This window comes from Novosphingobium sp. 1529, assembly GCF_040544855.1.
Lineage (GTDB): Bacteria > Pseudomonadota > Alphaproteobacteria > Sphingomonadales > Sphingomonadaceae > Novosphingobium > Novosphingobium capsulatum.
The window spans coordinates 57,672-112,488 of sequence record NZ_JBEPKW010000012.1; the positions used below are offsets into that span (position 1 = coordinate 57,672).

The window sequence follows — 54,817 nt, forward strand, 5'->3', positions numbered from 1 at the left end:
GCGGGCTGCGGGCTTCCAGCCCTGGCAGCCGCACATCGAGCCGAGGAACATCGGCGCGCAGCGTGCCGCCGCCCACCAGGATGGCGTCGGCCCGCGCGCGCTCGGCATGGCAATGGGCGCGCGCCTCTGGCCCGGTAATCCACTGGCTTTGTCCGTTGGCCAGCGCGATCGCGCCATCGAGCGTCAGCGCGAGCTTGAGCGTGACGTGCGGGCGGCCCGCCGTGGTGCGCAGCAGGAAGCCGGCCAGCGCCGTCGCACAGGGCGCGGATGGCATGAGATCGGTGGCAATGCCCGCTGCGCGCAGCCGCGCGATGCCGGCGCCGGCAGTGCGCGGATCGGGATCGGTTTGCCCCACCACCACCCGCGCCGGGCGGGCGGCCACCAGCAGATCGGCGCAGGCCGGACCGCGCGCAGAGGCATGGGCGCAAGGTTCAAGGCTGACATAGACGGTGGCGCCGCGTGCATCGCCACTGAGCGAGGCCAGCGCCATCGCTTCGGCATGGGGACGGCCGCCAGCCTGGGTCCAACCGCGCGCGATCACGCGGCCGGCGCGCACGATGACGCAGCCCACGGCGGGGTTGGGCGCGCTCAGCGGGCGGCCACGGGCAGAGAGCGCGGCGGCCGTTGCCAGCCAGCGCGCATCATCCTCAGGGCTTGGCGGCATCAGGCGCGGGCGTGGGTAGGGTCGGCACCGGCTTGCCCGTGATCTGGCGATAGAGCGCGGCGTTCTTTTCGGCCTCGGCCTTCTTTTCGGCGGCACGCTCCTTGGTGCCGTCGTCATACATCTTTTGCGTGTCGATGCCGGTGGCGGCGCCGACCGCCTTGTACATCTTGCGGATGTCTTCCTGGCGCTGCTCTTCGGCGGCTTCCTCGGCATCGGCCTGCTTCTGCGCGGCGATGTTGCCCTTGATGATATCGGCATCGCTGCGATCGGCGCGCCAGGATTCGAAATAGATGATCGTCGGTGGGCGCGGCAGGCCACGGCCTTCCTGCTGGGTCATCAGGTAGAAGATGCCCCCTGTCACCAGCCCGGCCATAATCAGCGCGCGCGTGCGGTATTCGCTGGGCGCGCCAAGCACTTGCCAGAAATCCCGCACTGCGCGCAGCGGGGAGACATTGCGGAAAAAGCCTTTCATCGCGCTTCAGATAGGGATCAGAACGACGGATGGCAAATGAGTCGCCGGTTTTGCCGGTGCGCGTTATCCGAACAGGCGATAAAGCCCGCGCCCTTCGGCCTTGAGCCAGCGATTGGCGGCCGTGACGCTGCCTTCGAACAGCTGGGCGAGCAGGGCATGGAACGCCGGGCTGTGGTCGAAATGGACAAGGTGGGCGACCTCGTGCGCCACGACCGAGCGGCGCACGGCATCAGGCGCCATGATCAGGCGCCAGTTGATGCGGATCGTGCCATCGGACGCGCAACTGCCCCAGCGCCGCTTGGCGCTCGACAGCCCGAGTGGCGGCACGGCCACGCCGGCGCGCGCGCAATAGTGCGCCAGGTCTGCGGTGCACAGCCGCAGCGCTTCTGCCGCCAGCCAGCGCTGCACCCGCGCGGGCAGTTGCTCCACCGGGCCGCCGACCAGCAAGGCGCCATCGTCCACCACCGGGCGGCGTGGATTGCGCGTGTCCCACGACACCGTGAGCACGTCGCCGCGAAAGGGCAGGGCGCAACCCGGTGCCAGATCCAGCGGCGGCGGCAGGCGATCGAGTTGCGCGGCCAACCAATCGGCCCGCTCGCGCACAAAGGCCAGGGCATCGGCGGTGCGTGCCCAGGTGGGCATCGAGACGCGTGCGGCGCTGCCATCGGGCGCCAGCCGCAAGGTCATCCGCCGGGCCTGGCGCAGGCGGCGCACTTCCACGGCCAGGGCGCGGCCGGCCACGTTGACCACCGGCGCAGGTGCCTGGGCCGCTTCCGGTTCGGCAGCGCGGCGCAGCCAGTCGATCACGGCAGGCGAAAGCCGATCGGCGCGCGCGGGCTGCCGGGCGCGTCGCCATCCCATTCGACATCGCTGACGATATGGTTTTCCAGCGGGCCGGCCACCACTTCGCTGATCGCCTTGCCCACCACCGAAACCCCGGCGCGGTGCACGGCCTGGCGATCGCCGCTTTCCAGGTAGTGCCAGGCGGGCAGCGGCTCGCCGGCGGCGCGCAGGCGATAGGCACAGGTTGTCGGCAGCCAGGCCACTTGCGCCACCAGGCGCGGGGTCAGCCGCAGGCAATCGGGCACCATGGCGCGGCGGTGACGATAGTCGCTACAGCGCGCGGTCTTGGTGTCGAGCAGGCGGCAGGCGACGTTGGTGTGATAGACTTCGCCGGTGTCTTCGTCTTCCAGCTTGTGCAGGCAGCACTTGCCGCAACCATCGCACAGCGCTTCCCATTCATCGCGCGACAGGGTTTCGATCGGGCGGTCCCAGAAGCGATCCTGCGGCGCGCCGGTATTGGTGGGCGTGGCCATGGCCTCAGCGCACCCAGCGCGTCAGTTCGGCGGCCACGGCCTCGCCGTTCTGTTCCACCGGCAGCAGGGCAATCGGCTTGCCATCGGGCCCCATCAGATAGGCCGCGCGGCTGTGGTCCATCAGATAGGCCTGGGGCGCGGCGCCCTTGGGTGCGGCGCGCTTCTGGTAATAGACGGCAAATTCCTTGGCCACGGTGGCGATCTGGTCGGAGCTGCCCGTAAGTCCGACCAGTTCCTTGCCGAAATTGCCGGTGAACTGCGCCAGCACCTGCGGCGTATCGCGGGCCGGATCGATCGAGACGAAAATAGGCACGAGGCGGGCGGCCTTGTCCGGGTGCGCTTTGGCAAAGGCGTGATAGCCCTGCATCAGGTTGGCGGCGTCGAGCGGGCAGACATCGGGGCAATAGGTATAGCCGAAATAGAACACGGTATATTTGCCGGCGAAATCGGCGGCATGCACGGTCTTGCCGGCTTCGTTCACCAAAGTGAAATCGCCCCCCAGCTGTGCCCCGGCCAGCGGCGCATCCGATGCCGGCGCGGCATTGTTGCAGGCCGCCAGCGGCAGGGTGAGGGCGGTGGCCAGCGCCAGTGCCGACAGGCACTTGCGGGCAATAATCGGCAAGAACGAGGGGTGATCCATGGCGTGGCGGTTCATGCTCTGCTAACAGCGCGCTTGCAAGGGCCACGTGCACCGTGGCCACGCCAGAGGAGGAATGCAGCCGTGTCGATCAAGAGGGCCAATTCGCGCCGCATCGCTCTTGCCCTGTGCGCCCTGGCGCCTGCTGCGGTGCTGCTGCCGGCCGGCCCGGCGCTGGCCCAGTTCTCGGAAAGCTACAAGTTCCTTGATGCCGTGCGCAAGAAGGACGGCGACAAGGTGAACGAGGCGCTGCAAAATCCTGCCAGCCAGATCGTTAACACCAAGGACGTATCGACCGGCGAAACCGCGCTGCATATCGTGACGCAGAGGCGCGACCTCTTGTGGATGCAGTTCCTGGTGGGCAAGGGTGCCAACGTCAACGCGCGCGACAACAAGGGCGTCACCCCGCTGGTGGTGGCTGCCAACCTCAATTTCCTGGAAGGCGTGGACTTCCTCATTTCGGTGGGCGCGCGGGTGGATGATCCCAACAACACCGGCGAAACGCCGCTGATCACGGCGGTTCACGGCCACAACCTCGCCATGGTGCGCGCGCTGCTCAAGGCCGGCGCCAACCCCGATCGGCCCGACAATTCCGGCCGTTCGGCCCGCGACTATGCCACGCTTGACCATGCCGAGGCGATTTCGGACGAGCTTGAGGCCGCCGCCAAGAAGCGCCAGACCGGCAAGGCGGCGCAAACCTATGGCCCCACGTTCTGATCACTGATGCGTTGATGTTCCAACCCGGAGACTTGCCATGATCGCCATGCCCGATGCGGCCACGCTGGAAACGCTCGATCTCGATCAGCTGCGCATCGAACTCGCGCCGCTGGTGGCCGAAGCGGCCATGTTCGACGGGTGGACCGGCGCGGCGGTCGATAGTGCTGCGCTCGCCGTCGGGCTCGATCCCGCCGTGGCGCGCCTGGCCTATGGCGTGGGCGAAAGCGGCGCGGCGATGACCATGATCGCCGCGTGGATTGCGCGGATCGATGCCGACATGGCCCGTGCCCTGCCGGCCAGCGAACTGGCCACACTCAAGATTCGCGAGCGTATCCGCCGCCTGGTGCAGTTCCGCCTCGATGCCCTGTCGGGCATGGAAGAGGCGCTGCGCCGCGCCCTGATCGAGATGGCCCGCCCGCGCAACAGCGCGCAGACGCTCAAGCTGGGCTGGCACAGCGCGGACGCCATGTGGCGCCTGGCGGGCGATACCGCCACCGATCTCAACCATTACAGCAAGCGCGCGACGCTGGCCGCGCTCTATGCCGCCACGCTGGCCGTCTTTGCCGAGGATCGCAGCGAGGACCATGCCGACACGCGCGCGTTCCTCGATCGCCGGATCGAGGGCGTGATGCGGTTCGAAAAGCTGAAAGCGGGGCTGTTCAAGCGTGAGGGCGAGCGGTTCAGCCCGGTGCGCCTGCTCGGCCGGCTGCGCTATCCCGCCCGCTGACCCGGTCGCTCACCCATTCGCGCGCGCCGTCAGGCCGTTTGATGAATTGATCGCGATCAATCTTCTTGCGAACGACTTGCATAAGCGGCTGGGCTATGGCAGCGGGGCTGCTGTGACGCTCGATGAACTACCGCTGGGCCACGATGCCCGAATCGCCTCGGTCGATTGGGCCGCGCTGGTGCCTGAAGAGGCGCAGCGCCTGCGCGCCCTGGGCTTTGACGAAGGGGCGCAGGTGCGCCTTGCCTATCGCGGGGTGTTCCTGGGCCGCGATCCCCTGGCGATCGAGATTGGGCGGATGACCGTGGCGCTGCGCCGCATCCATGCTCGCGCGATGCACGTGGAAGAGCTGGCGGCATGAGCAGGGGGCCATTTGTCGCCGCGCTGGTGGGCAATCCCAATGCCGGAAAATCCGCGCTGTTCAACGCGCTGACCGGCGCGCGCCAGAAGATCGCCAACTATCCGGGCGTGACGGTGGAGCGCAAGGCGGGGCGCCTGCTGCTGCCCAGTGGCGAGCCGGTCGAACTGGTCGATCTGCCCGGTTCCTATGGCTTTGCCGCCACTAGCCCTGACGAGGAAGTGACCCGCAAGGTCATCATGGGCGAGCAGGTTGGCCAGGTGCGTCCTGACGTCCTGGTCATCGTGCTCGACGCTTCCAACCTGGAACAGCACCTGGTCTTTGCCCAGGAAGTGCTGGAACTGGGCCGGCCCACGGTCGTGGCGCTCAATATGGTCGATCTCGCCGCGCGCGATGGGTTGACGATCGATGCTGCCGCGCTCGCTGCCGAACTGGGCGTGCCGGTGATCGAAACCGTGGCGGTGCGGCGCAAGGGGCTGGCCGAGCTGGCCGCGGCCATCGCCGTGGCGCGCGACACTGCCGCTGGCGATGAAACCCCGGCGGCGCGCGTGCATGTGACGCTGCCCGAACGGCGGCTGCTGGCGCGGCAGATGGCGCAGGGCGCCACGCTTTCCGAAACCGCGCGCCATCGCATCCATGCGCGCATGGACCGGCTGCTGCTGCATCCCTGGCTGGGCCCGCCGGTGCTCTTTGCCCTGCTGTTCGTGGTGTTCCAGGCCGTCTTCACCTGGGCCAAGCCGTTTCAGGACGGGTTGGATGGCGCCGCCTCTGCCCTGCAGGATCTGGCGCGCAGCGAATTGCCCGCCTCGCTGCTGCGCGATCTGCTGACCGACGGGATCATCGGCGGGGTGGGCGCGGTGATCGTGTTCCTGCCGCAGATCCTCATCCTGTTCTTCTTCATCCTGGTGATGGAGGCGACCGGCTACATGGCGCGCGCCGCGTTCCTGATGGACCGCATGATGGCCGGCGTGGGACTGTCCGGGCGCAGCTTCATTCCGCTGCTGTCGAGCTTTGCCTGCGCCATTCCCGGCATTATGGCCACGCGCAGCATCACCGATCCCAAGGACCGGTTGACCACGATCCTGATCGCCCCGCTGATGACCTGTTCGGCCCGGCTGCCGGTCTATGCCGTGATCATCGCGGCGTTCATTCCCAATACGCGGGTGCTGCCGGGCGTGGGCCTGCAGGGGCTGGTGCTGTTCGGGCTCTACGTTGCCGGCATCGTCGGTGCCATGGTCGTGGCGCTGGTGCTGCGCCGCTCGATCACCAAGGGCGCGGCCTCGGGCTTCATTATGGAGTTGCCCAAGTATCAGCTGCCCACGGTCAAGGATCTGGCACTGGGCTTGTGGCAGCGCGCCTGGGTATTCCTGCGCCGCGCCGGCACGATGATCTTTACCGTGACGGTGGTGCTGTGGCTGCTGCTCAACTTCCCGCGCGCCGAGCCGGGCAAGAGCCAGGTCGATGCCTCGATCGCCGGCCACATTGCCAATGGCCTCGCCGTGGTGGTCGAACCGATCGGTTTCAACCGCGATATCGCGCTGGCGCTGATCCCGTCGATGGCTGCGCGCGAAGTGGCGGTGTCCTCGCTCGCCACCAGCTATGCCGTGGACAACAGCGACGAGGATGCGCAGGGCCGCGCCCTGGGTGACGAGCTCAAGCACCACTGGAGCCTGGCGACCGCGCTGGCGTTCCTGGCGTGGTTCGTGTTTGCGCCGCAGTGCATGTCGACCATTGCGGTGACCCGGCGTGAAACCAACGGCTGGAAGTGGCCGGGCTTCATGCTCGGCTATCTCTTCGCGCTGGCCTATGCCTTTGCCGGGATCACCTATTGGACCGCGGTGGCGTTCGGATTGGGCTAACAAGCAGTGGATAGCAGACTCGCGCTAACCGCAAGCGATGCGCTATCAGGCGCGACTGAATTCCATAGGGACGAGATTCGATGGCAGGCAGCGTCAACAAAGTCATTCTGATCGGCAACCTGGGGGCCGACCCGGAGATCAAGTCGTTCCAGAACGGCGGCAAGATTGCGAACCTGCGCATTGCCACCTCGGAAAACTGGAAGGACCGCAACACCGGCGAACGCAAGGAACGCACGGAATGGCACAGCGTCGTGATCAACGGCGATGGCCTGATTGGCGTGGTCGAACGTTTCCTGCGCAAGGGCAGCAAGGTCTATATCGAAGGCCAGCTGCGCACCCGCAAGTGGCAGGACCAGAGCGGCAATGACCGCTACAGCACCGAAGTGGTCGTGGCCGGCATCGGCGGCGCGCTGACGATGCTCGACGGCCCGCAGGGCGGTGCCGGCGGTGGTGGTGGCGGCGGTCAGCGCTCTGGCGGAGGCGGCTGGAACGACGGCGGCTCGAGCAGCGGCGGTTCGCGTGGTGGTGGCAGCGGTGGCTTTGGCGGCGGGTCGTCCTCGGGCGGCGGCAGCACCTGGAACCAGGGTGGCGGCGGCGGCGGCTTCGCCGACGATCTGGACGACGATATCCCGTTCTGATCGCGCCATCTGCACGCGATGACCGGCCCCCTCCTTGGTTCAAGGAGGGGGATTTTTTATGCCGGCGTCAGCGGCCGCAGGCGTCGTAATAGCCGGCCCGGCAATCGGCCACGGCCTGGCGCCAGGCGGCCAGATCGCGCTGGTATTGGGCCTGCGCCTGGGCATAGCCGCCATCATTGTCATAGCCATATCCCGCGCCATAGCCGCTGCTCTCGCTGCGCGAGGCTTGCTGGCGATATTCGCGGGCCCAGCGGGCATCGCGCTTGCGCACATAGTCCAGCTGGGCCTGATTCATGCGGCGGATCGCCTCATGATCGCGCATCCGCGCGGCGCTGCTGCGCATCGACGGATCAGTAGGATCATCGGCGCGTGCTGCACCGGGCAGCGCTGCGGCGATCAGCGCCGCAGCCAGTAGTGGAGTGACCCTCATGGTTCTTGTCCCTTTGCGTATCCCGGCAAAGGCATAGCAAGGTGGGGAACCGGCGGGCAGGGCGCTTGCGACGAATGGTTCCGCAGTTGGTCTCAGGTTCCGCGCGTGTCGCCGTAGAGGTGAATGTGGAGCCGGTCGGTCATGCGCCAGCCCTGCTCCAGGGCGAGCGCTGACAGCCACTTCTCGCGGCCGCGCAGGGTTTCGCTGTCAGTACCCTCGGGCATCACGAACAGGCGTTCGCCCGGGATGCCGTAGCAGGCCTGGAGCGCGGCGACCTCGTCGCAATCGGCCGGGCTGGCCACCACGAACTTGAAGAATGCGCGCGCATCGGCTGCCCAGGCGGTCAGCCGCTCGGGGATCAGCGCCAGTTCCGCCGGGTTGCCCGAATGCGCCAGCTTGGGCGAGACGTTGAACTGGTCGATCAGCGGATCGATCGCGGGCGAGGGGGCAACCGTGCCGTTGGTTTCGATCTCCACATGCAGGCCGGGCCGCGCCGCCTTGAGCGCCGCCAGCACACGGGCCAGCGCGGCGGCCTGCAACAGCGGCTCGCCCCCGGTTACCACCACGCGGTCTTGCGGAAAGGCCAGCAGACGGGCGACTACGTCGTCTTCGGGCAGGATCAGCTGGTTGGTGCTGCGCGCGAACGCCTGGTCATCGCGGTGCGGGCGGTTGTCGCCGGTAAACCGCCAGGTATAGGCCGTGTCACACCACTGGCAGGCCAGATTGCAGCGCGACAGGCGGATGAACAGCGACGGTCGCCCCGCCGATGGCCCTTCGCCCTGCAACGAGGCGAAGATTTCCGGCTCGCCGGGGGTGGTGGTGGCAAGAGCGATGGTCATGGGCAGCGCTCTGTGACTGGCGCACAACGCTCAAGCCCCTTCCTCTTCAGAGGAGGGGGTTGGGGGTGGTGGAAGCTCTGGCGCAAAGGTGGATTTGGCCTCCACCACCCCCCGACCCCCTCCTCTGAAGAGGAGGGGGAGGGTACGGCCCAGCCCTTCGCTTTCTTTGGAAGGATATGCCGGGGTGGTGCGAGGCACAGCACGATGGTTTTTTACCCCAGCCGCGCCAAGGCAGCGGCCAGGCGCTGGCTTTCCGCGCTGTGGTGGGCGTGGTCGGCGCGGGCCTTTTCCACCGCTTCGGGCTTGGCGCGTTCGACGAACGACGGGTTGCCCAGGCGGCCTTCGAGGGCCTTGGCTTCCTTTTGCGCGGCGGCCAGGGCCTTTTCCAGGCGGGCCTTTTCCGCGGCGATGTCGATGATCCCTTCCAGCGGCACCACCAGCGTGGCATCGCCCGCCACGATCTGCATGGCAGCGCCGGCCGGGGCGGGCGCGAAGTGGATCGCCGAAAGGCGCGCCAGGCGTTCGATCGCGGCCGGGTTGGCGGCGATGATCGCGGCGGTGCGCTCGCTCGGGGTGGCCAGATAGGCATCGAGCCGGGCGCCGGGCGCAATGCCCAGTTCGTTCTTGGCGGTGCGCAGCGCGGAAACCAGCGCGATCAACCACTCGACTTCGGCCTTGGCATCGGCGTCGACGCTGGCCTGCGGCGCGGGCCAGCGAGCCACGATCAGTTCGTTGTCGCGGGCGCCAAGTGCGTGCCACAGCTCTTCGGTCACGAAGGGCATGAACGGGTGGAGCATCACCAGGATCTGGTCGAGCACCCAGCCGGCCACGGCGCGGGTTTCATCGTCGAACGAACCCTTGATCAGCTCGATGTACCAGTCGCAGAACGTGTCCCACACGAAGTGGTAGATCGTATTGGCGGCCGCATCGAAGCGCAGGTCGGCCATCGCCTGGTCGAGCGCGGCGACGGTTTCCACCACTTCGCCCACGATCCAGCGGTTGACCGCGCTGGTCGCCTGCGGGGCTTCCAGCGTGGTGGAGGCGGCAATGCCGTTGGCCTGGCAGAAGCGCGCTGCATTCCACAGCTTGGTGGCGAAGTTGCGATAGCCCTCCACCCGCTTCTCATCCATCTTCACGTCGCGGCCCTGGCTTTCCATTGCCGCCATGAAGAAGCGCAGCGCGTCGGCGCCGTACTTGTCGATCAGGCCCAGCGGGTCGACCACGTTACCCTTGGACTTGGACATCTTCTGCCCATCGGCCGCGCGCACCAGCCCGTGCAGGTAGAGCCGCTTCCACGGCACTTCGTTCATGAAGTGCAGGCCCTGCATGGCCATGCGCGCATCCCAGAAGAACAGGATGTCAAAGCCCGAAACCAGGAGGTCATTGGGATAGTGGCGCTGCACCAGCGTGGTATCGTCGGGCCAGCCCAGCGTGGCGAAGGGCCACAGCGCGGAGGAGAACCACGTGTCGAGCACGTCTTCGTCGCGGGTGAGCGGCTTGTTGCCGGCAAGGGCCTGCGCCTCTTCCTCGGTTTCCGCGACATAGGCCTTGCCATCGGCATCATACCACGCCGGAATGCGGTGGCCCCACCACAGCTGGCGCGAGACGCACCAGGGCTGGATGTTTTCCATCCAGTTGAAGAAGGTCTTTTCCCACGACTTGGGCACGATTTCGATGGCGCCCGAGCGCACCGCCTCGATCGGCTTACGGGCAAGGAATTCGGCATTCACATACCACTGGTCGGTCAGCCAGGGTTCGATCACCACGCCGCCGCGATCGCCATAGGGCGTCTGGATCGTGCGCGGTTCGGCGTCGTGCTCGGTCTCGTTGCCGTCCTTGTCCTTGGTGACATGGGGCACGAGCAGGCCTTGCGCCTTGAGCGCCTCGACCACGGCCTTGCGCGCGTCAAAGCGATCGAGGCCGACGAATGCGTCGGGGATCAGGCCATCGTCGGTCTGCACCACCTTGGCCTCGGCATCGAGCATGTTGAGCATGTCGCGTGCTTCGATGCCGGCGCGCTTGCCCACTTCGAAGTCGTTGAAATCGTGACCCGGCGTGATCTTCACCGCGCCGGTGCCCAGCGCGGGATCGGCGTGTTCGTCGGCCACGATCGGAATGCGCCGGCCCGTCAGCGGCAGCACGACATGCTTGCCGATCACGCTCTTGTAGCGTTCGTCGTCGGGGTGCACGGCCACCGCCATGTCGGCCAGCATGGTTTCCGGGCGCGTGGTGGCAACGACAATATGATCGGCCCCGCTGTCGAGCGTCACGCCATCGGCGAGGGGATAGCGGAAGCGCCAGAAATGGCCCTGCACCTCGCGCGTTTCCACTTCGAGGTCGGAAATCGCGGTCTTGAGCTTGGGGTCCCAGTTGACCAGCCGCTTGTCGCGGTAGATCAGGCCCTGGTTGTGCAGGTCAACGAAGACCTTGACCACCGCGCGGGTGAAGTGCGGGTCCATGGTGAACTGCTCGCGGCTCCAGTCCATCGAGCAGCCCAGGCGGCGCAGCTGGCGGGTGATGGTGCCGCCGCTTTCCGCCTTCCATTCCCACACCTTGTCCACGAACTGCTCGCGCGTGTAGTTGGTGCGCTTGTCCTGGTTCGCTTCCAGCTGGCGTTCCACCACCATCTGCGTGGCGATGCCGGCGTGGTCGGTGCCCACTACCCACAGCGCGTCCTTGCCCTTGAGGCGTTCGTGGCGGATCACGATGTCTTGCAGCGTGTTGTCCAGCGCATGGCCGATATGGAGCGAGCCGGTTACGTTGGGCGGCGGGTTCACGATGGTGAACGGGGTGGCATCGGGGCGTTCCGGGCGGAACAGGCCTTTGCCTTCCCAATGGCCATACCAGCGCGCCTCGATAGCGCCCGGTTCGAACGTCTTGGCCAGCTGGTCCTGGCCCGATTCCTGCTGCGTAATGGTCTCGCTCATGGCTGGCGCCTTGCCAGTTGCCGCCCGCTATCGCAAGCGGCGGCGGGAACGGAAAAGCCGCTTCCTGCGTTTCGCCGCACGTGATGCACTTGTCGCCCCCTCCATTTTCGCCCATGAAGTGGGCAGGATGAGAGCCTTAGCCGATTTCACGATAGAGCCGGGCCAGGGCGGTGGCGGCAATGTGCTGCACTTCAGCGGCCCGATGGTGGTATCTTCCCTGGGTCTGGTCGATCGGCGCCTGCGCCAGATCGCCGATCCGGTGGACGAGATCGATGTCAGCGACGTAGAACGCATGGACACCGTTGGCGCCTGGACGGTGTGGCGCCTGTCACAGCAGCTCGGCGCCAAGATCGTCAATTGCCGCGACGAGGCCGAACGGCTGATCAACGCGATCAGCAAGACCGACGAAAACCGCGAAAGCATCCGCGCCCCGCGCCTGCCCCTGATCGAGCGCGTGCCCGATGAAGTGGGCAAGATGGTCATCGCGCTGGCGGTGGGGTTCCTGCAGATCATCGGCTTCCTGGGCCAGGCGATTTCGGCGATCGGCATGACGCTGCGCCATCCGCGCCGCTTTCGCGGACTCGCGCTTGTCCATCAGATGGAACTGGTGGGCGTCAACGCGCTCGGCATTGTCGGGCTGATGAGCTTCCTGGTCGGCGTGGTGATCGCGCAGCAGGGGGCGGTGCAGCTGCAGCAGTTTGGCGCGGAAATCTATACGATCAACCTCGTCGGCCGCCTGACCCTGCGTGAGCTGGGCATCCTGATGACCGCGATCATGGTCGCCGGGCGATCGGGATCGGCCTTTGCCGCGCAGCTGGGCACGATGAAGCTGACCGAGGAAGTGGACGCCATGCGCACGATCGGCGTCTCGCCGACCGAGGCGCTGGTGTTGCCGCGCATTCTGGCGACGATGATCATGCTGCCCCTGCTGGGCATCTATTCGTCGGTGCTGGGCATCATCGGCGGCGCGTTTCTGGGCTCGGTGTCGCTGGGCATTCCGTTCCTCACCTTCCTGGCGCGCATCCAGGAAGTGGTGCCGATCCACGACGTGTGGGTCGGGCTGGTCAAGGGGCCGGTGTTCGGCCTGATCGTCGCGCTCGCCGGCTGCTACCAGGGCATGCAGGTCAAGACCAATGCCGAGGAAGTGGGCACGCGCACCACCTCTGCCGTGGTGCTGGCGATCTTTACGGTGATCGTGCTCGACGCCTTCTTTGCGGTGTTCTTCACCAAGATCGGCTGGGGGTGAGCCATGCATGATCCCCAGGCGCACCTGGCGCCGATCCCCGACGAATTCGAAGGCGATTACCCGATCCGCGTGCGTGGGCTGGTTAATCGCTTTGACGACCATGTGATCCACGACGGTCTCGATCTCGATGTGAAGCGGGGCGAGATCATCGGCGTGGTGGGTGGCTCGGGCACCGGCAAATCGGTGCTCATGCGCTCGATCATCGGCCTGCAGATCCCGCAGGAAGGTTCGATCGAGGTGCTCGGCCGCTCGATCACCGACGCACGCGATGATGACGATATCGATATTCGCAGCCAGTGGGGCGTGCTGTTTCAGGGCGGGGCGCTGTTTTCCACGCTGACCGTGGCGGAAAACGTCGAGGTGCCGCTGCGCGAATTCTATCCCGAGATCACCGACGAACTGCGCCACGAAATCGCGCGCTACAAGGTGCTGCTGTCGGGCCTGCCGGCCAATGCCACCAGCAAGTATCCGTCAGAGCTTTCGGGCGGGATGAAGAAGCGCGCTGGCCTGGCGCGCGCGCTGGCGCTCGATCCCGAACTGCTGTTCCTGGACGAGCCGACCGCCGGGCTCGATCCGATCGGGGCTGCCGCGTTCGATACCCTGATCCGCAGCCTGCAGGAAACCTTGGGGCTGACCGTGTTCCTGATCACCCACGATCTCGATACGCTGTACGAAATCTGCGATCGGGTGGCAGTGCTCGCCGACAAGAAGGTGATTGCCGTGGGCACGATCCCCGAACTGCTGGCGCTGGATCACCCGTGGATCCAGGAATATTTCAACGGACCGCGCGGCCGGGCGGCCAAGGATGCGCAAGATCGCGAAGCGGCCCATGTGGTAAAACCCAATCCCGAGGCGGCCACCTCCGCGATGGAACAGGAATAAGCGATGGAAACGCGGGCAAACCATATCTGGGTCGGGGCCGTCACGCTGCTGCTGTTGATCGGCGCGGCGGTGCTCACCATCTGGATCGCGCGGCTGAACCAGAACGCGCAGAACGAATACGACATCTTCTTCAAGCAATCGGTCGATGGCCTGGCCAAGGGATCGGAAGTGTCGTTTTCGGGCGTGCCCTCGGGCCAGGTAAAAGACATCGAACTGTGGGAGAAAGACCCGGAGTTCGTGCGCGTGCGCATCGCCATCGACAAGCGCGTGCCGATCCTGATGGGCACCACTGCCAGCATCCAGGGCAGCTTTACCGGTGTTTCCACGATCCAGCTGGCCGGCGCCGTCAAGGGTGCGCCGCCGATCGACCAGCCTGGGCCGGAAGGGGCGCCGGTGATCCCGACCAAGCGTTCTGGCCTGGGCGAAATCCTGTCCAACGCGCCGCTGCTGCTGGAGCGCCTGGCCACCCTGACCGAGCGCCTGACCATGGTGCTGTCTGACAAGAACCAGAAGTCGATCGAAAACATCCTGGCGCATACCGACAAGATGACCGCCAACCTGGCCGATGCCTCGCCCCAGGTGCAGCGCACCCTGGCCGAGCTGCAGTCCACGCTGCGCCAGGCGACCTATACCCTGTCGGCCTTTGAAAAGGTTGCCGGTTCGGCCGACAACCTGCTCAACGACCAGGGCAATGGCCTGGCCAAGCAGCTGCGCGATACGCTCAAGTCTGCCCAGGCGGCGGCTGATGCGCTCAACGATACGGCCAAGTCGGCGCAGCCGGGGCTCAAGCGGTTTGACCAGCAGACGCTGCCGGCAGCCGATGCGGCGCTGCGTGATCTTCAGGCCACCACCCGGTCCTTGCGTGAATTGACCGATCGCATCAACGATCGCGGCGTCAGCAGCGTGGTCGGCAGCCCCAAGCTGCCCGACTACAAGCACTGATCGTTGCGCCATAAATCTCCACTGGGGGAATTTGACATGCCGTTTCGCCCGCTCATCCCCGCCTCGCGCCCGGCTCTCGGTGCGCTGCTGGTGGCCGCTCTCAGCCTGTCGGGCTGTGTCAGCATCGGCGGCAAAGCGCCCGCCACGCTGCTGGCGCTCAGCTCTGATGCCACGGTTCCAGCGGGGCAGGGCGCCTCGGGCACGCTGGCCAAGTCTGTCGTGGTGATGGAGCCTTCGGCCGATGCGCGCGTCTCGGTTCTGCGCGTGCCAGTGCAGATCGATGCCAGCAACGTGGCCTACATCAAGAAGACACAGTGGGTCGAACGCCCGGCGCGCCAGTTGCAGCACCTGATCGCCGAAACCCTGCGCGCCAAGGGCGGCCGCCTGGTGGTGGAAAGCGATATCGACCAGTGGCAGCAGCGGCTTTCGGGCCGCCTGCTGGCCATGGGCTATGACCTGCCGAGCCACAGCGCCGTGGTGCGCTTTGACGCAGTGAAGGAAGCGCCGGGCGGGCAGATCGAAACCCGCCGGTTCGAGGCGCGCGTGCCCAATGTCAGCGACGATGCCGCCGCAATCGGCCCGGCCTTGAACCAGGCCGCCAACGATGTGGCGCGCCAGGTGGTTGACTGGCTGGGGTGATCGGGCGCCGGGCGCGGCTGTAGTCAGCCGTGCTTGCGCCCCGAACCCGATTTCTTGCCGCCACCGTCCTGTTTGTTGACGGTGGCCCAGGCGCGCGCTTCGGCTTCCTTGGGCTCTACGCCGCGCGCTTCATAGCTCTCCTCGATGTGCTCCGCCTTGCGCTTCTGCTTGTCGGTATAGGCGTCTTTGCTGCCCTGCGGCATCGTCGTCCTCCTGGGCCAAAGTCATCGGCACTGTCTGCCAGTTCCTGATCAAGGGGTGGCGCGCACGATGGTTCCGGCAAATTTGCGCCAATTGATCTATCGCACCGACACCGCCGCCAGCGCATGGCACATCCGGCCTCACCCAAGGGGGATCGCGCGATAGTCCGCCGCGCGGCGTTCCTTCCGGGGCGTTTGACCCATGCGTCCAAGGAGGCTCGACCAATGTTGCCCACGTTTCCCCGCCTGATCCTGGCCTGTGCCATGGCCTGTGTTACCGTGCCGCTGGCGTCCGTGCCGGCCCAGGCTGCCGCCCATGCCGGATCGGCCGATGCCCAGGCGCTGCTCTCGCGCGCGGTGGCCGAAGTGAAAGGCGTTGGCGCGCCCAAGGCCTTTGCCGAATTCAACGATCCCAACGGCCCGTTCCACACCCGTGAGCTGTACGTTTTCGTGTTCAGTATGACCGGCCGCTATGAAGCGTCGGGTGCCGATCCCAAGCTTGCTGGCAGCGATGCCAGCGCCATGACCGATGCCGAAGGCCGCCCCTTCGTGCAGGACATGATCGCGCTCGCCAAGGCCAAGGACGGCGGCCGGGTGGACTATGTCTGGCTCAACCGTGTGGACAACCGGGTGGAGCACAAGCGCTCGCTGGTCCAGCGCGTGGGTGACCACATTGTCGGCGTGGGATACTATGCCGGCTGATAACCAGGGCTGATCGGGCTTGGCCGCGTGCGGGGCACGTTTGGCCGCCTGACGGGTTTGACATCCACGGCCCCGCCGCGTTCATCGCGTGGCGGGGCGTCGATGAAGGATGTCAGCGCCCGTGTTTCAGGAAAGCCAGTCGTTTGCCGATACCCGCGTCCGCACTTCGCGCGCGATTGGCCTGGCCCGCGTGCTGTGCATCCTGGGTATTGTCTATGTCCACGCCTGGACCGGGCTCTATGGCCCGGCGTTGACCGCGCTCGACCATACGCCGCAGGGCCTGTTGCGCTGGGGCCTGATCGAACTCTTGGCGCGCTCGTCGGTGCCGCTGCTCAGCCTGGTGTCGGGCTGGCTGGTGGGCCCGTCGCTGGCGCGGCGCGGCGCGCGGGCATTCCTTGCCGGCAAGGCGCGCACCGTGGTCGTGCCGATGCTGGCATGGAATGCCATTGCCATCGTCGTGGTATCGGGCGCTGCCTACCTTGGGTTGCTCTATGCGCCGCAGCCCACGTCGTGGGGCTGGTTGGCCAACGAGTTGACCGGCCTTGCCCACCCGAACGAGATCAACGTGCAGATGCCGTTCCTGCGCGATCTGTTCGTCTGCCTGCTCGCCGCGCCGCTGCTAGTGCGGCAGGGCGATCGCACGCTGGCGGTGGTGGCGGTCGCCGCCCTGGCGTGGAGCCTGGCGCCGCCGGTTTTCCCGCTGTTGCAGCGCCCGTCCATCCTGGGTTTCTTTGTCCTGGGCATGCTGGTGCGCCGGCACGATGCGGCTGCGCGGATTGCCGGCGCGCCGCTGGTGCTGATCCTGGCACCCTATCTGGTGCTATCAGGGGTAAAAATCTGGCTGGAACTCTATGGCGAAGCGCAGGGGCTGGCCTCGCCCTTGCTGATGGCAGCGGTCGATCTGGCCATGCGCGGCGCCACGGCGCTTTGCTTCTGGGCGCTGGCCTGGCGCCTCGCTGGCACGCGCGCCGGGGGCGTGCTGCTGCGGCTGGAGCCGGCGATGTTCCTGCTGTTCTGCTGCCACCTGATCCTGATCTGGTGCGCCGGCCCTGCCATCGGCCGCCTGACTGGCCCGCTGGGAGCGCCGGCTTATCCCTTGTTCCTGCTCGCCCAGCCACTGCTGGCGCTGGGCGCCACGCTCTTGCTGGGCAGGCTGCTTGTGGCCATCAGCCCGCCGCTGGCGCAATGGCTCAGCGGCGGGCGTCTGGCCTTGCAGCGTTAGTCTTCGTCTTCGTCTTCCAGCAGGCCTTCTTCCTCTTCCTCCCAGCCCTTTTCGTCCTCTTCTTCCTCGTCTTCCTCCAGCGCATCGATCAGCGCCTGGGCAAACATCGGGATGTCATCGGGCTTGCGGCTGGTGATGAGGTTGCCGTCGATCGCCACGGCCTGGTCCACCACATCGGCCCCGGCATTTTCCAGGTCGGTGCGGATCGAGGGCCAGCCCGTTACCGTGCGGCCATCGATGATGTCGGCTTCCACCAGCAGCCAGGGGCCATGGCAGATCGCCGCGATCGGCTTGTCCATGTCGTCGAATTCCTCGACCAGCTCGATCACGCGGGATTCGAGCCGCAGCGCATCGGGGTTCATCTGGCCACCGGGCAGCAGCAGGGCGTCGAAGTCATCTGCTTCCACGGCATCGAGGCGCATGTCTACCTTGACGCTTTCACCCCAGTCGGTGTGGTTCCAGCCCTTGATCGAGCCAGTCTTGGGGCTGGCGACTACGGTTTCGATGCCGGCTGCTTCCAGCGCCTTTTTCGGTTCAAGCAGTTCGGATTGTTCAAAGCCGTCGGTGGCTAGGATCAGCACGCGTTTGGCCATGGTCATTCTCCGTCAAATCGGGGGGATACTTGCCCACAATGGCCCGCCGTGATGACAGTTCCGGAGGTTTCGTTTTGTTCACGGTATTGCTACACGGATTCGGCCATGGCCGATGATTTCAAAGATCCGTTCGACGCTATCGTCGATGCCCCCTTCGACTCCGCCCTGTCGGAGCGTTACCTGGTCTATGCGCTGTCCACGATCACGGCGCGATCGCTGCCCGATCTGCGCGATGGCTTGAAGCCGGTGCACCGCCGCCTGCTGTGGGCGATGCGGCAGTTGAAGCTCGATCCCAACGGCGCGTTCAAGAAATCGGCGCGCGTGGTGGGCGATGTGATCGGCAAGTATCACCCGCACGGCGATGCCAGCGTCTATGACGCGATGGTCCGCCTCGCCCAGGATTTCGCGCTGCGCTATCCGCTGGTCGAGGGGCAGGGCAATTTCGGCAATATCGATGGCGATAACGCGGCGGCCTATCGCTACACCGAAGCGCGGCTGACCGCGACGGCGATCCGCCTGATGGCCGGGCTTGACGAAGGCACGGTCGATTTCCTGCCGACCTACAATGGCGAGGAGCAGGAACCGGAAATCTTTCCGGGGCTGTTTCCCAACCTGCTGGCCAATGGCGCCAGCGGCATCGCCGTGGGCATGGCCACCAACATTCCCAGCCACAACGTGGCCGAGATCGTCGATGCCACGCTGCTGTTGATCGACAATCCCCACGCCGAACATGCCCAGTTGATGGAGGTGTTCCACGGCCCCGATTTTCCCACCGGGGGCGTGGTGGTCGATAGCCCGGCGGCGATTTCGGCTGCCTATGAAACCGGGCGCGGTTCGATCCGCGTGCGCGGGCGCTTTTCGACCGGCCGGACCGAGGATGGCGCCTGGGAAGGCAGCGGGATCGAGCGGCTGGGCAGCGGCCAGTGGCAGCTGGTGATTTCCGAAATCCCCTACATGGTGCAGAAGGGCAAGCTGATCGAACAGATCGCCGCCTTGATCGGCGACAAGAAGCTGCCGATCCTGGAAGACGTGCGCGATGAAAGCGACGAGCACATCCGCATCGTGCTTGTGCCCAAGAGCCGCAATGTCGATCCCGAGCTGCTCAAGGAATCGCTCTATCGGCTGACCGACCTGGAAACGCGCTTTGGCCTCAACCTCAACGTGCTGGATTCGCAGCGCACGCCGGGTGTGTTGGGCCTGAAACTGCTGTTGCAGGAATGGGTGGTCAGCCAGATCGACATCATGCTGCGCCGCACGCAGCACCGGCTGGACAAGATCGCCGCGCGGCTCGAACTGCTCGAAGGCTATATCATTGCCTATCTCAACCTCGATCGGATCATCGAGATCATCCGCACCGAGGATGAGCCCAAGCCGGTGATGATGGCCGAGTTCGGCCTGACCGATCGCCAGGCCGAGGCGATCCTCAACATGCGCCTGCGCAGCTTGCGCAAGCTGGAAGAGATGGAACTGCGCCGCGAGCACGACGCGCTGCTGGCCGAGCAGGACGATCTCAACAAGCTGCTGGAAAGCCCGGCGCGCCAGCGCACCCGGCTCAAGCGTGAACTGGCGGCGCTGCGCAAGGAGTATGGCCCGGAAACCGCGCTGGGTCGCCGCCGCACCACGATTGCCGAGGCCGCACCGACGCGCGAATTCTCGATGGATGCGATGATCGAGAAAGAGCCGGTCACCGTCGTCCTTTCCGCACGCGGCTGGATTCGCGCCGCCAAGGGGCATCTGCCGCTAGATACCGAGTTCAAGTTCAAGGAAGGCGATGGCCCGGCCTGGGTCTTGCACGCGCAGACCACCGACAAGCTGCTGGTCGCGCTCGACAATGGCCGGTTCTACACGCTCGGCGCCGACAAGCTCCCCGGTGCGCGCGGCTTTGGCGAGCCGATCCGCACCATGGTCGATATCGATCCCGATGCGCATATCATGGCGCTGGTGGTCTATCGGCCCAAGGGCCAGTTGCTGCTGGCCGCCAACACCGGGCGCGGTTTTGCCGCCGAGATGGACGAACTGCTGGCCGAAACCCGCAAGGGGCGCGGCGTGGTATCGACCAAGCCCGGCGTCAGCCTCAAGATCGTGCGCGAGATCGCGCCCGAACATGATCACGTCGCCGTGGTGGGTGAAAACCGCAAGCTGGTGATCTTTGCCCTGTCGGAAGTGCCGATCCTGGCCAAGGGGCAGGGGGTGACGCTGCAACGCTATCGCGATGGCGGCTTGTCGGACGCCATCACGCTCAAGCTGGAAGACGGCCTCACCTGGGCCATGGGCGGCGAAACCGGCCGCACCCGCGTGGAAAAGGATCTCCTCCCCTGGAAGGTCGCCCGCGGCGCCGCCGGGCGTTTGCCACCCGTTGGCTTCCCGCGGGATAATACGTTCTAGGGATCAGCCCCTCCACCACCGCTGCGCGGCGGTCCCCCTCCCCGTCGGTGACGGGGAGGATCGATTCCGCCACATCGGCTTCAGTGGCGCTTGCCGAAAAGCTTGGCGGCGGCATTCACTGGCGCCATGAACACCGTCCAGAACGCCCGACGCTTGCGCCGCGCGATGTCGCTGCCCGAAGTGCTGCTGTGGCAGGCACTGCGGCGGCGTCAGGGTGGTGTGAAGCTGCGCCGGCAGCATCCGATCGGGCCTTACATCCTCGATTTCTGGTGCTCGGCAGCCCGTCTCGCCATCGAAGTGGACGGTAAAGCTCACGACATGGGCGATCGGGCGCAGCACGATATGCGCCGTGATGCCTGGCTCGCCACGCAAGGTGTTGAGGTGCTGCGCTTGCCAGCGGTTGAGGTCTTGCGCGATCCCACAGCGGCCGCTTACGCTATCGCGCAGAACTGCCAGGCGCGGATCGCACAGATCCTCCCCATGGAATGGGGAGGTGGCAGGCCGCAGGCCTGACGGAGGGGCGCCGTCAACTATTGGCGCATCAAGCCGCGCCCTGTTCCTTGGCCGCGTCGACCAGCCAGTCGTGGAATTTGACGAGGCCGGGGTGATCGCGCCAGTCGGGGCGCAGGACGAGGTAGTATTGCCCCTCGTCGGCCAGTGCGGTGGCGAAAGGGGTGACGAGCGCGCCTGATTGCAGTTCCGGTTCGATCAGGAAGCGGGGGAGCAGAGCGGCGCCCGATCCGGCGGCGGCGGCCTGGGCCAGCATCAGGAAGTGTTCGAAGGTCGCACCTTTGAGCGGCGGCAGGCCATCGATGCCAGCAAGGGCGAACCAGCGGTTCCAGGCATTGCGGCGTGAAATCTGGAACAGCAGCGGCTTGCCCAGGAGGTCGGCGGGCTCATGCACCCCTTCGGCCGCCAGCCACGATGGCGCGCAGGCCACCACCGCCTGTTCGGTGAACAGCGGGATCATTTCAGCGTCGTCCCAATCGGCCGCGCCGAAGTGGATCGCGGCATCGAACCGCTCCTCGCGCAAGTCGAACGGGAACGAGCGCGCGGCAAAGTTCACCGTGAGTTCGGGGTGTCGCGCAGTCAGCCCGGGCAGGCGCGGGGCGAGCCAGCGCATGCCGAAGCTGGGCAGCGTGGCGATGGTCAGGTCGCGGCGGCTGCCCCGGTCCATGGCCTTGGCGGTGGCCATGCGGATGCGGCGCAGCGCCGGCTCGATATCCTCCGCGTAGGCGCGCCCGGCCTCGTTCAGGGTAACGCGGCGGCCGTGGCGCTGGAACAGCGGGGTCTGCAGGCTTTCTTCCAGCAGCGCGATCTGGCGGCTGACTGCGCTTTGCGTCAGGCCCAGCTGCGCGCCAGCGCGAGAGAAGCCGCCTTCGCGCGCGGCGGCCACGAAGCAGGCCAGCGCGGTCATCGAGGGAAGCTCGCGGCGTGATTCACTCATTCCAAAACCCGATCAACAGATGATGCTTACCCGTTTTGATACCCGGCTTTCCTATCATAAATTGCGGCTTGGGACGATATTAGATCGAAAGAGCGCATGATGCAGAACTTGGCAACCATCGAACAAACCGGTGCTGCGGATCTTGTTGAAAATGTCCTGGACCATGCGACTGCGGCAAAGATTCGTGCGCTGGCTGCCCCGATGGTGCCCACCGGTGGTCATGCCCCGGTCAACGGTATCGATGCCTTGCGTTTTGCCGAGGCGCTCAATCTCGTGCTCTTTGCCGATCTTTTGAAGCGCGTGCCCGAAGGCGCCGAATATGTGGACGAATGCGTGGCCCAGGGCCGCCGCATCGTACTCGATCATGGCGCGCTGCGCACGGTGCTGCTGCCGCAGGGCGCGCGTTGCGCCATGCCGCAGGGCGTGGAAGCGTTCCGCCGCGTGCTCGAACCGCTCGGCTATATCGAGGTGGGCATCTATCCGCTGCCGCGTCTCAAGATGACCGGGCACGTGTGGTGCCATGCCAAGCTGCCCGAAACCATGCCGCAGTTCTTTGTCAGCGAATTGCACGTCGATCAGTTCTCGCCTGCTTTTGCCAAGGCGGCGGTGCGCGTGTTCGGCCCGGCGCTCGATCGCCTCGATGCCGCCACGGCGCAGGTGCTGTCGCGTTTTGCCGCCGGTGGCAGCGTGCCGCAGGACGATGCCGTGGCCGCCCTCAAGGTGGTGATGGGCCTGTTCGATCGCCAGCACCCGGTGCCGTTCGAAAGCGACTATGAGATCCTGCGCGCCGAAAGCGCCGAAGCCGCCTGGATCGCCACCGAAGGCAATGCCTTCAACCACGTGACCGATCGCGTCACTGATGTGGAGGCAACCGCGCAGGGCGAGCGCGTGGCAGGCCGCAGCATCAAGGACAAGGTGGAGGTGTCCGCCTCGGGCCGGGTGCGGCAGACCGCGCTGCGCGCGGCCCAAGTCAAGCGCTCGTTCCGGGCCGAGGATGGCACGCTGACGGCGCAGACCGTGCCGGGTTCGTTCTTCGAGTTCATCACGCGCCGGGCCGATCCGGCCACGGGCAAGCTCGACCTCACGTTTGACAGCGGCAATGCCACCGGCATCTTCAAGATGACGGCCGCCGCCTGAGAGTTTGCCCCCGTGCCATGGCGCGGGGGCGGTTCATTCATAACAACAACACCAGTTCCGCATCTCGATTGCGGGGAGAAATCGTCATGTCTCAAGCCTTGATGCCGCTCTATGCCCGTGCCCAGATCGAAGTGGAGCGTGGTGAAGGTGTGTGGCTGGAAGCGCGCGACGGCCGCCGCTTCCTCGATTGCGTGGCGGGGATCGCCACGTGCAGCCTGGGCCATGCCCATCCCGGGCTGGTCGCCGCGCTCACCGCGCAGGCGCACAAGCTGTGGCATGTTTCCAATATCTTCCGCATTCCCGGCCAGGAAGAACTGGCGGAAAAGCTGACCGGCGCCACCTTTGCCGATCTGGTCTATTTCGCCAATTCCGGCACCGAGGCGGTTGAAGCGGCGCTCAAGACCGCGCGCCGCTATCACTTTGCCAAGGGCAATCCCGAGCGGATCGACGTGATCGGCTTTGCCGGCTCGTTCCACGGGCGTACCTATGCGGCGATCAACGCCTCGGGCAATCCCACCTATCTCGAAGGGTTCGGCCCGCGCCTGCCCGGCTTCCACCAGATGTCGGTGGATGACCTGCCTGCGCTCGCCGAAGCGATTGCCCGCCCCACCACGGCGGCCGTGATCGTGGAGCCGGTGCAGGGTGAGGGCGGTGCCCGCGCGCTGTCGGGCGAATTCCTGCTGGAACTGCGCCGCCTGACGCGTGAGCACGGCGTGCTGCTGATCCACGATGAAGTGCAAAGCGGCATGGGCCGTACCGGCAAGCTGTTTGCCCACCAGTGGTTCCCGGGCGCCGAGCCCGACATCATGGCGATTGCCAAGGCGCTGGGTGGCGGTTTCCCGATCGGCGCCTGCCTGACCAGCGCTGAGGCGGCGAGCGGCATGGTCACCGGCGTGCATGGCACCACCTTTGGCGGCAATCCGCTGGCCATGGCCGTGGGCCTGGCCGTGTTTGACGTGATTGCGCAGGACGCTGCCCTGGCGCATGTTGGTGCGATGTCAGATCGCTTCTATTCCGGTTTTGCCGCCTTGGCGGCGCGCTATCCCGATCAGATCGTGGAAACGCGCGGCAAGGGGCTGCTCATGGGCCTCAAGCTCCATGCCAACAACCGCGAGGTCATGGCCCTGGCCCGCGAGCATGGCCTGCTGGTGGCCGGCGGCGGCGAAAACTGCGTGCGCATGTTGCCTTCGCTGTTGATCACGGCGGAAGAAGTGGATGAAGCGCTTGCCCGCCTCGATGCCACGCTGGCTGATGCGCGTGCACGCGGCTGGGGCCAGGTGGATGCAGCCAGCGCGGTGGCGGCCTGATGCTGGTGGTGCGGCCGGCCGGGCCGCCCGATATCGATGCGCTGCTCGATCTGGCGTTTCTTTCGGGCAAGGGCTTTACCAGCCTGCCCGAAGACCGCGCCGTGCTGGCCGAGCGGCTGGCGCTTTCCGCGCAGAGCTTTGCGCGAGAGGTGTCGCCGCAGCACGCCTGGTACACGCTGATGCTCGAAGACACCGAAACCGGCGTGATCGAGGGCGTGGCCGGGATCAAGGGTGCGGTAGGGCTCGACCGGCCGCACTTTTCCTTCCGGGTAATGACCCTGGCGCAGTATTCGTCGGCAACCGGCACGCGGTTCGATCACCAGGCGCTGGTGCTGGTCAACGAATGCACCGGATCGTCGGAAGTGGGATCGCTGTTCCTGCGCCCGCGCAAGCGGCAGGGCGGGGCGGGATCGCTGTTGGCCCGGGCGCGCTATGCGCTGATCGGTGCCAACCGTGATTTGTTTGCCGCCACGATCATGGCCGAACTGCGCGGCTGGTTCGACGAGCGCGATGAAAGCCCGTTCTGGCACGGCATCGCCGCCAAGTTCTTTCGCCTGCCGTTCGAGGACGCGGATCGCATGATCACCGCCACCGACGGGCAGTTCATCCTCGATCTGGCGCCGCGCCATCCGATCTACCTGGAACTGGTCGATCCCGCCGCGCGCGAGGCAATCGCCAAGGTTCATCGCCACGGCGCGCGCGCGCTGGCGATGCTGGAAGACGAAGGCTTTACCCGTTCGGGCCTGATCGACATTTTCGATGGTGGCCCCACCGTGACGGCGCCGCGCGACCAGATCCGCACCGTGCGCAATGCGCAGACCCTGCCGGCAGCGGCCGGCGTGGTGGAACCGGCGGCCGACGAGCGGCTGCATCTGGTGGCGGTGCCCGGCCTTGCCACGTTCCGCGCCACGCTGACTCCGGCCCGCATCACCGATGATGCCCTGGTCGTTCCCGAAGCAACCCTGGCCGCCCTGGGCATCCGCCCGGGTGACCCTCTGATCGTGAGTTGATTGCCGTGACCCAAAGGCTCCAGTCGTTCGATCCGGCCCATGGCCGCGTGGTGTGGGAAGGCGAAGTGGCCGACGAGGCGGCCTGCGCCGCTGCGCTGGCCAAGGCACATGCCGCGTTCCCGGCCTGGGCACGTACCCCGCTCGAAGAGCGCGTGGCGATTGCCGAGCGTTATGCCACGCTGGTCAAGGCCAGCCCGGCGCTGGCCGAGCTGATTTCCGCTGAAACCGGCAAGCTGCTGTGGGAAACGCGCACCGAGCAGGCCTCCATGGCCGGCAAGGTGGCGGTGTCGATCGCGGCGCAAGCCGAACGCACTGGTTCGCGCAGCGCCGACATGCCGTTCGGCAGCGCCACCCTGCGCCATCGTCCGCACGGCGTGATGGCCGTGCTGGGCCCCTACAATTTCCCCGGCCACCTGCCCAACGGCCATATCGTGCCGGCGCTGCTGGCCGGGAACACCGTGGTGTTCAAGCCTTCGGAACTGACCCCGGCAACGGGCGCTGCCATGGTGGGCCTGTGGCGTGAAGCCGGGCTGCCCGATGGCGTGCTCAATATCGTGCAGGGCGGGCGCGAGACGGGAGAGGCGCTGCTCAAGGGGCGGATCGACGGGCTGCTGTTCACCGGCTCTGCCGCTGCCGGGCAGATCTTCCGCCGCCAGTTTGCCGATCGCCCCGATGTGATCCTGGCGCTGGAACTGGGCGGCAACAATCCGCTGGTGGCCTGGGATGGCGAGCCGGCGGCGGTGGCCAGCCTCATCGTCCATTCGGCCTTCGTGACCAGCGGGCAGCGCTGCTCGTGCGCGCGGCGCCTGATCCTGCCCGAGGGGGCATGGGGTGACGCAGTGATCGCGGCACTGGTCGATCTGGCGCAGCGCCTGCCGATCGCGGCGTGGGACGAGCCCGGCGAGGCTTTCATGGGTCCGCTGGTGGGCGATGCCCAAGCCCGCGCGGCCCGTGCGGCGGTGGCAGACCTGGTGGCCGCCGGCGCCCGGCCGATCCTGGCCGAAGCCGTGCAGGAAGGACGGCGCGAGGCATTCTTTGCGCCGGTGATCCTCGATGTGACCGGCCTTGCCGTGCCCGATCGCGAGGTCTTTGCCCCGGTGCTGAGCGTGCGGCGCGTGGCCGATTTTGCCGCCGCGCTGGGCAGTGCCAATGATACCGCGTTCGGCCTGTCGGCCGGGCTGGTCTCGGCCGATCCCGCGCTGTGGGACGAGTTCCGCCTGATGGTGCGTGCCGGCGTGGTCAACTGGAATCGCCCGACCACGGGCGCTGCGGCCAACATGCCGTTCGGCGGGCTGGGTGACAGTGGCAACCACCGCCCCAGCGCCTATTACGCCGCGGATTATTGCGCCTGGCCGATGGCCAGTTTCGAGGCGCCGGCGATCGCGGCACAGCCGGTGCCGGGCATTCCGTCATAAATTGCAAAAGGTGCCGAATATTTTCGGCACCTTTTTTCCCATGGTGCGTTATCTGCGCTACGGATGACCCACCATACTGAATCGAACGGCCAGGTTCCTGCCGAGCAGGCGGAAGCCTTTGCTGTAGATCTCAGCAATTGCGATCGCGAGCCGATCCATATCCTGGGCATCATTCAGCCCTTTGGATTTCTCGTCGCCATCACGCCCGATTGGATGGTTGCGCGTGTTTCCGAAAACATCGAACAGTTCACCGGCATGGCCGCGCACGACGTGCTGGGCCAGCCGCTGACCCATCTGCTAGACCGCGAGGCAATCCACACCATCCGCAACCGGCTGACCACGCTGCGTGGCGCCGATGCGGTAGAGCGGATTTTTGCCCTGCCATTGCTGGCTGGGCAGCCGCCGTTCGACGTGGCGCTGCATTTCGCCGGCCGCGAGATCGTGATCGAGGCCGAGCCGGCAGCGCTGGAGCCGATCGAGGCGACCTCGGTGGTGCGCAGCATGATCGGCCGGCTGCAACAGGTGGAAGGCCTACCCGCGTTCCTGCGGGAAGGCGCGCGCCAGGTGCGGGCGATCACCGGGTTTGACCGGGTCATGGTCTATCGCTTCGATGCGCAGGAATCGGGCGAGGTCGTCGCTGAATCCGCGCGGCATGGCATCGACAGCTTCCTGGGGCTGCACTATCCCGCCAGCGATATTCCGGCCCAGGCGCGCCAGCTCTATCTGCGCAATACGTTTCGCGTGATCGCTGACGTTGGGTCTACACCGGTGCCCCTGGTGCCGCAGCGCGATCCCGATGGGCTGCTGTTGGACCAGTCGTTGTCCGTGCTGCGCGCAGTGTCGCCAATCCACATCGAATACCTGCACAACATGGGCGTATGCGCGTCGCTGTCGATCTCGATCGTGGTGGGCGGCAAGCTGTGGGGGCTGTTTGCCTGCCATCACTATTCCCCGCGCCTGCCCAGCATGGCCGCACGCAGCGCGGCCGAACTGTTTGGCCAGATGTTCTCGCTCATGCTCGATGCGCGGGAAAACGCCCAGGCTCGCGAGTATGAAGCGCGCGGTCGCGCCGTTACCGATCGCTTGCTGGCCACCGTGGCGCAGGACAATGACCTGCTCGACAATCCGCAGTGGCTGGCCGACGTGATCGGCGATGCCATTCCCGCCGATGGCATCGGCGTGCATGTGCGCGGGCAGACCTCGCTGGTGGGGCTGACTCCCAATGACGACCAGTTCGACAGCATCGTGCGCCTGCTCAACCGGGTCTCTTCCGGGCAGGTCTTTGCCACCGAGACGATTTCCAAGCTGCTGCCAGCCGCGGCCGATCACGCCGATGTGGCGGCCGGCATGCTGGCGATTCCGCTGTCGCGCGAGCCGCGTGACTATATCGTGCTGTTCCGGGCAGAACGCCTGCGCGAGGTGCGCTGGGGCGGCAAGCCTGAAAAGCAAATGGTGCACGGCCCCAACGGCCCGCGCCTGACCCCGCGCAAGAGTTTCGAGGCCTGGGCGCAACTGGTAAAGGGCACGTGCCAGCCGTTTACTCCGGCCGAGCGCCGCGTGGCCGAAGCGCTGCGCGTGGGCATGCTGGAAGTGCTGGTGCGCCTGGCGGAAACCGCCGGGGTGGAGCGGGCCCGTGCGTCGGAACGGCAGGAACTGCTGATTGCCGAACTCAATCACCGCGTGCGCAATATTCTTTCGCTTATCCGCGGCCTGATCGCGCAGACGCGCGACGGTGCGGCTGACGTGACCGGCTTCATCTCGACGCTCGATGATCGCATCCGCTCGCTTGCCCGGGCGCATGACCAGATCACCGCCGATCGCTGGGGGCCGGCGCGGCTGGCTGACCTGGTAGAAGTGGAAGCTGGCGCCTATCTGCGCGCGCAATCCGAACGCGTGGTGGCGCAGGGCGAGAACGTGCTGCTTTATCCCACCGCCTACGTCACGATTGCCCTGGTCATCCACGAATTGATGACCAATGCCGTGAAGTATGGTGCGCTCGCTGGGCACGGCACGGTGCACATTTCGTGGGAGCGTGACGGCAGCGGCGGTCTCGTGCTGGATTGGCAGGAACGCGATGGCCCACCAGTGGCGCCACCCACCCGGCGTGGGTTTGGCAGCACGATCATCGAACGCTCGATCCCCTATGACCTGGGCGGCACGGCCAACATCGCCTATCTTGCGCCCGGCGTGCATGCCCGCTTCACCCTGCCCGAACACTGTGTGGCGGGGGTAACGGCGGCGCGGCACAGTGGTCCCACGCCGATCAGCCTGGGCGGGGCGACCACCCCGCTGGACGATTGCAACGTGCTGCTGGTGGAAGACAGCATGATCATCGCGCTCGATGGCGAAGACGCGCTGCGCGAACTGGGCGCGGCGGCGGTCAGCACTGCGCCGACCGTGCGCGATGCGCTGCGCCTGCTGGAGCGGAACGAGTTTGCCTTTGCCCTGCTGGACTTCAACCTGGGTGTGGATACCAGTGCGCCGATCGCCGATCGGCTGACCGAACTGGGCGTGCCCTTTGCCTTTGCCACCGGCTATGGCGAAGGCATTGGCAACGAACGCTGGCCCGGCGTGCCGGTGATCAACAAGCCCTATGGCCTTAAGGAATTGCGCGCGGCCGTGGGCCAGGCCCAAGCCGTGCGGCAATCACCCCACGCGGGCACTTGACCGGCAGGGGCAGGGCCGGGCACACCGCCCCGCGATGCGGCGCATGGGGCGCTGCACCGGGAGAAGAGACGCCCATGTTCAGCCACCTGATGATCGGCACGAACGATATCGACCGTGCCAAGACCTTTTACGATGCCACCTTTGCCACGTTCGGTGGGCCCCAGGGCATCGTCGATCCCAAGGGGCGGCTGATCTATGTGCACAACGGCGGCATCTTCATCCTGACCAAGCCGATCGACGGCCAGCCGGCGACGTGCGCCAACGGCTTTACCGTGGGCTTTGCCATGACTCCGGAACAGGCCGACGCCTGGCATGCCGCCGGCATCGCCCATGGCGGCAGCGCCTGCGAAGACCCGCCCGGCGTGCGCAATGGCACCCCCTATTACCTGGCCTATCTGCGCGATCCCGATGGCCACAAGATCTGCGCGCTGCACAACTATGGCGCGGTGCAATGACGCTGGAAACGGTTTCCACCACCAAGGCCCATGGTGGCGTGCTGGGCGTGTACAAGCACGCCTCGGCCGCCACGGCCACGCCGATGACCTTTTCGGTATTCGTGCCGCCCCAGGCGCAGGCTGGGGCCAAGCTGCCGGTGCTGCTCTATCTCTCCGGCCTGACCTGCACCCACGCCAACGTGACGGACAAGGGCGAATATCGCCGCCTCTGCGCCGAACTCGGGCTGATCTTCGTGGCGCCCGATACCTCGCCGCGGGGCGAGGACGTGGCCGATGATCCGGCCGGTGCCTATGACTTTGGCCTGGGCGCGGGCTTTTACGTCAACGCCACGCAAGAGCCTTACGCCGCGCATTACCGCATGTGGGACTATGTCTCGCAGGAACTGCCGGCCCTGCTTGCCGCGCATTTCCCGGTTGATATCGCGCGGATGGGCATCACCGGCCACTCGATGGGCGGTCATGGTGCGCTGACGCTGGGGCTGACCTATCCCGAAACGTTCAAGTCGCTTTCGGCCTTCGCGCCGATCGTGGCGCCGGGGCAGGTGCCCTGGGGCCACAAGGCGCTGGGCGGCTATCTGGGTGACGATCGTGCCGCATGGCGCGCGCATGATGCCACCGCGCTGGTCGAAGACGGCAAGCGCCCGGCGGGGGCCATCCTGATCGACCAGGGCGATGCCGATGGCTTCCTGGCCGAGCAATTGCGGCCCGACCTGTTCGCCACGGCGTGCGAAGCGGCGGGCGTTGACCTCACGCTGCGGCTGCAGCCGGGCTATGACCACAGCTACAACTTCATTTCCACGTTCATGGACGATCACCTGCGCTGGCACGCAGAGCGGTTGTAAATTGCCCTGCACCCCCTCCCCATCGGCGATGGGGAGGGGACGGGCGTATTATTTGCGCACGTCCTTGGCCACGGCGTCGAGTACGCCATTGGCAAACTTGGCCTCGCGCGCGTCGAAAAAGGCGTGGGCCACGTCGAGGTATTCGCTGATCACCGTGCCCACGGCAATGTCGGTGCGGGCCAGCAATTCATAGGTGCCGCAGCGCAGGATCTGCAGCATGGTCTTGTCGAGGCGGGCCAGCGACCAGCCCTGGGCCAGGCGGCCCTGGATCAGCCCATCGACTTCCTCGCGGCGGGCGATCACGCCCTTGACCACGTCATCGAAGAATTCGACGTCGGCCGCGGCATATTCCACGTCTTCGATTTCCGCGCCCAGCCGGTGCTGGTGGAACTCGTCGAGCAGGAAGCGCAGCTCGGTGCCTTCCATATCCACTTGGTAAAGCGCCTGGACAGCGGCGAGCCGCGCGGCAGAGCGGGCCTGGCCCTTGCTATTCGTCATATTCCCAATCTCAGTTCGATCGAGCGGGCGTGGGCGGCAAGCCCTTCCGCATCGGCAAGCGCAATGGCCGCCGGGCCAACTGCGCCAATGGAAGCATCGCTCACGGCAATGAAGCTGGTGCGCTTCATGAAGTCGAGCACGGAAAGCCCCGAGGAAAAGCGCGCACGGCGCCCGGTGGGCAGCACGTGGTTGGGGCCAGCGACATAGTCGCCGATCGCCTCGGGCGTCATGCGGCCCAGGAACACCGAGCCGGCATGGCGGATCTGGGCAAACAGGGCATCGGGATCGTCAGTGGCGATCTCCACATGCTCGGCCGCCAGCGCATTGGCGAGGGCGGGGGCCTCGTCGAGCGATTCCACCACGATCACCGTGCCGTGGGTTTCCCAGCTGGCCTTGGCCACGCGGGCCGTGGGCAACAGGGCGATTTCCACGCCGACCATGTCGACCACCTGATCGGCAAAGGCGGCATCGTCGGTGATCAGGATCGCCTGCGCGGCCGGATCGTGCTCAGCCTGGCTCAGCAGGTCGGCAGCGATCCACTGCGGATCGTTCTTGGCATCGGCGATCACCAGGATTTCCGATGGCCCGGCCACCATGTCGATCCCGACCACGCCGTAAAGCTGGCGCTTGGCTTCGGCTACCCAGGCATTGCCCGGGCCGGTGATCACGTCCACCGGGCGCATTGTCTTGGTGCCATAGGCCAGCGCTGCCACGGCCTGCGCCCCGCCCACGCGCCACACTTCGTCCACCCCGGCCAAGTGCGCGGCGGCCAGCACCAGCGGGTTGATCTCACCCTTGGGCGTGGGCGTGGTGACAACCAGCCGGCCAACGCCCGCCACCTTGGCGGGGATGGCATTCATCAACAGCGACGAGGGATAGGCGGCGCGGCCACCCGGCACATAGAGCCCGGCCCCATCCACCGCGCGCCACTTGGCGCCCAGGCGCACACCGGCCGCGTCGGTATAGTCGCGGTCCTGTGGCAATTGTGTCTCGTGATAGGTGCGGATGCGCTGTGCGGCCAGTTCCAGCGCGGCGCGCAGATCGGGCGCCAAGGCATCGAACGCCTCGCGGCAGGTGGCGGCATCGATACGCCAGCCATTGCCCTGCGGCAGGTGGCCATCGAAGCGCTGGGTATATTCGGCCAGAGCTTCATCGCCGCGCAGGCGCACGTCCTCGATGATCGTCTGCACATCACGGCTGACATTTTCGTCGCTCTCGCGGCGGTCTTTTACCAGCCGGGCAAAGCGCGTGGCGAAATCGGCGTCGGTCGTCTTGAGGCGGAGCATCAGGCGGCGGCCTTTCGTGCGGCAACTTGCGTGCGGAACGCATCGACCAGCGCGCCCAGGCGGGCGCTGTCGGTCTTGAGCGCAGCGCGGTTGACGATCAGCCGCGCCGAAATCTGCATGATCTGGCTGGTTTCGACCAGGCCGTTTTCCTTGAGCGTGCGGCCCGAGGAGACCAGATCGACGATGCGGCTGGCCAGGCCCAGTGACGGCGCCAGTTCCATCGCGCCATTGAGCTTCACCACTTCGGCCTGCACGCCCATCCGTTCGAAATGGCGGCGGGTGAGGTTGGGATATTTGGTGGCCACGCGGGCATGGCTTTCCCGCTGCCAATCGCCCTGGCCCAGGCCGCCGACCGGCTCTGCCACCGACAGGCGGCAATGCCCGATATCGAGATCGACCGGGGCATAGAGATCGGCATAGTCGAACTCGTCTATCACGTCTGATCCCACGATGCCGGCCTGCGCGGCGCCATGGGCAACGAACGTGGCAACGTCGAACGCGCGCACGCGGATCAGCGTCACATCGGGCCGGCTGGTCGCAAAAGACAATGCGCGCGAGGACTTGTCGAAGAACGCAGCCTCGGGCACGACGCCTGCTTGTTCGAGCAAGGGCAGCGCCTCATCGAGAATGCGGCCCTTGGGCAGGGCGAAAACGAGCGGGGTGGCGGTGGTCATGACGCCTTCGCCCCTATGGCAAGCGCGGGAAAAGGGCAACCTCATGGCGTCGATCATGGATATCGCTTCTGTCGAACAGGCCATCGCCTGGCAGGCAGACCACGCCGCGGCCAATGGCGCCCCGGCCACGGGGCGGGTGGTGCGGGCGCAGTTGCCCTTGTTGACATCGGGCGGCGCGGTGGGCGCGCGCATGGCGGCCTGGCCGGGCAAGCCCTTGGAAGACGCGCTGCCGCTGCGCCTGGCCGGAGGGCTGCACAATCTGGTGCTGACCGGTGCCGACATGCGGCTCGCGGCGGTCTATCGCGGGGAATTGACCGACCAGGTCGCCATCGATGCGCTGGTCGGCGATCTGGTGGATTGCTTTGCCACCCGCCTGCTGCCCTGGCTCGACGGGCCACCCCAGACCAACGAAGCCGGCCGTTCCGCTTCGATCATGGCCGGGCTGCTGTGGCTCTCGGCACGGGTGGGCCCGCGCTTCGTGCTGCACGAACTGGGCGCGAGTGCCGGGGTCAACACGATGATGGATCGCTTTGCCTTTGATTTGGGTGGCACGCAGGCCGGCCCGGCTGATTCGCCGTTGCATCTCGCGCCCGAATGGCGCGGCACCGGGCGGCCGCCGCAAGTTCCGGTCGATGTGCTGGCGATCGCCGGATGCGATCGTGCGCCGATCGATCTGGTTGATCTCGAGCAGGCGCTGCGGCTCAAGAGCTATGTCTGGGCCGAGATGACCGAGCGCATTGCGCGGCTGGACGCGGCAATTGCCCTGGCGCAGGCACGGCGGCCCGATCTGGTGGCGATGGATGCGGCCGACTATGTCGATGCCGTGCTGGCCGCGCCGCAGCCGGAAGACAGCACGCGGGTGATCTATCATTCCATCGTCTGGCAATATCTGCCGCCCGCCACGCAAGCGCGCATTACCGCCGGGATCGATGCCGCCGGCCAGCGCGCCACGATGGGGCGGCGCCTGGCCTGGCTGTCACTGGAAACCGATCGTGCCACGTTCCGCCACGAATTGACCGTGCGGCTGTGGCCCGATGGCGGCGCACCGGTGTGTCTGGCCGCCGCCCACGCCCATGGCGCCTGGGTGGAATGGCTTCAGCCCTGATCCTCGGCCAGGGCGCTGCCGTGGTGATGGTATGATGCCCATTCCCATACCGCCACCACCAGCAGCGCCAGGACCGTGGCGCCCACGAACACCGGCGCGGGCAGGGGAAAGGCCAGGGTCAGTGCCGCCAGCACGATCAGCAGGCCACCGCCCACCCAGTGTGACAGCGGAAAATTGCCGTGCGGGCTGGATGGCCGCTTGAACAGCCCGGTGCCGGCCAGGAACACCAGCAGCCCCCCGGCCTGGGTGGCAACCAGCGGCAGCTTGGCCGCGGCCAGCGGCGCATCGAGCAGCAGGGCATCGGCCACGGCGGTGATCACGATCCCGCCCACGATCGGCATGTGCAGATAGGTATAGACGCTGCGCGCCACGCGGCCGGGCTGCGCATGCTGGGCAATGTGCCGCGCGCCGCGTTCGGCACCCAGATCGAAATAGATCCACCACATCAGTGCAGACCCGGCAAACGCCAGCACGAAGGCCAGGCTGCGGGCCAGGTCGGCGGTTTCCTGGGCAAAGCTGGTGCCGGTTACCACCACGCCTTCGCCCAGCGCGATGATGATGAACAACGCGCAGCGTTCGGCCAGGTGGCTGCCGGAAATGTCCCAGTCTTCCGGCTGCGATCGGCCCATGCCGGGCACGGCAAAGCCCATGAACGGTCCGCCGTAATCGACCGTGAGCGCCAGCGCCCACAGCCCCAGCCGCACCAGCGGGGCATCGACCAGCGCGCCGGCCAGCCATAATGGGGCCGAGGCGACGAACCACAAGGTGATGCGGATCATGTTGCGCGCGCCGCTGCCACGCCAATGTTCCTGCCGGCTCTTGGCCATGGCCCATGCGACAAACCCGCTGCGCCCGATCTGCACCAGGCAATAGCACGCGGCAAACAGCATGGCATCGCCACCGCCGCCAGCGTCGAATGCGCGCGGCATGGCCACGGCCAGCCCCAGGCTGGCCAGCATCGACAGCAGCAGCATGATCCGCACCGGGCCCCTTTCGGGATTGGTCCAGTTGGCGGCCCAGGCGGTGAACATCCACGCCCACCACACCGCCAGGAACAGCACCAGTGCCTCTGCCAGGCCAGCCGCGCCCATATGGTGCAGCACATGATGGGAAAGCTGCGTTACGGCAAAGACATAGACCAGGTCGAAAAACAGCTCGAGATAGCTGACCGGGGCGTGTCCGCCCTCGTGATTGCGCAAGAGCGTGGCTGGCGCGGGCACCCCATCGGTCTCGGCCTTGGGGGCGGGCTTGCCAGCCTCGGCAATCGCCTCGGCTTCCTGCTTGGCCTGCTCGCTCATTCGCCCGGCGCGCGGGCGCGAATCGCTAGGGCGTGAACCCGCTGGCCCGGCAGATCGCCCAGGGCCTGGTTGACCAAGCGCTGGCGTTGCAGGCGCGACAGGCCGGCAAAGGCTGCGCTTTCGATCTCCACCGTAAAGTGCGATTCGCCGGTGCCGTCGTCACCCAGATGGCCGCTGTGGCTGGCCGAATCGTTGATCACCGCCAGATGCGTGGGGGCAAGGGCGTCCACAAGTTTACGTTCAATTTCCTGGGCGATCGGGCCGGTCATCTCTTTCCTTTCGGGTTGGCACGCACCATGTGCAATGGCGTGAAGCATGACAAGTTCCATGGCCGCGTCACGGATACCGGGCGCCAGTGCAGTGCCCCGGGGTGCGATGCGCCGGGGGAATTTCGTGCGCCCGGCGTGCGGCCTTCCGGGTTTGACGGGCCTGGCGATTACCGCTGGTTCTGCCTTGACCATATTCGCGCGTTCAACGCCGGCTATGATTTCTTTGAAGGCATGAGCGCCGATGAAATCATGGCCGCGCAATCGCCGCTGGCCGGATGGGATACCCACACCCGCGCGTTCCGTCCCGATGCCGGCATCGACCAGGCGCCACGCTGGGGCGATTTTGCCGATCCGCTCGAAGCCATTGCCCAGCGTGCCCGCGCCCGCAAGATGGATCACCAGGCCGCCCAGGAAGCGGCCCGGCGCGGCCTGACCCCGGAAGACCGCACCGCCTACGAAGCGCTGGGCCTGGGCTTTGACGCCGACCGCCACACCCTGCGCCGCCGCTACGCCGATCTGGTGCGGCGCTATCACCCCGATCGCAATGGCGGCGATCGCAGCCTGGAAGATAAGCTGCAGCGCGTGGTGGCGGCCTATGATCACCTGCGGCAATCGGCCGCGTTTCGCTAGTAGCTGGCTGTGAAAACGCGCTCAGGCCGGCTTTTCCAGCATGGCCAGCGCCTGCCAGAAAGCAGGGTGGTTGCTGTCGTCCAAGCCGCTGGTGAAAACAGGCGGGAGAAAACCCACGTCTTTGGCGAAACGGGCGATCCAGTCCCGGTGCAAAAAGCAATCCAGTTGTTCCGCGCGTTCCCCACGGCGCACGCGATCCACGCAGGCATTCCAGATCCGGTCATGGGCCGGTTCGGCCAATTCCAGGAATGAAAACACCAGTTTGCCGCCAGGTTTGAGCGCACGAAAGCTATCTTCGATATAAAGATATGATTCGGTTGGATAAAGATGTGTGAAGACCGACCAGTTGAAAGTCATGTCCAACGATGAATCCGGCGCCACGATCGTTGGCTTGTAATTGATGATGGCCTGATAGGTGGGGCACTGCCTTTGCAACTCCTGCAAAAGCTCGGGAACGACATCGGCGCCGGTATAGTCGCCCTGCCATCCAGAGCGTTGCAGTGCTTGGGCGGTTCGCCCGCAGCCACAGCCCAGATCATAAATGGCCATGCCGTCACGCAGGCCGTAATGGCGCAACACCGCGACATGGCCATCGCCCTGTGCGACGAAATTTTCCATCGTTTCTGCGCCGATGGCCTGGGCAAGAGCAAGGGAGCGCTCTTGTGGCATGGCCTTCAGCTTCTTTCGCACCACTCTTTGGTAATCGCGAATCGAATGGCTGGGTTGCGGTTTGGAACGTGACCGAAACAGCAATCGCATCTTTGTACTGTGCCCCCAAAATCAGTTTCGGGACACTGGCCCAAGTTGCGCTTTGTGCAAAAGAAAATCTTTGGGATTGAACGAATAACACACCGCAAAGGCTTCAATCTTGGCGGGAACACATAAAGGTTAGCCGACGCAGGGCGGGATTGTCGTCAATCCGGTGCCTGGTGAGCCACTTCGATCAGCGACGGGCCGCCGGCGACCGGGGTAAGCCAGACGGCGAGATCGGCCGCGATCAGGAATGCCATGCCGAGCATCAGGGCTGGCCGCTTGCGCTCGCCACGGCGCCAGAAAAACACTGCGCCACCGACGAGCGCCACGGTGGCAAGCACCAGCAGGGAAAGAACCGTATCCATCATGGGATTTAGCTGAACAGTCCCTTGGCCAGGCCGGCGATGTCGTTGAGCGGGTTGCCGTCACCATCCTTGTCGAGGAACTTGCTGACCTGGCCCAGCGCATCGGGATGATCACCCAGGATCGTGGCGAATTGTGACAGTGCGCCTTCGCCGCCGATGTGGCCGACGATCTGCTGCAGCAGGCCAGCATCAAGTCCGGTATTGGCAGCTGCGGTTTCGATGGTGTCGCCCTTGGCCTGATGGCCCGCGGCCAAGGCCGCGATGGCGGTTTCGGCCTGAGCGGGATCGATGCCCAGCTTTGCTGCCAGATTCTTCACGTCCACCGCGCTGCTCACCTGGCCCAGGATGCTGTCGAACACGCTCATCGCTTTGGTCCCTCTGCTTGGCGCGCCCATACGGCGGCCCATGGCACAGGGATAGCGCGCCATGATGCCCGCTTGCCAGAAAAAACGCCCTGCCGTGGCAAGCCATGGCAGGGCGCAAGGATGACACGCAGCCGGGGCGGTATGCCCCAGCGCGGGGCGATCAGATCGCGACGGTATCGTCGGCGATGATGTGGCTGAGCGTGAGGGCCTGCTGATGGCCGAGCCCATCGTTGAGGACGAACGTGGTGCCGTCGAACCCGCTGGTGTTGACGAAATAGGTGCCCGCATCGGGGTGCGCCTTGAGATAGGCGGCCAGCTTGTTCACGTCGTCCTGCGAATCGATATAGGCAGAGCCGGTGCCCTTCACGGTCAGGCCGATGGCGTTGAAGATGCTGTCGAACCCGGTGATGCGCACCACGTCGTGATCGGCAAAGTTGAGATCTTCGACCGTTACCCACTGGTAGACGCTGTTGACGCCATGGCCGCCGGTGAACGCGAACGAGGAAAACCCTTCGCCCGAGCGGAACACGAACTGGTCTGCCCCGGCGCCGCCGGTCAGCGCGTCCTTGCCGCCGCCACCCTTGAGAATGTCGTTGCCGTCGCCACCATAGATCGCGTCGTTGCCGCCGCCACCATAAAGCACGTCGTTGCCATCGCCGCCGCTGATGATGTTCTTACCCGAGCCGCCGGTGACAACGTCGTCGCCAGCCCCGGCGTTGATGATGTTGTTGCCCTTGGGCGCGGCGATGGTGTCATCGCCGCTGGTGCCATTGATCACTGCCATGTTCATTCTCCTTCATTCCACCGTATGGGCGGAAAGTTGATCCACAAGTATTTTGCGAGGATACTGTGTGGTCGGGAAGAACAGACACGTTCCTCGGCCACGCAAGTCATGATTGCGACCTGACTTGTCTTATGGGTAATTGCACAAACACCCTGGCGGCCAAGGTGTGAATCGCTGCCGATCCTGCCTGGTTATAACGCGATATTGCGGTGCAACGTGCCGGTGTTTCCCGTTCATATTGGCGCTTTCACGCAGTAACAGCGGCAAGACCGGTTCAATCTGGAGCAAGTTTGAATCTGCGCGCAGCCTCCCCGCGTCAACCATGGTGGATGGTCGCCGTCTGGCGAGGGCGCCGCGCCGTGTGTTCAAGCCATCGCGTCAGCGCGGCACGGCACGGTTCGTCGATCCGCGTCAGAACCAGCCACGCGGCCAGTAGCAGGGGCGGGACCAGGGCAATGCCCCAGGCGCCCAGCGGCTCACCCTGCAGCATGCGCTTGGCTGCGCCCGATACGATGGCGAGCATAGGCACGTGAATGCCATAAAGCGGATAGGAAATGCGGCCCAGCCAGGTGCCGCCGGGCATGGCGCGATGGCTGCCGGCGGCCACTGCCACCACCAGCACGCAGGGCAGAAAGGCCATGGCCATGAACAACGTCCACGGCAGGTGCTGCACCGGCAGCGCCAGGGCATAGACCAGCGCCAGCGCGGCCAAGGTTGCGGCGGCCCGGTTCATTACCGGGAGCGCGTGGCGCAAGCGGTGGAGCAGCAGGCCGCAGCCGAACCCGAAGCAGACCCGGGCCAGACCGCCGTCCAGCGAAGTGGCCTGCCAGCCCAGATCGACTGTGCCATGGCGCAGCGCGCAGGCAACCAGCGCCAACCCCGCGAGCGCGACGCCGGCCGCGAGCAGCGCCGTGCTGCGCCGTACCAGGAATGCTGCCCAGGCGAGGTTGGCGAGGATTTCGAAGAACAGCGACCACAGCGGGCCATTGGCCGGGAACAGTTCCCACCCCGTCGCCGCGCCATGCCATAGCTTGGGCAGGATCAGCAGATTGAGGGCATTGGCCAGCAGCACCTGGTCCAGCGGATCGGACCGATCAGGGGAAACCAGGCAACGCGCGACGAGATAGAGCCCACCCAGCCCGGCGCCCAGCACCGCCACCGGCGCCATCCGCACCAGCCGCCGCCGGGCAAAGCCGGCCCAGTCCATCACGGGTGCACGATCCGGTGCATCGGCAACCAGGCGCGCCTCATAGGCTTCGGCGAGGACAAAGCCGCTGAGCATGAAAAAGAAATCGACGGCAAGATAGCCGTTGGGAAACAACTGGATGCCCGTGGCCCGCGTGCCAATGTGAAACAGGCAGACCGCCAGCGCCGCGATGCCGCGCATCTCATCGAGCAGGGCATAGCGCCCGCCCTGCCGGGCCTGCTGCGTCGCCGTGTTCATGCGCTGTGCCCCCATTGCCAATGGGCGCGGCCCGCTGGCGTTTCTGCCCGAATTGGTGCGCCGCGATATCGCGGTGCACCGCAAGGGCAGGGCATGCGTGATCGTGACTAACGCATGATTAACCAAACTATCGATGGGGACTCATACGGATTACTGCTTAGTGAAAACCGTATTGCGCGCTGCGGCGTAGAATATCCTTTGCTGCCAGCCGCCTATTCCGGGCGGGCGCGCAGCGTGGCCAGCCGGGCGGCGCCTTCTGCACCATAGATCTGTGGCACATCGCGGCCGGCGTAAAACCCGTCGAACGCGGGAATGCCATCAGGCAGCGTGATCCATGGCAGCCGGGTGCGCACATAGATGTGCACGTTTGGCGGGCACAGCGCGGGCGAATCGAGCGTGCCGGCGCGCACGAAGGCCGCCTTTTGCCCCAGGCTGCCATAATGACTCCATACCGCTGTCTGGCACGCCGTGCAGCGCATGATCGTCTGCCCCCGCCCGCTGTGCGTCGGCACGGCGACCGGTGCCACTGTGCCAGCCAACAGCGTGAGGCATTCTGTCTCCACCACGGCATTGATGGCAAAGGCGCTGCCGCTCAGTACCTGGCACTCGTGACAATGGCAGCAGTGGACCACATAGGGCGCGATTGCCATGGCATAGCGCACCGCGCCGCAGCTGCATCCGCCGGTGGCAAAGGGATCGGCGGGGCCGGCGAGTGGCGCCGCATGCGCCTTCGAATTCGTGTCATTCATGCTGTGCAGCCTTGCCCAGGGAGGGTCCAGGTCATCCGGCGGCGGCCTTGCGCGAGACCAGCCCGAAAAAGGCGCCGGCAGGATCGCGTGCCTGGATCATCAGGTCGTCGCCAGGCACTTCGTGCACATCGCCTTCCAGCGTTCCGCCCAGATCCCGCACCGCCTGGGCAGCCGCGCGCACGTCTGCCACGCGGAAATAGGTGCGCCAGCCCAGCGGCGCATCGGCGCTGGGGCGGGCCATCATCGCCCCGATGCGGCCCTGCAGGGGATGGGCGATGAACTGGTAATCGCCAAAGGCGCCCATCGGCATCGCCTCGGGATAGGTAAAGCCGAAATGCCGCGCATAAAATGTCCGCGCGCCGGGCAGATCGGTGGTGAACAGCTCGTTCCAGGTGACCGCCTGGGTAATGTCCAGCGCAAAGACCGGCGGTGGCGGTGTGTCTTGCCCCGGCGGCGGGGTTGGATCGATCAGGTAGAACGGCGCGCCCCACGGGTCTGCCACCATGGCAAAGGTGCCCTCGGCAATGGTCGTGGGAGGCATCCACACGCGCGCGCCATCGGCCGTGATCGCGGCCAGCGTGTCCGGCACGCTATCGACCATCAGGTAGGGCACCCACCATGGCCGCGCGCCGGCCGCGATCATCTCGGGGCGCAGGACCAGCATGCCGCCCTGTCCGGCGCCATCGGCACGGTAGATATGGCGATAATCGATCGCGGCGGTTTCGTGGCCGGGCGAGGGATCGGCGATCCGCCAGCCGATCACGCCTTCGTAAAAGGCGCGCACCGCATCGGGAGCATCGGTTGTCACCTCGTACCACACGAACAGGCCTTGGGGCATGCTGGCATCCCTCCTGCGGGTTGGCCGGTCGATCGCGGCCCACGCATCATTCTCTCGATTCGCGCGTTATGGCCGGCAGCATAGCAGCTTGGCCGCCCAGGCCCACTGCGTATGGGCTCGGCCGGCGCAAATGCAAGCCGGGCCAAAAGCGCATGCCAAAGCATGTTGCAGCGCGGCGCCCGCGCGGATAGGCAGGTAAATGATGAGCGACACTTCCAATCTCGTGGCCCACGCTGGCACCACCACCGTCCTGCCCGCGCCCGATACTCAGGTTTCGGTGCGCGAGGTTTTTGGCATCGACATCGACATGACCGTGCCGGCCTTTTCCCAGGCCGACGAGCGCGTGCCCGATACCGACGACAACTATGTCTTCGATCCCGATACCACGCTCGCGATCCTGGCCGGCTTTGCCTACAACCGCCGCGTCATGGTGCAAGGTTATCACGGCACCGGCAAATCGACGCATATCGAGCAGGTCGCCGCGCGCCTGAAGTGGCCGTGCGTGCGCATCAACCTCGATGCCCACATCAGCCGTATCGACCTGATCGGCCGCGACGCCATCGTGCTGCGCGATGGTCTGCAGGTGACCGAATTCCGCGAAGGCCTGCTGCCCTGGGCGCTGCAGACCCCGACCGCGCTGGTGTTCGACGAATACGATGCAGGCCGCCCCGACGTGATGTTCGTGATCCAGCGCGTGCTGGAAACCGAAGGCAAGCTGACCCTGCTCGACCAGAACCGGGTGATTCGCCCCAATCCGTTCTTCCGCCTGTTCGCCACGGCCAATACTGTGGGCCTGGGCGATACCTCGGGCCTCTATCACGGCACGCAGGCGATCAACCAGGGCCAGATGGACCGCTGGAACCTGGTCGTCGCGCTCAACTATCTGCCCGCGGAAACCGAAATCGACGTGGTTTCCAAGAAGGTGCAAGGCCTGGATGCCCAGGTGATCGCGCAGATGGTCCGCGTGGCCGACCTGACCCGCAAGGGCTTCATGGCTGGCGACATTTCCACGGTGATGAGCCCGCGTACCGTGATCAGCTGGGCGCAGAACAGCCAGATCTTCAACGACGTCGGCTTTGCCTTCCGCCTCTCGTTCCTCAACAAGTGTGACGAGGCCGAGCGCGTGCTGGTGGCCGAATATTATCAGCGGGTGTTTGCCAAGGACCTGCCAGAAAGCGTCGCGCACAAGGCGTGATGCTGGGCGCTTGACGCCCTTCGACAAGCTCAGGGCGAACGGATGCAGCCGAAGTTGAAATCCGTTCGGGCTGAGCTTGTCGAAGCCCCCCGCGTGCGAACTCAATCCTCGCCGGGATACACCGCCTTCACGAAATAGAGGCCTTCGGGCGGGGCATTGTGGCCCAGCTTCTGGCGATCACGGGCGTGGAGCGCGGCCACCAGATCAGCGCGCGTCCAGTGGCCCTGGCCGATCAGGCCCAGGCACCCCACCATCGATCGCACCTGGTGGTGCAGGAAGCTGCGCGCCGCCGTCTCGATGATCACCATGTCCCCTTCGCGGCGCACGTCGAGCCGGTCGAGCGTCTTAACGGGGCTGGCCGCCTGGCAATGGACCGAGCGGAACGTGGTGAAATCGTGGTTGCCGACCAGCTCCTGCGCTGCCTCGTGCATCGCGGCCGTATCCAGCGGCCGCGCGATGCGCCAGGCGCGGCCGGCATCGAGCGTGAGCGGCGCGCGCCGGTTGGCGATGCGATACTCATAGGCGCGGCCAAGGCAGGAAAAGCGCGCATGCCAGTCATCGGGCACGATCCGGCAATCGAGCACGGCGATCGGATCGGGCTTGAGCCGAGCGTTGAGCGCCTCTGACAGGCGGAACGGATCGAACGGCCGCGCCACATCGATATGCGCGCGCATGCCAAGCGCGTGAACGCCGGTATCGGTGCGGCCGGCGGCATGCAGAATGACGGGATGCCCCACCACGCTTTGCGCCGCTTCCTCCACCGCTTGCTGCACCGATGGGCCGTGAGACTGGCGCTGCAGCCCCATGAACGGGCCGCCATCGAATTCCAGCGTGAGAGCATAGCGCGGCATCAGGCGAGCACCGTGCCCGCCGGAATGGCGCGGCCGCGCAGGAGAGCGGCGGTGTCCATCGCTGGGCGGCCGGCGCGCTGCACGGTCAGCGGGCGAATGGCGCCTTGTCCGCAGGCGATTGTCAGCACATCGTCCAGCACCGTGCCGGGCGCGCCTTCACCGGCCACCACCTGCGCAGCGAGCACGCGATAGCGTTCGCCATCCAGTTCGAAAAAGGCACCGGGGGCAGGGGCGAAAGCGCGCACCTGGCGCTCCACCTGTTCGGCCGGTTGGACGAAATCGAGGCGGCTTTCCGCCTTGTCGATCTTGGCGGCATAGGTCACGCCCGCTTCGGGCTGAACCTCTGGCGTAAAGCTGGCCAGATCGGCCAGCACGCGCACCATCAGGTCTGCGCCCAGCGTGGCGAGTTCAGCGGTCAGCGCGCCGGCGGTCTTGCTTGCCACCGGCGTGGCCACGGTCGCCAGCATAGGCCCGGTATCCAGCCCGCGTTCCATCTGCATGATGGTGATGCCGGTGTGCACATCGCCTGCCAGGATGGCACGTTGCACCGGTGCTGCGCCGCGCCAGCGTGGCAGCAGCGAGCCATGCACGTTGAGGCAGCCCTTTGCCGGGGCTGCCAGGATCGCGGCCGGCAGGATCAGGCCATAGGCCGCCACCACGGCCACATCGGCGCCATACGCGGCAAAGGCGGCCTGTTCGTCCGCCCCCTTGAGGCCGACGGGGGTGAGCACGGGCAAGCCATGCCGCTCTGCCGCCAGATGCACGGGCGAGGGCTGCAGCTTCTTGCCCCGGCCGGCCGGGCGCGGCGGCTGACTGTAGACCGCCACCACATCGTGGCCGGCGGCCACCAGCGCATCAAGCGTGGGCACGGCAAATTCGGGTGTGCCCATGAAGACAACGCGCATGGTGCAATGGGTCCTTTTCCAATCCTGCGCGCGGCCCTATCTGTCGCGCCATGGCATCGCAAGAGATCGAGGCGCTGGCGAGCGCACTGGCCCGTCTGCCCGGCCTCGGCCCCCGCTCGGCGCGGCGGGCTGTGCTCTGGCTCATCAAGCGGCGTGAAAGCGCGCTGCCGCAACTGCTGGCCGCGCTTGATACCGTGCGCCAGAACCTGGTGGAATGCCAGACCTGCGGCAATGTGGACACCACCGATCCGTGCGGGATCTGTGCCGATCCGCGCCGCGATGCGCGCGCGCTGTGCGTGGTGGAGGATGTGGCAGACCTCTGGGCGCTTGATCGCGCGCGGCTGTTCACCGGGCGCTATCACGTGCTGGGCGGGCGGCTTTCCGCGCTCGAAGGCGTGCGGCCGGAAGACCTGACCATCGGCCGGTTGCTCGATCGGGTTCGCGCCGGCGGGATTGATGAAGTGGTCCTGGCGATGAACGCCACGCTCGAGGGGCAGACCACGGCGCACTATATTGCCGAACGGCTGGAAGACTTGCCCGTGCGCGTGACGCAACTGGCGCATGGCCTGCCCGTGGGGGGAGAACTGGACTATATGGACGAGGGCACCCTGGCCCAGGCCCTGCGCGCGCGGCGGCCGGTTTGACCCGCGGGTGTCGCGCTGGGCCCTTCGACAGGCTCAGGGCTAACGAAGGCGGAAAGTCCCTCCCCGAAACCCGTTCGGGCTGAGCTTGTCGAAGCCCCCTTGCGCCGAACTCAGCTTTCCAGGCTTGCCAGCACTTCATAGGCGAGCACGGCGCCAGCGACGGCAGCGTTGAGGCTGTCAGCGCGGCCCTTCATCGGCATGGTCACGCGCAGGTCGCAGGCCAGCTCATAGTCTTCGGGCAGGCCGCGCGATTCGTTGCCCACCATGACGAAGCAGGGACCCGCATAAGGGGCGCCGCGATATGGCACGGCATTGCGCAACGATGCAGCCACCAACTGGCCGGTGCCGGTGCGCAGCCAGGGCAGGAATTCGTCCCAGCGCGCCTGGGCGAGGCGCTGGGTGAAGATGGCGCCCATGCTGGCGCGCACCGCCTCTACCGAAAAAGGATCGACGCAATCATCGATCAGGATCAGCCCGCCTGCGCCCACGGCATCGGCGGTACGCAGCATCGTGCCCAGATTGCCCGGATCGCGCATGGCCTGCGCCACGAGCCACAGCGGCGCGGCGCGGCGATCGATCTGCGCCAGGCCCGTGTCCCATTCGGCAAAGACACCGGCCACGGCCTGCGGGTTATCCTTGCCGGTCACCTTGGCCAGGATATCCACCGGCAACTCGATCACATCGCCCCCGGCAGCCGAAACCGCGCTTTCCAGGTCTGACAGCAGCGGATGCGCCTCGCGCCCCTGGGCCATCAGCAGGATTTCGGGCAGGCGCCCACCGGTCCGGGCATCCGTCAACAGGCGCAGACCCTCGGCCAGAAAGCGCTGCTCGCGCTTGCGGTGCTTCTTGTCGCGCAGGCTGCGGACGAATTTGACGGTGGGGTTGGAAAACCCGGTGATCGTACGGCGGGACGTTGGGCGGGACATGGGGCGGTCCATGCGTCAGCCAGCCGCGATGGGCAAGGCTTTCAGTCTTCGCCGAACCCGTCCTTGACCAGGCCCGCCAGCTTGAGCAGCACAGAATCCGCTTCACCTTCCGGGCCAGACACCACGACATCGATGGTATCACCCTTGGCCGCGCCCAGCATCATAAGGCCCAGGATAGAGCCGCCGGCTGCCTCGGTGCCCTCCTTGAACACCTTCACGTCAACGCCAGAAGGCAACTTGGCCACGGCATTGACGAACTTGGCACTGGCGCGGGCGTGAAGGCCGCGCTGGTTGACGATGGTGATCGTCTCTCGGGCAACGTAGCTTTGGCTCGACATCGGCTTTCCTCTTCCCCTGCCCGTCGTTGTCGGGTGCGTCGCTTTGTTCGGGAAACCCTCGGGCGTGGGATTTATGCGTCCTGGCCCAGGAATTCCGAAGCGATCGTGATATAGTTGCGGCCGGCATCGCGCGCGGCGGCCGTGGCATCGCGAACATTCATGCATCCGCGCGCCTTGGCAAGCCGGATCAGCATGGGCAGGTTGATCCCGGCGATCACTTCCACCCGGCCCGCCTGCATCAGCGAGATCGCGAGGTTCGAAGGCGTGCCGCCGAACAGGTCGGTGAGGATGATGACGCCTTCGCCGCTATCGACCCGGCGGATGGCATCGGCGATCTCCTTGCGGCGACGCTCCATATCGTCATTGGGGCCGATACAGACGCCAATGACGTCCTGTTGTCGGCCCACGACATGTTCCATCGCATGGATGAATTCGTCGGCAAGGGCACCATGGGTGACGAGAATAAGGCCGATCATGAAGGGAACGGGCTCCGAAATACAGCCTGACAAGATGCCACAACCAAGCTTAACAGAGCCTTGGCGGGCACATGTGGGCTGCCAGAATGCTGGCATTCACAAGGCATGTCTTTCAGAACCGTCCCATCCCCCGAGCGCAGGATATTCGCTGCCCGCGCTATCGTTATCATTGGCATTGTCACTGGCATCATTGTCATACCTGAACCGCCTGGGCGCCTTCCAGCAGGTTGGCGCCGCGGGCGGCAAGGTTGCGGTGCAACAATGTGGGTGAAAAACCGGAATTGCGCAAGCCTTGTGCGATCTCTTCGGCCATGAAGACCGAGCGATGGCGCCCGCCGGTACAGCCGAAGGCGATGTGGACATAGGCCTTGCCCTGGGCCGCGAAGCGGGGAAGGAGCAGGCGCAAAAGCCCCAGAATCCGGTCAAAAGCCTCGGCAAAGGCAGGGTCGTTGCGGATGTAATCGCCCACCGGGGCGTCCTTGCCGGTCATCGGCCGCAGCGTTTCATCCCAGTGCGGATTGTTGAGGAAACGCATGTCGAAAACCAGGTCGGCGAGCGGCGGGGTGCCGCGGGAAAAGCCGAAGCTGCTGATCGTGACCGTGGTGCGACTCGGTGAGATCGCACCGAACTGCTGGCGGATGGCCTGCTGCAGGTCGTTGGTGGTGAAATCGGTGGTGGATATGACTACGTCGGCCCAGCGGCGCAGTGGGGCCAGCAGATCGCGCTCGGCAGCGATGCCGCTGGCGGCGGGCTTGTCCTCGCTCATCGGATGACGCCGGCGGGTTTCGTTGTAGCGGCGCTCCAGCTCTGCCCCGCTGCAGTCGAGAAACAGGGTGGTGACAGAGAGGTTGGGCCGCGTGCTCAGCGCCTTGACCCGCTCGATAATCGTCTGCGGATCAAACCCGCGGGTGCGGGTGTCAAAGCCGATGGCGAGCGGCGTTCCGGCATCGATCCCACCGCTTTCGCTGCGGGCCTGGCCCGGTTCGGTTTCCAGCAGGCGATCTAGCAGGCGGATCGGGAAATTGTCGATCGCTTCCCAGCCCAAGTCTTCCAACGTGCGCAGCGCCGTGGTCTTGCCTGCGCCGAGGAGGCCAGTGACCAGCAGGATGCGTTGCGGCGAATCCGGATCGGGCAGAGCGGAACTATCGGTGGCGACCATGCACGACCTTTTGCGCGCATTGGCGGGCAAAGAAAAGTGCGGTTACGCGACGGCCAGCCCTGATCTTGTTGCAGGCATGGCACTCAGCCCAGGCCATAGTGTTCCAGCGCGAGCGTGGCGCGCAGGGCCAGCATCGGCGTTTCTGGCCATAACTGCACCATCGGCACGGCTATTCCGGCGCGCTCAACGCGACCTGCCGCATCGATGAAGCGCGGCGCATCTGCGTCGAGGCGCAGCACCAAGGCCACCGGCGCCTGTGCCAGGTGGGGAAAGCGCAGCAGCCCCAGATTGCGCACTTCCAGCAAGCCGGCGATGCGGGGATGGGGTTGGGCCAGCAGCCGTGGCGCGTTGCCCGGCGCGATATCTGGCAGGAGGAGCAGCCCGTCATCGCCCACCAGCTGCGCACCGCGATCGATCAGCGCCAGCGCCAGACTGGACTTGCCGCTGCCCGGTGGCCCCTCGATCATCACGGCGCGCCCGCCGATCGCCACTGCCGTGGCCTGGTGCGTCTGGCCCGCCGCGGTCATGCGCGCAGTTCCCCGGCATAGGGCAGGGTCAGGACCAGGCAGGCGCCATGTGCGCCATCGGGGCGGTCGATGATCGCCAAGCGGCCATCGTGGGCTTCGGCAATGGTGCGGGCGATCGCGAGGCCCAGGCCGCTGTGCGCGCCAAACGCCTCCTCGGCCGGTCGCACCGAATGGAAGCGCTCGAACACCTTGCCGCGCTCGGCCTGGGGGATGCCGGGTCCCTCGTCGGTCACGCTCAGCATGACGCGGGCGTCTTCACCCTCGCGCGGCCCCTGTGTCCACACTGCCACGTCCACCGCGCCGCCGGGCGGAGAGAACGACACGGCGTTGTCGAGCAGGTTTTCCAGCACGCGCTCCAGCCGCATGGCATCGCCCAGCACCAGCGGGGCGTAAGTGCCGGGATCGGGCTGGCGCAGGCGGATCACCGCGCCGCCGCGCGTTTCCCGGGCGCCGCGTGCCCCCACCACCTGCGCGGCAAGACCGCCCAGGTCGAGCCGCACGAACGTGGCGCGGCTCAGCTCCGCATCGATCCGGCTGGCATCGGCGATTTCGGTGATCAGGCGATCGATCCGCTGGACATCGTGGGTGGCGATCGCGGTGAGTTGCCGGCGCAGCGTGGCATCTTCCACCCGGTCGAGCGACTCGATCGCGCTGGCCAGGCTAGCCAGCGGGTTCTTGAGTTCGTGGGCGACATCGGCGGCAAAGCTTTCCACCGCGTCGATGCGATGGCGCAGAGCCATGGTCATGTCGGAAAAGGCGCGGGCGAGCAGGCCGATCTCGTCCCCGCGATCGGGCAGGCGGGGCACCACCACTTCGCGGTCACGGCCCAGCCGCACCCGCACCGCTGCGCGCACCAGCGCGCGCAACGGCTGGACTATGGTGCGCGCCAGGAACAACGACAACTGCACCGACAGCATCAGGGCAAGGCCGATGATGATCACCAGGGTCTGGCGCGCATCGCGCACCGCCTGGGTGATATCCACGGCATTGCGCATGGCCAGCAGCATCTGCCCATCGCTGTCGCTCCCCACGGGCGTCGCGGCGGTCAGCACCGGGGTGCGATCGGGGGCATAGCGCAGATAGACCTGGGTGGAATGGGCGGCACGGGCGCGCACCACTTCGGGCCAGTTGCCGGCTCCCGGATCGGCCGGCTCGGCATAGCGTTCCACCGGGGGCGCGCCGACGATGAAATCGACCCCGCGATCGAGCAGGCGCGCGGCATGTTGGTACCATGGCTCGCCCGTGGGATCGACCAGGGCGAAGCTGGGTGGCGCCAGGGCAAAGCTGTCTGCCACCAGGCGGCCTTCGCGATCATAGAGGCGCAGACGCAGGCGCTGTTCCTGGCCGATGCGCACCAGCAGCGTCTTTTGCTGCGCCAGGCTGGCGCCATCGAGCGCATCGGCGGCAATTTCCGCCTCGGCCCGCGCCAGCTTGAAACGCTCGCCCAGCAGCTGCGAACGGTAGCTATCGAGATAGAAGAAGCTGCCTGCCAGCAGCGCCAGCGCGATGACGTTGACCGCCAGGATACGTGCGGTGAGCGAGAGGCCGCGCGGCCGCAGTGCACGCGGCACCAGCATGCGCGCACTGCGCTCTGGCGCGGGCGGGGCAGAGTTGGCCGGCGTCATTCGTCGCTGTAGCTGTAGCCCGCGCCATAGAGCGTCTCGATCGCGGAAAACTGCGGATCGACCGCGCGGAACTTGCGGCGCAGACGCTTGATATGGCTGTCGATCGTGCGATCGTCGACAAAGACGTCGTCGTGATAGGCCGCGTTCATCAGCTGGTCGCGGGTGCGCACCACGCCGGGGCGCACGGCCAGCGCCTCGAGGATGAGGAATTCGGTTACCGTCAGCGAAACCAGTTTGTCTGTCCAGGTCACCAGGTGGCGCGCCGGGTCCATCGCCAGGCGGCCGCGGCGGATCGGATCGGGCAGGTTTTCGGCCGGCTCGGCATCGGCGGCAACCGGATCGCGGCGCACGATTTCGCTGCGCCGCAAAATGGCGCGAATGCGGGCGAGCAACAGGCGCTGGCTGAATGGCTTGGCGATGTAATCGTCGGCGCCCATAGCCAGGCCCAGTGCCTCGTCGGCCTCGTCGTCCTTGCTGGTCAGGAAGATCACCGGCAGGTCGCTCTGCTCGCGCAGGCGGCGCAGCAATTCCAGGCCATCCATGCGCGGCATCTTGATGTCGCACACCGCCAGGTCGGGCGGATTGTCGAGCAGCGCTTTGAGCGCGGTATCGCCGTCGTTGTAGAGCCGGGTGACAAAGCCCTCGGTCTGCAGTGCGATCGATACCGTGGTCAGGATATTGCGATCATCATCGACCAGCGCGATCGTGCGGCGCGGCTGGCTCTGCCCTGCCGGGGGCGTGCCCGTGCCTTCGGGCTGGGGGGCAGGGGCATTGTGCATAGGCGTTGCGGCGATCCTGCTCGAGTGGGCCTGCTCGGGTGTGGCCTACCAGGGTGGCGCCTAGATTAGGGCGCGCAGGCGCGGCTGGCAAGAAACCCCCAAGGACGTTGGATTTGGTCGTGTGGGGACAAGCTGCGACAGGGCAGCAGTTGAAAATTGTGCAACTTGCTGCGCAAAAATCTTGGGTCGATCCGGTTTGACGCGGGGCGGGTGGTCAACTATCCGAACAGGGAATCGCGCATTCGTATTCGGCATTCGTATGCGAAGCCGGAAAACAACGGCAATGCGGCTGTGCGATCATGCTCGATACCGCGCTTTTGCAATCAGTGGCCTGCCTTTTTGCCCACGGCTCCAGACAGTCCGGGGTGCAGCATGGCCCACCAAACGGGAGGCTTGTGATGTCCGCCAACAGCCTGAACATTTCCTTGTCCGCGCAGGGTTTTCCTGAACCTGCCGAGCTGTTTGCCAACCTCGGCACCGCCCCGCTGGTGGAACATGCGGTGAAGAACGGGGAAGGCGTCCTGGCGAAGGACGGTCCTTTCGTCGTCGCCACCGGCAAGCACACCGGCCGCTCGGCCAAGGACAAGTTCATCGTCCGCGACGCCGAAACCGAAAACACCGTGTGGTGGGGCAAGACCAACGTGGGCATGAGCCCGGCGCACTTTGCCGCGCTGAAGGAAGATTTCCTTGCTGCGCTCGCCACCAAGGACAAGCTCTACGTCGCTGACCTGTTCGGCGGCTCGCAGCCCGAACACCGCGTCAACGTGCGCGTGATCAACGAGTTTGCCTGGCACAACCTGTTCATCCGCACGCTGCTGGTGCGCCCGACGACCGATGAACTGGCCGGCTTCGCCCCGGAATACACGATCATCGATCTGCCCAGCTTCCGCGCCGATCCGGCCCGCCACGGCTGCCGCAGCGAAACCGTGATCGCGGTCAACTTCACCGAAAAGCTGATCCTGATCGGCGGCACGGCCTATGCCGGTGAAATGAAGAAGTCGGTGTTCGGCATCCTCAACTACCTGCTGCCGGTCAAGGGCGTGATGCCGATGCACTGCTCGGCCAACATCGGCCCCAATGGCGACACCGCCGTGTTCTTCGGCCTCTCGGGCACCGGCAAGACCACGCTGTCGGCCGACGCCAGCCGCACCCTGATCGGGGACGACGAACATGGCTGGTCGGATACCGCCGTGTTCAACTTCGAAGGCGGCTGCTATGCCAAGATGATCCGCCTCTCGGCCGAGGCTGAGCCGGAAATCTTTGCCACCACCAAGCGGTTCGGCACGGTGCTGGAAAACGTGGTGATCGATCCCGTCACGCGCGAAATCGATCTGGATGACGCCAGCCTGGCGGAAAACAGCCGCGGTTCCTATCCGATCGATTTCATCCCCAATGCCTCGGAAGAAAACCTCGGCCCTGTGCCGCAGAACCTGATCTTCCTCACCGCCGATGCTTATGGCGTGCTGCCGCCGATCGCCCGCCTCACGCCCGACCAGGCGATGTATCACTTCCTCTCGGGCTATACCGCCCGCGTGGCAGGCACCGAAATCGGCGTGACCGAACCGGAAGCAACCTTCTCCACCTGCTTCGGCGCGCCCTTCATGCCGCGTCACCCCTCGATCTATGGCAACCTGCTGAAGGAACGCATCGCCAAGGGCGGGGTGAAGTGCTGGTTGGTCAACACCGGCTGGTCGGGCGGCAAGGCCACGCAGGAAGGCATCAAGCGCATGCCGATCAAGGCCACCCGCGCGCTGCTCAATGCCGCGCTCGATGGCAGCCTCAACAGCGCCGAATTCCGCGAAGATCCCAACTTCGGCTTTGAAGTGCCGGTGGAAGTGCCGGGCGTCGATACCAAGCTGCTCGATCCGCGGGGCGCCTGGGCCGATGCCGGCGAATACGACAAGACCGCCCAGGAACTGGTCAAGAAGTTCATCGACAACTTCGAGCAGTTCATGGAGCATGTGGACGAAAGCGTGCGCAAGGCGGCGCCCGTCTCGGCCTGATCATCCGCGCTGCCCACGCAGCGTCTGCAAGACCCCCGGTGCGCCCTGGCGTACCGGGGGTCTTCGTTTGGCCGGCGTTAACCACGCCGTTACCCGCTTGCGGCATGGAGGCATGAGGGGCGGCAAGGGGTGATCGTGGCAACCAGGGCAATCAGCGGCATTAAGGCACGGCCTGCCACGGGCAGCAGCCTGGCGCGCTGGTGGCCGTTTGCGCTGATCGCGTTGCTGGTCCTGGCGCTGCGCCTGCCGACGTTTGGCAATCCGCTGCTTGATCTCGATGAACAGTTCTACCTGCTGGCCGGCGATCGCCTGCTGCATGGGCAATTGCCCTATGTCGATCTGTGGGACCGCAAGCCGGTTGGGCTGTTCCTGCTCTATGCCGCAATCCGGCTGCTGGGGGGCGCGGGCATTGTGCAGTACCAGTTGGTGGCAACAGGCTTTGTCATCGTCACCGCCTGGCTGATCCGCGCCATGGCCCGGCGCCATGCGGGAGAGGGCGCGGCCATCCTCGGCGCGGTGGGCTATGTCCTGGCGCTCAATATCCTGCATGGCGCGGGTGGGCAGACGGCGGTCTTCTACAACGCCTTCACCGCGTATGCCGCGTGGTGTGCGTTTCGCGCCAATGATGCTACGTCGTCTCGCGCCGTGTTGCGCCTCGCGCTGGGCGCGATGGTCGCGCTGGGGCTGGCGATCCAGATCAAGTATACCGTCGTTGCCGAAGGGGCATTCCTGGGCTGCTGGTTCCTGTGGCGCCTGGTGGCGGTCGGCGCGCGGCCTGGACGCTTAGTGGTCATGGCCGCAGCGATGTTGGCCGTCGCGCTGCTGCCTACGGCCTTGGCCTTGGCGTGGTATGCGGCGATCGGTCACCTGGTAGAGTTCGTCTTTGCCAACTTCGTCTCGATCTTTCATCGCCACGCTTTTCCCGCTGCATTCCACCATCAGCAATTGGCGGAAGTTGCGGCCTGTGGTGGTGGCCTGCTGGCGGCAGCGCTGATCGGGCTGGTGCGCCTGCGCCAGGCCATGCCCATCGCGGCGTGGGCCGACTGGGCCTTGCTTGCTGGGTGGCTCGCCAGCGCGCTCTGCGGCTTTGCCATGCTGGGTGATGTTTTCAGCTGCTATGCCCTGCCGGTGGCTTTGCCGGCGGCGCTAGCTGGCGCCTGGGCCTTGCGCGGGGGACGCTGGGGTTTTGTGGCGGGATGCCTGATGCTGGGATGGCCGTTGCTGTTCATGCCGGCCAGCTATTTCGTTGCCCGGCAAAGCGCCGGTGCCACCGATCGCATGGTGGGTTCGCTCGCTCCCTACGTGTCTGGCCATTGCCTCTACGTCTATGACGGCCCGTCGATCCTCTACTTGCGCACCAGCGCCTGCGCGCCAACCCGCTTCCTCTTTCCCCACCATCTCGTCAACGCGGCCGAGGCCGATGCCCTGGGGGTAGATCCCGTTGCCGAAGAGCGCCGCATCCTGGCCAGCCGCCCCGGCGCGATCGTCACGGCGAGCCGCGCGGTCGATCCCGTTGTCGCGGAGGGACCGCGCGCCCTGGTGCAGGCGGCGCTGGCGCATGACTACGTTCTCGTTGACCGCGTGCCCACGATTGATCGTACATTTCTGATCTGGGCGCGCCGCGACCTGCGCGCCGAACGAGCGCAGGCACGCCGATGA

57 protein-coding genes and 1 pseudogene (1 of these 58 running past the window's edge) are annotated in these 54,817 nt (G+C 66.1%); 26 read left to right on the plus strand and 32 right to left on the minus strand.

All coding sequences use genetic code 11. The features are described 5' to 3' along the window. The 5 genes from ribD to ABIC78_RS18280 form a co-directional block, all read right to left on the minus strand. Positions 1–664 carry the 5' portion of a bifunctional diaminohydroxyphosphoribosylaminopyrimidine deaminase/5-amino-6-(5-phosphoribosylamino)uracil reductase RibD gene (ribD, locus tag ABIC78_RS18260; protein WP_354491196.1) on the minus strand. 314 nt of this gene lie to the left of the window's left edge, so 664 of the gene's 978 nt are visible here — the first part of the coding sequence; its start codon is at positions 662–664; the stop codon falls past the left edge of the window. After that, positions 648–1,136 (minus strand): hypothetical protein, encoded by a 489-nt coding sequence (locus tag ABIC78_RS18265; RefSeq protein WP_354491197.1) that lies wholly within the window; start codon positions 1,134–1,136, stop codon positions 648–650. The genes ribD and ABIC78_RS18265 overlap by 17 nt, the downstream gene beginning before the upstream one ends. Before the next feature lie 63 nt (positions 1,137–1,199). Next, positions 1,200–1,997, minus strand: a complete 798-nt coding sequence (locus ABIC78_RS18270) for a M48 family metallopeptidase (protein ID WP_354491199.1) — start codon at positions 1,995–1,997, stop codon at positions 1,200–1,202. Beyond that, complete coding sequence (locus ABIC78_RS18275) at positions 1,940–2,452, minus strand: YcgN family cysteine cluster protein (protein WP_354491201.1); 513 nt, start codon at positions 2,450–2,452, stop codon at positions 1,940–1,942. The genes ABIC78_RS18270 and ABIC78_RS18275 overlap by 58 nt, the downstream gene beginning before the upstream one ends. 4 nt (positions 2,453–2,456) lie before the next feature. Continuing rightward, positions 2,457–3,107, minus strand: a complete 651-nt coding sequence (locus ABIC78_RS18280) for an SCO family protein (protein ID WP_168352741.1) — start codon at positions 3,105–3,107, stop codon at positions 2,457–2,459. Positions 3,108–3,173: 66 nt separating this feature from the next. Here ABIC78_RS18280 and ABIC78_RS18285 point away from each other — a divergent pair, with 66 nt between their 5' ends. The 5 genes from ABIC78_RS18285 to ssb all read left to right on the plus strand — a co-directional run bounded on the left by ABIC78_RS18285 (position 3,174) and on the right by ssb (position 7,385). Continuing rightward, positions 3,174–3,806, plus strand: coding sequence for an ankyrin repeat domain-containing protein (locus ABIC78_RS18285; RefSeq protein WP_022677229.1), 633 nt, complete (start codon positions 3,174–3,176; stop codon positions 3,804–3,806). Between the two features lie 46 nt (positions 3,807–3,852). Then, complete coding sequence (locus tag ABIC78_RS18290; RefSeq protein ID WP_028658110.1) at positions 3,853–4,533, plus strand: COQ9 family protein; 681 nt, start codon at positions 3,853–3,855, stop codon at positions 4,531–4,533. Between the two features lie 112 nt (positions 4,534–4,645). Further along, positions 4,646–4,891, plus strand: a complete 246-nt coding sequence (locus ABIC78_RS18295; protein ID WP_062785299.1) for a FeoA family protein — start codon at positions 4,646–4,648, stop codon at positions 4,889–4,891. Then, positions 4,888–6,747, plus strand: coding sequence for a ferrous iron transporter B (gene feoB / locus ABIC78_RS18300; protein WP_354491203.1), 1,860 nt, complete (start codon positions 4,888–4,890; stop codon positions 6,745–6,747). Before ABIC78_RS18295 ends, feoB begins: the two co-directional genes overlap by 4 nt. Positions 6,748–6,827: 80 nt before the next feature. Continuing rightward, positions 6,828–7,385, plus strand: coding sequence for a single-stranded DNA-binding protein (gene ssb / locus ABIC78_RS18305; RefSeq protein ID WP_022677226.1), 558 nt, complete (start codon positions 6,828–6,830; stop codon positions 7,383–7,385). Positions 7,386–7,452: 67 nt separating this feature from the next. Here the strand turns inward: ssb and ABIC78_RS18310 are convergent, their stop codons facing one another. From ABIC78_RS18310 to ABIC78_RS18320, 3 genes are all read right to left on the minus strand, one after another. Further along, positions 7,453–7,815 carry a hypothetical protein gene (locus ABIC78_RS18310; protein WP_354491205.1) on the minus strand — a complete coding sequence of 121 codons (363 nt, stop codon included), beginning with the start codon at positions 7,813–7,815 and terminating at the stop codon, positions 7,453–7,455. A 92-nt stretch (positions 7,816–7,907) separates the two neighbouring features. Beyond that, the gene (locus ABIC78_RS18315) at positions 7,908–8,654 is read right to left on the minus strand and encodes a 7-carboxy-7-deazaguanine synthase QueE (protein WP_354491207.1); all 747 of its coding nucleotides are present in this window, start codon (positions 8,652–8,654) and stop codon (positions 7,908–7,910) included. A gap of 212 nt (positions 8,655–8,866) precedes the next feature. Further along, positions 8,867–11,581: a valine--tRNA ligase gene (locus ABIC78_RS18320; protein ID WP_354491209.1), complete on the minus strand. Its 2,715-nt coding sequence runs from the start codon at positions 11,579–11,581 to the stop codon at positions 8,867–8,869. A gap of 127 nt (positions 11,582–11,708) precedes the next feature. On the opposite strand from ABIC78_RS18320, the gene ABIC78_RS18325 reads away from it, so the two are divergent. From ABIC78_RS18325 to ABIC78_RS18340, 4 genes are read left to right on the plus strand one after another with little or no spacing between them, the layout of a single operon-like run. Then, complete coding sequence (locus ABIC78_RS18325) at positions 11,709–12,827, plus strand: MlaE family ABC transporter permease (protein ID WP_028658108.1); 1,119 nt, start codon at positions 11,709–11,711, stop codon at positions 12,825–12,827. Between the two features lie 3 nt (positions 12,828–12,830). Continuing rightward, the gene (locus ABIC78_RS18330) at positions 12,831–13,709 is read left to right on the plus strand and encodes an ABC transporter ATP-binding protein (protein WP_022677221.1); all 879 of its coding nucleotides are present in this window, start codon (positions 12,831–12,833) and stop codon (positions 13,707–13,709) included. 3 nt (positions 13,710–13,712) lie between these two features. After that, positions 13,713–14,651 carry an MlaD family protein gene (locus ABIC78_RS18335; protein ID WP_022677220.1) on the plus strand — a complete coding sequence of 313 codons (939 nt, stop codon included), beginning with the start codon at positions 13,713–13,715 and terminating at the stop codon, positions 14,649–14,651. Between the two features lie 36 nt (positions 14,652–14,687). Continuing rightward, positions 14,688–15,290: an ABC-type transport auxiliary lipoprotein family protein gene (locus ABIC78_RS18340; RefSeq protein ID WP_062785199.1), complete on the plus strand. Its 603-nt coding sequence runs from the start codon at positions 14,688–14,690 to the stop codon at positions 15,288–15,290. A 35-nt stretch (positions 15,291–15,325) separates the two neighbouring features. On the opposite strand, the pseudogene ABIC78_RS18345 reads toward ABIC78_RS18340, so the two are convergent. Continuing rightward, positions 15,326–15,493: pseudogene (locus tag ABIC78_RS18345) on the minus strand (plasmid stabilization protein); the annotation flags it as partial. Between the two features lie 222 nt (positions 15,494–15,715). On the opposite strand from ABIC78_RS18345, the gene ABIC78_RS18350 reads away from it, so the two are divergent. Then, on the plus strand, positions 15,716–16,192 hold the full coding sequence (locus ABIC78_RS18350; RefSeq protein ID WP_022677217.1) for a cache domain-containing protein: 477 nt from the start codon (positions 15,716–15,718) through the stop codon (positions 16,190–16,192). A gap of 121 nt (positions 16,193–16,313) precedes the next feature. Further along, positions 16,314–17,414: an acyltransferase family protein gene (locus ABIC78_RS18355; protein WP_354491213.1), complete on the plus strand. Its 1,101-nt coding sequence runs from the start codon at positions 16,314–16,316 to the stop codon at positions 17,412–17,414. On the opposite strand, the gene ABIC78_RS18360 is transcribed toward ABIC78_RS18355, so the two are convergent. Then, positions 17,411–18,007 (minus strand): type 1 glutamine amidotransferase domain-containing protein, encoded by a 597-nt coding sequence (locus ABIC78_RS18360; RefSeq protein ID WP_062785248.1) that lies wholly within the window; start codon positions 18,005–18,007, stop codon positions 17,411–17,413. The two genes, ABIC78_RS18355 and ABIC78_RS18360, sit on opposite strands and share 4 nt — an antisense overlap. 105 nt (positions 18,008–18,112) lie before the next feature. Between ABIC78_RS18360 and parC the strand changes: the two genes are divergently transcribed. Further along, positions 18,113–20,392 carry a DNA topoisomerase IV subunit A gene (gene parC / locus ABIC78_RS18365; RefSeq protein ID WP_171793647.1) on the plus strand — a complete coding sequence of 760 codons (2,280 nt, stop codon included), beginning with the start codon at positions 18,113–18,115 and terminating at the stop codon, positions 20,390–20,392. A 126-nt stretch (positions 20,393–20,518) separates the two neighbouring features. After that, on the plus strand, positions 20,519–20,905 hold the full coding sequence (locus ABIC78_RS18370) for an endonuclease domain-containing protein (protein WP_354491216.1): 387 nt from the start codon (positions 20,519–20,521) through the stop codon (positions 20,903–20,905). A gap of 28 nt (positions 20,906–20,933) precedes the next feature. Here the strand turns inward: ABIC78_RS18370 and ABIC78_RS18375 are convergent, their stop codons facing one another. Continuing rightward, entirely contained in the window at positions 20,934–21,839 is a 906-nt protein-coding gene (locus ABIC78_RS18375; protein WP_354491218.1) for a LysR substrate-binding domain-containing protein, read from the minus strand. A 99-nt stretch (positions 21,840–21,938) separates the two neighbouring features. Between ABIC78_RS18375 and ABIC78_RS18380 the strand changes: the two genes are divergently transcribed. From ABIC78_RS18380 to fghA, 7 genes are all read left to right on the plus strand, one after another. Further along, complete coding sequence (locus tag ABIC78_RS18380; protein WP_354491220.1) at positions 21,939–22,976, plus strand: DUF1338 domain-containing protein; 1,038 nt, start codon at positions 21,939–21,941, stop codon at positions 22,974–22,976. A gap of 86 nt (positions 22,977–23,062) precedes the next feature. Then, positions 23,063–24,283, plus strand: coding sequence for an aspartate aminotransferase family protein (locus ABIC78_RS18385; protein ID WP_354491222.1), 1,221 nt, complete (start codon positions 23,063–23,065; stop codon positions 24,281–24,283). Continuing rightward, entirely contained in the window at positions 24,283–25,293 is a 1,011-nt protein-coding gene (locus ABIC78_RS18390) for an arginine N-succinyltransferase (protein ID WP_354491224.1), read from the plus strand. Before ABIC78_RS18385 ends, ABIC78_RS18390 begins: the two co-directional genes overlap by 1 nt. Positions 25,294–25,298: 5 nt before the next feature. After that, positions 25,299–26,708, plus strand: a complete 1,410-nt coding sequence (gene astD, locus ABIC78_RS18395) for a succinylglutamate-semialdehyde dehydrogenase (RefSeq protein ID WP_354491226.1) — start codon at positions 25,299–25,301, stop codon at positions 26,706–26,708. 63 nt (positions 26,709–26,771) lie between these two features. Continuing rightward, entirely contained in the window at positions 26,772–29,375 is a 2,604-nt protein-coding gene (locus tag ABIC78_RS18400) for an HWE histidine kinase domain-containing protein (RefSeq protein ID WP_354491228.1), read from the plus strand. 74 nt (positions 29,376–29,449) lie between these two features. After that, complete coding sequence (locus ABIC78_RS18405) at positions 29,450–29,830, plus strand: VOC family protein (protein WP_354491230.1); 381 nt, start codon at positions 29,450–29,452, stop codon at positions 29,828–29,830. After that, a complete protein-coding gene (gene fghA / locus ABIC78_RS18410; RefSeq protein WP_022677206.1) occupies positions 29,827–30,672 on the plus strand; it encodes an S-formylglutathione hydrolase in 846 nt (281 codons plus the stop codon). The genes ABIC78_RS18405 and fghA overlap by 4 nt, the downstream gene beginning before the upstream one ends. A gap of 48 nt (positions 30,673–30,720) precedes the next feature. On the opposite strand, the gene nusB is transcribed toward fghA, so the two are convergent. Genes nusB through hisG form a run of 3 tightly spaced genes read right to left on the minus strand, consistent with a single transcriptional unit; the run spans position 30,721 to position 33,130 of the window. After that, the gene (gene nusB / locus ABIC78_RS18415; RefSeq protein WP_054132157.1) at positions 30,721–31,170 is read right to left on the minus strand and encodes a transcription antitermination factor NusB; all 450 of its coding nucleotides are present in this window, start codon (positions 31,168–31,170) and stop codon (positions 30,721–30,723) included. Further along, complete coding sequence (gene hisD / locus ABIC78_RS18420; protein WP_354491232.1) at positions 31,167–32,456, minus strand: histidinol dehydrogenase; 1,290 nt, start codon at positions 32,454–32,456, stop codon at positions 31,167–31,169. The genes nusB and hisD overlap by 4 nt, the downstream gene beginning before the upstream one ends. Continuing rightward, positions 32,456–33,130, minus strand: coding sequence for an ATP phosphoribosyltransferase (gene hisG, locus ABIC78_RS18425; RefSeq protein ID WP_062785185.1), 675 nt, complete (start codon positions 33,128–33,130; stop codon positions 32,456–32,458). Before hisG ends, hisD begins: the two co-directional genes overlap by 1 nt. Before the next feature lie 55 nt (positions 33,131–33,185). Between hisG and ABIC78_RS18430 the strand changes: the two genes are divergently transcribed. Beyond that, positions 33,186–34,235, plus strand: a complete 1,050-nt coding sequence (locus tag ABIC78_RS18430; RefSeq protein WP_354491233.1) for a DUF2332 domain-containing protein — start codon at positions 33,186–33,188, stop codon at positions 34,233–34,235. On the opposite strand, the gene ABIC78_RS18435 is transcribed toward ABIC78_RS18430, so the two are convergent. Both ABIC78_RS18435 and ABIC78_RS18440 read right to left on the minus strand, forming a co-directional pair. Then, a complete protein-coding gene (locus ABIC78_RS18435) occupies positions 34,226–35,533 on the minus strand; it encodes a low temperature requirement protein A (RefSeq protein WP_354491235.1) in 1,308 nt (435 codons plus the stop codon). The two genes, ABIC78_RS18430 and ABIC78_RS18435, sit on opposite strands and share 10 nt — an antisense overlap. Then, positions 35,530–35,802: a BolA family protein gene (locus ABIC78_RS18440; RefSeq protein ID WP_062785183.1), complete on the minus strand. Its 273-nt coding sequence runs from the start codon at positions 35,800–35,802 to the stop codon at positions 35,530–35,532. Before ABIC78_RS18440 ends, ABIC78_RS18435 begins: the two co-directional genes overlap by 4 nt. A gap of 39 nt (positions 35,803–35,841) precedes the next feature. On the opposite strand from ABIC78_RS18440, the gene ABIC78_RS18445 reads away from it, so the two are divergent. After that, positions 35,842–36,432: a J domain-containing protein gene (locus tag ABIC78_RS18445; protein WP_028658100.1), complete on the plus strand. Its 591-nt coding sequence runs from the start codon at positions 35,842–35,844 to the stop codon at positions 36,430–36,432. A gap of 21 nt (positions 36,433–36,453) precedes the next feature. On the opposite strand, the gene ABIC78_RS18450 is transcribed toward ABIC78_RS18445, so the two are convergent. From ABIC78_RS18450 to ABIC78_RS18480, 7 genes are all read right to left on the minus strand, one after another. Further along, positions 36,454–37,122 carry a class I SAM-dependent methyltransferase gene (locus ABIC78_RS18450; protein ID WP_237741071.1) on the minus strand — a complete coding sequence of 223 codons (669 nt, stop codon included), beginning with the start codon at positions 37,120–37,122 and terminating at the stop codon, positions 36,454–36,456. Positions 37,123–37,346: 224 nt separating this feature from the next. Then, entirely contained in the window at positions 37,347–37,553 is a 207-nt protein-coding gene (locus ABIC78_RS18455; RefSeq protein WP_022677197.1) for a hypothetical protein, read from the minus strand. 5 nt (positions 37,554–37,558) lie between these two features. Then, positions 37,559–37,915 (minus strand): hypothetical protein, encoded by a 357-nt coding sequence (locus tag ABIC78_RS18460; RefSeq protein ID WP_022677196.1) that lies wholly within the window; start codon positions 37,913–37,915, stop codon positions 37,559–37,561. Positions 37,916–38,075: 160 nt separating this feature from the next. After that, the gene (locus ABIC78_RS18465) at positions 38,076–38,699 is read right to left on the minus strand and encodes a calcium-binding protein (RefSeq protein WP_158442000.1); all 624 of its coding nucleotides are present in this window, start codon (positions 38,697–38,699) and stop codon (positions 38,076–38,078) included. A 316-nt stretch (positions 38,700–39,015) separates the two neighbouring features. Beyond that, a complete protein-coding gene (locus tag ABIC78_RS18470; RefSeq protein WP_354491239.1) occupies positions 39,016–40,143 on the minus strand; it encodes an acyltransferase family protein in 1,128 nt (375 codons plus the stop codon). A 212-nt stretch (positions 40,144–40,355) separates the two neighbouring features. After that, positions 40,356–40,892, minus strand: a complete 537-nt coding sequence (locus ABIC78_RS18475; RefSeq protein ID WP_354491241.1) for a GFA family protein — start codon at positions 40,890–40,892, stop codon at positions 40,356–40,358. Between the two features lie 31 nt (positions 40,893–40,923). Next, positions 40,924–41,730: a VOC family protein gene (locus ABIC78_RS18480; RefSeq protein ID WP_354491243.1), complete on the minus strand. Its 807-nt coding sequence runs from the start codon at positions 41,728–41,730 to the stop codon at positions 40,924–40,926. A gap of 202 nt (positions 41,731–41,932) precedes the next feature. Here ABIC78_RS18480 and cobS point away from each other — a divergent pair, with 202 nt between their 5' ends. Next, the gene (cobS, locus tag ABIC78_RS18485; RefSeq protein ID WP_107717070.1) at positions 41,933–42,925 is read left to right on the plus strand and encodes a cobaltochelatase subunit CobS; all 993 of its coding nucleotides are present in this window, start codon (positions 41,933–41,935) and stop codon (positions 42,923–42,925) included. A 101-nt stretch (positions 42,926–43,026) separates the two neighbouring features. Here the strand turns inward: cobS and truA are convergent, their stop codons facing one another. Beyond that, entirely contained in the window at positions 43,027–43,776 is a 750-nt protein-coding gene (gene truA / locus ABIC78_RS18490) for a tRNA pseudouridine(38-40) synthase TruA (protein ID WP_022677189.1), read from the minus strand. Next, on the minus strand, positions 43,776–44,681 hold the full coding sequence (gene fmt / locus ABIC78_RS18495; protein WP_354491246.1) for a methionyl-tRNA formyltransferase: 906 nt from the start codon (positions 44,679–44,681) through the stop codon (positions 43,776–43,778). The genes truA and fmt overlap by 1 nt, the downstream gene beginning before the upstream one ends. 50 nt (positions 44,682–44,731) lie before the next feature. On the opposite strand from fmt, the gene recR reads away from it, so the two are divergent. Beyond that, entirely contained in the window at positions 44,732–45,325 is a 594-nt protein-coding gene (recR, locus tag ABIC78_RS18500; protein WP_022677187.1) for a recombination mediator RecR, read from the plus strand. Positions 45,326–45,435: 110 nt separating this feature from the next. On the opposite strand, the gene ABIC78_RS18505 is transcribed toward recR, so the two are convergent. The 7 genes from ABIC78_RS18505 to ABIC78_RS18535 all read right to left on the minus strand — a co-directional run bounded on the left by ABIC78_RS18505 (position 45,436) and on the right by ABIC78_RS18535 (position 51,155). Continuing rightward, positions 45,436–46,251: a TrmH family RNA methyltransferase gene (locus ABIC78_RS18505; RefSeq protein ID WP_354491248.1), complete on the minus strand. Its 816-nt coding sequence runs from the start codon at positions 46,249–46,251 to the stop codon at positions 45,436–45,438. Positions 46,252–46,292: 41 nt separating this feature from the next. Next, entirely contained in the window at positions 46,293–46,589 is a 297-nt protein-coding gene (locus ABIC78_RS18510) for an HPr family phosphocarrier protein (RefSeq protein WP_168352765.1), read from the minus strand. Positions 46,590–46,660: 71 nt separating this feature from the next. Next, positions 46,661–47,065 (minus strand): PTS sugar transporter subunit IIA, encoded by a 405-nt coding sequence (locus ABIC78_RS18515; RefSeq protein WP_022677184.1) that lies wholly within the window; start codon positions 47,063–47,065, stop codon positions 46,661–46,663. A gap of 193 nt (positions 47,066–47,258) precedes the next feature. After that, complete coding sequence (rapZ, locus tag ABIC78_RS18520; protein ID WP_022677183.1) at positions 47,259–48,224, minus strand: RNase adapter RapZ; 966 nt, start codon at positions 48,222–48,224, stop codon at positions 47,259–47,261. 83 nt (positions 48,225–48,307) lie between these two features. After that, entirely contained in the window at positions 48,308–48,751 is a 444-nt protein-coding gene (locus tag ABIC78_RS18525) for an HPr kinase/phosphorylase (protein WP_168352766.1), read from the minus strand. After that, complete coding sequence (locus ABIC78_RS18530) at positions 48,748–50,376, minus strand: stimulus-sensing domain-containing protein (RefSeq protein ID WP_502915698.1); 1,629 nt, start codon at positions 50,374–50,376, stop codon at positions 48,748–48,750. Before ABIC78_RS18530 ends, ABIC78_RS18525 begins: the two co-directional genes overlap by 4 nt. Beyond that, entirely contained in the window at positions 50,373–51,155 is a 783-nt protein-coding gene (locus ABIC78_RS18535; RefSeq protein ID WP_022677180.1) for a response regulator transcription factor, read from the minus strand. The genes ABIC78_RS18530 and ABIC78_RS18535 overlap by 4 nt, the downstream gene beginning before the upstream one ends. Before the next feature lie 398 nt (positions 51,156–51,553). Here ABIC78_RS18535 and ABIC78_RS18540 point away from each other — a divergent pair, with 398 nt between their 5' ends. Together ABIC78_RS18540 and ABIC78_RS18545 are read left to right on the plus strand one after the other, a co-directional pair. After that, the gene (locus ABIC78_RS18540) at positions 51,554–53,158 is read left to right on the plus strand and encodes a phosphoenolpyruvate carboxykinase (protein WP_171799328.1); all 1,605 of its coding nucleotides are present in this window, start codon (positions 51,554–51,556) and stop codon (positions 53,156–53,158) included. Between the two features lie 135 nt (positions 53,159–53,293). Then, a complete protein-coding gene (locus tag ABIC78_RS18545) occupies positions 53,294–54,817 on the plus strand; it encodes a glycosyltransferase family protein (protein WP_354491251.1) in 1,524 nt (507 codons plus the stop codon).

Excerpts from the sequence above, each read along its gene's own strand:
- ABIC78_RS18265 (WP_354491197.1), bottom strand. The coding sequence starts at position 1,136 with ATGAAAGGCTTTTTCCGCAATGTCTCCCCGCTGCGCGCAGTGCGGGAT.
- ABIC78_RS18270 (WP_354491199.1), bottom strand. The coding sequence starts at position 1,997 with ATGGGATGGCGACGCGCCCGGCAGCCCGCGCGCGCCGATCGGCTTTCG.
- ABIC78_RS18275 (WP_354491201.1), bottom strand. The coding sequence starts at position 2,452 with ATGGCCACGCCCACCAATACCGGCGCGCCGCAGGATCGCTTCTGGGAC.
- ABIC78_RS18280 (WP_168352741.1), bottom strand. The coding sequence starts at position 3,107 with ATGAACCGCCACGCCATGGATCACCCCTCGTTCTTGCCGATTATTGCC.
- ABIC78_RS18290 (WP_028658110.1), top strand. The coding sequence starts at position 3,853 with ATGCCCGATGCGGCCACGCTGGAAACGCTCGATCTCGATCAGCTGCGC.
- feoB (WP_354491203.1), top strand. The coding sequence starts at position 4,888 with ATGAGCAGGGGGCCATTTGTCGCCGCGCTGGTGGGCAATCCCAATGCC.
- ssb (WP_022677226.1), top strand. The coding sequence starts at position 6,828 with ATGGCAGGCAGCGTCAACAAAGTCATTCTGATCGGCAACCTGGGGGCC.
- ABIC78_RS18310 (WP_354491205.1), bottom strand. The coding sequence starts at position 7,815 with ATGAGGGTCACTCCACTACTGGCTGCGGCGCTGATCGCCGCAGCGCTG.
- ABIC78_RS18315 (WP_354491207.1), bottom strand. The coding sequence starts at position 8,654 with ATGACCATCGCTCTTGCCACCACCACCCCCGGCGAGCCGGAAATCTTC.
- ABIC78_RS18320 (WP_354491209.1), bottom strand. The coding sequence starts at position 11,581 with ATGAGCGAGACCATTACGCAGCAGGAATCGGGCCAGGACCAGCTGGCC.
- ABIC78_RS18325 (WP_028658108.1), top strand. The coding sequence starts at position 11,709 with ATGAGAGCCTTAGCCGATTTCACGATAGAGCCGGGCCAGGGCGGTGGC.
- ABIC78_RS18330 (WP_022677221.1), top strand. The coding sequence starts at position 12,831 with ATGCATGATCCCCAGGCGCACCTGGCGCCGATCCCCGACGAATTCGAA.
- ABIC78_RS18335 (WP_022677220.1), top strand. The coding sequence starts at position 13,713 with ATGGAAACGCGGGCAAACCATATCTGGGTCGGGGCCGTCACGCTGCTG.
- ABIC78_RS18340 (WP_062785199.1), top strand. The coding sequence starts at position 14,688 with ATGCCGTTTCGCCCGCTCATCCCCGCCTCGCGCCCGGCTCTCGGTGCG.
- ABIC78_RS18350 (WP_022677217.1), top strand. The coding sequence starts at position 15,716 with ATGTTGCCCACGTTTCCCCGCCTGATCCTGGCCTGTGCCATGGCCTGT.
- ABIC78_RS18360 (WP_062785248.1), bottom strand. The coding sequence starts at position 18,007 with ATGGCCAAACGCGTGCTGATCCTAGCCACCGACGGCTTTGAACAATCC.
- parC (WP_171793647.1), top strand. The coding sequence starts at position 18,113 with ATGGCCGATGATTTCAAAGATCCGTTCGACGCTATCGTCGATGCCCCC.
- ABIC78_RS18370 (WP_354491216.1), top strand. The coding sequence starts at position 20,519 with ATGAACACCGTCCAGAACGCCCGACGCTTGCGCCGCGCGATGTCGCTG.
- ABIC78_RS18375 (WP_354491218.1), bottom strand. The coding sequence starts at position 21,839 with ATGAGTGAATCACGCCGCGAGCTTCCCTCGATGACCGCGCTGGCCTGC.
- ABIC78_RS18380 (WP_354491220.1), top strand. The coding sequence starts at position 21,939 with ATGCAGAACTTGGCAACCATCGAACAAACCGGTGCTGCGGATCTTGTT.
- ABIC78_RS18385 (WP_354491222.1), top strand. The coding sequence starts at position 23,063 with ATGTCTCAAGCCTTGATGCCGCTCTATGCCCGTGCCCAGATCGAAGTG.
- ABIC78_RS18390 (WP_354491224.1), top strand. The coding sequence starts at position 24,283 with ATGCTGGTGGTGCGGCCGGCCGGGCCGCCCGATATCGATGCGCTGCTC.
- ABIC78_RS18400 (WP_354491228.1), top strand. The coding sequence starts at position 26,772 with ATGACCCACCATACTGAATCGAACGGCCAGGTTCCTGCCGAGCAGGCG.
- ABIC78_RS18405 (WP_354491230.1), top strand. The coding sequence starts at position 29,450 with ATGTTCAGCCACCTGATGATCGGCACGAACGATATCGACCGTGCCAAG.
- fghA (WP_022677206.1), top strand. The coding sequence starts at position 29,827 with ATGACGCTGGAAACGGTTTCCACCACCAAGGCCCATGGTGGCGTGCTG.
- nusB (WP_054132157.1), bottom strand. The coding sequence starts at position 31,170 with ATGACGAATAGCAAGGGCCAGGCCCGCTCTGCCGCGCGGCTCGCCGCT.
- hisD (WP_354491232.1), bottom strand. The coding sequence starts at position 32,456 with ATGCTCCGCCTCAAGACGACCGACGCCGATTTCGCCACGCGCTTTGCC.
- hisG (WP_062785185.1), bottom strand. The coding sequence starts at position 33,130 with ATGACCACCGCCACCCCGCTCGTTTTCGCCCTGCCCAAGGGCCGCATT.
- ABIC78_RS18430 (WP_354491233.1), top strand. The coding sequence starts at position 33,186 with ATGGATATCGCTTCTGTCGAACAGGCCATCGCCTGGCAGGCAGACCAC.
- ABIC78_RS18435 (WP_354491235.1), bottom strand. The coding sequence starts at position 35,533 with ATGAGCGAGCAGGCCAAGCAGGAAGCCGAGGCGATTGCCGAGGCTGGC.
- ABIC78_RS18440 (WP_062785183.1), bottom strand. The coding sequence starts at position 35,802 with ATGACCGGCCCGATCGCCCAGGAAATTGAACGTAAACTTGTGGACGCC.
- ABIC78_RS18455 (WP_022677197.1), bottom strand. The coding sequence starts at position 37,553 with ATGATGGATACGGTTCTTTCCCTGCTGGTGCTTGCCACCGTGGCGCTC.
- ABIC78_RS18460 (WP_022677196.1), bottom strand. The coding sequence starts at position 37,915 with ATGAGCGTGTTCGACAGCATCCTGGGCCAGGTGAGCAGCGCGGTGGAC.
- ABIC78_RS18465 (WP_158442000.1), bottom strand. The coding sequence starts at position 38,699 with ATGGCAGTGATCAATGGCACCAGCGGCGATGACACCATCGCCGCGCCC.
- ABIC78_RS18470 (WP_354491239.1), bottom strand. The coding sequence starts at position 40,143 with ATGAACACGGCGACGCAGCAGGCCCGGCAGGGCGGGCGCTATGCCCTG.
- ABIC78_RS18475 (WP_354491241.1), bottom strand. The coding sequence starts at position 40,892 with ATGAATGACACGAATTCGAAGGCGCATGCGGCGCCACTCGCCGGCCCC.
- ABIC78_RS18480 (WP_354491243.1), bottom strand. The coding sequence starts at position 41,730 with ATGCCCCAAGGCCTGTTCGTGTGGTACGAGGTGACAACCGATGCTCCC.
- cobS (WP_107717070.1), top strand. The coding sequence starts at position 41,933 with ATGAGCGACACTTCCAATCTCGTGGCCCACGCTGGCACCACCACCGTC.
- truA (WP_022677189.1), bottom strand. The coding sequence starts at position 43,776 with ATGCCGCGCTATGCTCTCACGCTGGAATTCGATGGCGGCCCGTTCATG.
- fmt (WP_354491246.1), bottom strand. The coding sequence starts at position 44,681 with ATGCGCGTTGTCTTCATGGGCACACCCGAATTTGCCGTGCCCACGCTT.
- recR (WP_022677187.1), top strand. The coding sequence starts at position 44,732 with ATGGCATCGCAAGAGATCGAGGCGCTGGCGAGCGCACTGGCCCGTCTG.
- ABIC78_RS18505 (WP_354491248.1), bottom strand. The coding sequence starts at position 46,251 with ATGTCCCGCCCAACGTCCCGCCGTACGATCACCGGGTTTTCCAACCCC.
- ABIC78_RS18510 (WP_168352765.1), bottom strand. The coding sequence starts at position 46,589 with ATGTCGAGCCAAAGCTACGTTGCCCGAGAGACGATCACCATCGTCAAC.
- ABIC78_RS18515 (WP_022677184.1), bottom strand. The coding sequence starts at position 47,065 with ATGATCGGCCTTATTCTCGTCACCCATGGTGCCCTTGCCGACGAATTC.
- rapZ (WP_022677183.1), bottom strand. The coding sequence starts at position 48,224 with ATGGTCGCCACCGATAGTTCCGCTCTGCCCGATCCGGATTCGCCGCAA.
- ABIC78_RS18525 (WP_168352766.1), bottom strand. The coding sequence starts at position 48,751 with ATGACCGCGGCGGGCCAGACGCACCAGGCCACGGCAGTGGCGATCGGC.
- ABIC78_RS18530 (WP_502915698.1), bottom strand. The coding sequence starts at position 50,376 with ATGACGCCGGCCAACTCTGCCCCGCCCGCGCCAGAGCGCAGTGCGCGC.
- ABIC78_RS18535 (WP_022677180.1), bottom strand. The coding sequence starts at position 51,155 with ATGCACAATGCCCCTGCCCCCCAGCCCGAAGGCACGGGCACGCCCCCG.
- ABIC78_RS18540 (WP_171799328.1), top strand. The coding sequence starts at position 51,554 with ATGTCCGCCAACAGCCTGAACATTTCCTTGTCCGCGCAGGGTTTTCCT.